This window comes from Pseudobdellovibrionaceae bacterium, assembly GCA_020635075.1.
Classification (GTDB): domain Bacteria; phylum Bdellovibrionota; class Bdellovibrionia; order Bdellovibrionales; family UBA1609; genus JADZEO01.
Window position 1 is genome coordinate 115344 of the sequence record JACKAM010000004.1, and the last position, 57671, is coordinate 173014.

The following is a 57671-nucleotide window of genomic DNA, read 5'->3' on the forward strand; positions in this document are numbered from 1 at the left end:
ATAGATGTGTTGAGGCTCGTTTCTGAAAAAATATCCCGTCCAGCTGCTCCAGAACTTTTCACGCTCCTCATCTGAAGAAAAGCTCTTGCGACTGGAGGTGAGGAAGAACACCTGGCGAAACAGGGGCAAAACCCGCTCCTGTTCCTCCTTCGATAGCTGATCCCAAGTAACAATTTGACCATGTTCCATTGTTAGCCTCGTTTAAGCTAGGGCCGTGGAAGTTGGGGCCTGATTTCGGGAGAGCGAAACACCACCGGCATATAGCCTTTGGCCTTTAGAGTGTGCAGAAGCATGGGCATGACCACGATCGTCTGGGGTTGAATATCATGGAACAGGACAATTCCTCGACCTTGGTTTTCGATTTGTTTTAGAGCATAGTCATAGAGAAAGTCGGGATCTTTGTACTTCCAATCCAGCGTGTCGATGTTCCAAAAAAATGTGCCAAATTGATTTGCCTTCACAAATTTCTGCAAATCGTCGGTGCGATTGCCAAATGGAAACCGAAAGAAAGGGTGGGAGTAACCCAATACGTCCCAGATGGCCTGAAAGCCGTCCATGATTTCCTGTGTGCCCCCGTCAAATCCTGTTTTGTGTAGATTTTTGTGGCTCCAAGTATGGTTACCTACTGAGTGGCCATCACGGGCAACCTCCTTGACAATTTGCGGGAGTGCCCTCACATTTTTGCCCACCATAAAGAAAGTGGCTTGTACCTGTTCCTGGGCCAAAACACTCAAAAGCTCTTGGGTGTTGCGACTATGTGGTCCATCGTCAAAAGTGAAGGCAATGTACTTTTTGTCCAGGTCAGCATTAAAGTAAACCGGACCAGCATCGGTTTTGATATCCATCTCCAGACTTGGCCCAAGAGTTGGCGGTTGCGCGGGTTGCCCGTCTCTACCAATCGTCTGGGGAATTGCCGGGAGTCGATCAACAATGGAGTTTCGTGCGGAATCAAAAAAGATGAGAACCTTTTCTAAAACGGAATCTTTACACCTTAGGTGAGCGGCAAAAGGGTGAGTTTCGATCGCGTCCTGAAAAAGAGAGAGCTCGGTGTCGCTAAGTTGAGCCAGTTGCGAACAGACTACAGCTGCCAGCTGCTGCAAATTGGGCTCCCTCATCCATTTGGTGAACAGCTTTTCCGGAGTGTGAGCGGAGTCAGCCCAATCATGGAAATCCTGTGCCTGGCTGTGTACCTGAAGTGACTGTTGAATCTCAGAATGAATGTCTGCAGGTCCTAGCGCAGATGCGCCAAGAGAAATGCCCAACAGGCCAGAGACCAATGAAATCCGAAAACACGAGTTTTTGCCGCCCATGACCCCCCCATTTGAATCAAAACTGAATGCCGCGATTGTCCTTTGCTTAAAGGTGGTGGTCAAAGGGGTGGTGCTCAGTGTAGAATTTCCACTCCAGAATATTGACAATCACCGTTGAGGGAATGGTTTTCTTTCCGGTTCGGATTGCAAAAAGGGTGCGTTATGAGAATGGGCAGTCGCTCCTCAAGAGGTAGCGTTGGAACCGGAACACGCGAGGGCAGGGATAACCGAGTCGAAGGCGCTGAGGCCCGACTGGTTGTTCTGGCAAGCGGACAGGGCCGCGTCTTTGCAGCTCTGGCTCAGGCCTGTACGGAGTTAAATCTGCCTCTTGAAATTGCGGGCCTCATCGCCTCTCGTCCCAATATCGGCGCTCAAGAGGTGGCCCGAGCCCACGGCATCACAGAAACAGTCATCAACAAAAAGGACTTCGCCACCGAAATGGAGTGGGATCGTCTCCTGTGTGAGCAAATTGAGTCATGGGGGGCGGATTGGGTTCTCCTTAGCGGGTATCTCACTAAGCTCGGACCCATTGTTTTGGACGTTTACAAAAACCGAGTTCTCAACACTCATCCCAGCCTATTGCCCAAATATGGGGGCAAGGGAATGTATGGCCGAAGAGTTCATGAGGCCGTCATCGCAGCCGGAGACAAAGTGACTGGCATTACCCTCCATCTTGTCAATCATGACTACGACGAAGGGCCCATTCTCGCTCAGCATGAGGTTCCTGTGCGCCCAGGAGATACCCCTGAAAGCCTCGAAATGCGCGTGGTGGAGGCGGAGAAGCGCTTTGTGGTGGAAACCCTAACGGCACTGTGCCGTCCCCAGTGAGGGCCTGTGACGGGATCAAAAAACAAAAGCCCGGCCTATTTAGCCGGGCTTTGTGTTCACTTCCATTATGCTTTGTGGGCTCAATTACTTCAGGTTAGACTGAATCTCTTCAACGTCGTAACCGAAAGAAGTCAAAGGCTTAGCATAAGCATCGCCCATGAAGCGAAGTAGCTGGTCAGCACGAAGACCCATTGCAGAAGCAGAGCGGTTTACTTTCTCTTTGGCAGAGCCGTAGTCGCCAGACATATAGTCCTTAACAGCGGCAGTAGCTGTGCGGAAGTCCATTCCACCGAAAGTGCCTTTGAAGGCTTTGTCCATGTCGCGCTCAGTAGACTTACCGCGCTCATAAACACCAACAGACCAACGGTTCAGAGCAGAAGCAACTGCCTCAGCTTTGTCAGGCTTGAAACCATACTTGTTGATCAGCTTGTCAGCACCCTTTTTGATAAGAGCTTTGTTGGCTTCGCTGTTAAGAGCAGCAAAGTTAGTGTCAACGGCCTCAGTAGCGCCTTCGTTGTTGATCGCTTCACCGAAGTTAGAAGCCCAAGCGTTAGCACTGTAAAGAACGCCTTCTTGACCGAAGTAGTATTGTCCGCCAGAAACGCTTTCCCAGAACAGACCAGTTGTACCTACACCGATGTATCCGCCGCCGACCCAGCCAGCGAAATAAGAAATGTGCTGAGTGCCTTGAAATACGCCAAGATTGTCATAAACATCACCGTAAACTTCGCCATCAAGAGCGGTGAAGAAGTTTACATAAGACATATCGTCAGATCCGTTGCCATAGTAGCTGTAGTGAGGATCTTCAGTTACATCGATACGCTGACCATTGTCAGAGTAGAAAGTACAACCAGGAGTCGGAACTGTAGTTGTACAAACGTCCCCATAAACAGTTTCATAGGGATAATAAACGATAGGAGCAGAGCTCCCGCCGCCGCCACCGCCGCCGCAACCGGACAGCAGAGCGATTCCAAGCGCACCACAAGCAGTGATCGCGATGGACTTAAAGGTATCTTTGAAAGCCATGTTACCCTCCAAGAGTAGAGATGAGTGTTTGTTGTAATTGAGACCTACATAATTTCGACCTTCCTTCACACACAAAGGAAGGCACTTGGTTTGGGTGAAGTCATAGCCGCAGTTCGGCACAGGGCGCAATTTGATTAATTTCAATGATGTAATGGGGATAGGGCGAATGAAAAATATAAAACTATGGTCGACCGGTCTGCACGTGAGCTAAGTGCTTGAGAATCCATCGAAGCTGCCACTTTGGGCACATTTCCGCACATTCTGAACCAAATCTAGCATGAAAACTTTTCTGTACTGAGTGACCAACAAAAAACGGCTCACCAAGGGTGAGCCGTTTATATTAGGAGACGGTCGATGCTAAACAGCCGGATTACTTAGAAATCAAGCGGAACGCGAATCAGACTGTCTTTGCAATAATAGTCCAAATAAATCCGCCCCTCAGAACCGGCCCAAAGTGGTAGGTCCAGAGGAACACAGCCGCGCTGGGATTGAAGTCTCAGCTTTGCGGGCGCAACCAACTCGACGAGGTTCCCTTTGGTGTCGTAGTAGGGAACCAAAAAGCGGACGCCGCGGCTGAAGCCCGAGCCTTCGGTTGTAAACAGGCTGGGCAAATAACTCTTACGAAATCGATCGCGAACTAGAAATGGCACGTTTGAGTTGGACGTAAAATAGTCGGGATAGAAGGTGTAGCGGTTGAGGCTCGTCCAGGTTGCCTGGTCGCGGGTCAAATCGTGAAATTGAATCTCGGTATTGGTCAATACGAAGGCCGACAAGCCCGACTTGCCATAGTAGGCATATCGAGCCCACAGGGCCGCGTCGACCTCACCGCGAAGAGCGGCAATATCATGATCCATGAAAGAGGTTTCACTGCGAATGAGAGCAGAAATCCTAGTTTCTTTGAGGTTTCCAGGGCCGAACCAAAAGGTTCCAGCATAGAGGTCGTCGCCAATGTCAGTAGAAAAGATCGAGTCCACTCTGGTATCTAAGAGGTTACGATAGTTGAGGCCTTTCTCAAAGAAGTTCAGCTTTTTAAAGTCCTTGATTTCGCCATCTACGACATTGGCAATAGCAAAATCGACGATGTAGGACTGCGCATTTTCTTTCCCTCGGGGTTTGGCCATGAGGACCGGCACCCGGCCGGCGAGCGTGTCACCCATTTTGGGCGCAAGAGTGTCCACGATATTATATTCCTCGTGCTCGCCAACAGTTTGCAATTTGTCCTCGTTGTCCAAATAATAGAAGCGAATCTCGCCAGCCTCATCCTTGTCAGGGTTCTCCCACAGCTCTCTCAGGCCCCACTTCTTGTTAGGGTCCTTACCCCAACCAAGCCAGCTCGGAACCTTGCGGTTACCCATTTTCATCCACTGCATTTGAGTAGTGGGATTATTGGGGAACTGGGCAATCTCTGAATCGTACTCTGTCCGCTTGATTAATTTCATGTTGCGGTCAAAGTACATGATAGTCACTGGTGAAGCCTTGGGAGGGTTTAGCCGATCTCGGATATCCATAATGGAGATGACGTACTCACTTTGGCCATCAAAATCCACGTCGACTCGAGAGGTGTCATCATAATAGATGCCCTCAATGGGAGAAGCATCGACGACCGCCTTGCTCGTCACCGAATATGGATCTTTCTTGGGATCGCGGCGTCCACCCTGACTGAAAAGATTGAAGGTCCACTTTTCCTTGGTGTACTGAAACAAAATGTAGTCCACAAACTGCGGGTGTTGATCATAGTAGTGAGCGATCGGCAGGCGATCAAAACTTCCATCTGGTACGTTTTCGATTGGAATTTGTATCATGCCGGGCAGGGGCTTGACGGGATCCACCAGAACGATAATCTCGGCGCCAACCTGAAAGGTTCTGTGGTGATGTCCACCGATGGACACTTGAACCTCCAAATCAATTTCACTGGGGATTCGGCTGTCCTTCGCCTGGTCAGTATCGTCAATTTCGAAGGCCACTTTGTATTCGCGGGTCGCAGCTTCAATTGAGCTTTCAGCTCCGTACCAGGTGCCCCCAGACTTGCTGGCTCGCACAGAAGTAATTCGTGGACGAACAGCCGTAGGCCCAGAGGAAACCGGCTTCACCTCTACATCAACTTTGGCCGTGGTAGCCTTCCAAAAATTTCGTAGGTTGATCGGAATTTCAAAGCGTTTTGCCCTGCGGTCCCAGTAGATGGCCACCTTCTCCTTGGTCGCCGGCAAAATCAAAGGCTGGGGCTTGGCGTTCAGGGCTCCCAAGAAATCCACATTTCCTGAAAGAGTCCACTTTTTATAAAGCGCCTGGCGATAGGGGTTGCTCTCACGCGGCCCTGAATCGTGGTGAGGCATGCCGCCAACTAGTTTCAGTGGATTGCGGTGGGGTCTAACTCCCGAAATCAACCGCGGGTAAACATCCTTGGATGTTATGCCCGGGCGGGACAAGAGTTCAGCGGCCATGCAGGCCACAAGTGGTGCCGCCTGAGAAGTTCCATGAAGAAACTCATAGCCCCAGTCCTGGCGAAAGCGAATGGGCCTTTTGGCCATTGGCCAGGTGCTGAGAATATTTAAACCAGGGGCCGCCATGTCCACGCCAATACCGTAGTTGGAAAAGTGAGAAATCGCCCCATCCGGTCCATGGGCGGCCACGCAGATCACACCGGGGTAAGAACAGGGGCGAAGAAGTGCTTGTGTGGAATCATTACCAGCCGCTGCAATAATAAGAATCCCTCTCTTTTGAGCTTCCGCCACAACCTCACGCATAAATTCGGAGTCGCGGTTTTGTGGCCAACCTAAAGAGAAGTTGACGATTTGTGCACCAGCATGAATGGCATATATCAAACCGCGGGCCACCATATCGCCCAATACGCGGACCGGACGTCTTGTTTGTCCAGGTTCTTTTTCGTTGGGAGAGATACCAAAAGACAAGGGCTTAATTGGCTCAAGTGGAGCCTCAGTCAACACTTGCACAGGAATGATTTCGGCACTGTCGGAACACGAAGAAATACCCACGCCGTTTTTGTTGTCTGCAGCGATAAGGCCCGCTACGTGTGTTCCGTGTCCCTTGACGTCATCAAAATCGGGCTTGCCGATAATGCCGGCGAAGTTGACGTTTCCAACAACGCTCCAGCCATAGCAGTCAAGAGGGTAGCCATTTTTGTCCTGGTCAACTAATGGGTTTTTTAGGTCAAACCAAGTCTTTTCACAAAAGGATCGGCGGGCGTTTCGGCAGAGCTTCGCTTTGCGGTCATCACAAAAGGTCCGATCCGCAGTCCCGTCCTTACATTCCGGAATGTCCACCTCAGGACATTTGACGGACTCATCTTCTGTTTCAAGACACTTTTCAAACTCCGCCAAGGCTTTACATTCGCTCGGGCGCCGAACTGTGCGACTGTGAAGATCAGGATGAGTGGGGTCAATTCCGGTATCCAAAATAGCGACGCGGACTTTTTTACGTCCGTCTGACTTCTGACCGATATTTATATCCTCTTTCGACACAGAAGGTTTAACAGCGGGGACCTTTTGTGCAGTCATGAAATCGAGTTCTAGGTTTTGTGCCTCGCCCCGGTTATCAAGCGCCCACTGCAGGTGCTCAAATGGTTCAGCTGAGGCGAGCTCACCTCTGAGGTCGTTAAAATCGAGGATAAAAGGCAGTCCTTCGCGGGCTATGTCCAGCTTTAGTGATTTCAGGGTCGCTTCATCCTTAAATGTCAAAATGCGAACGCCGAGAAAGCGATCCATCTTGATCTTTTTCATGATCATCAGTTCACCGGACGAAAACATGGGCTGGCTGGTAAGAACCCGGCGGTCTAAGAGTACGCGATTCCACAGTGCTTTGGGTGGGTTTTGTGCCCCCTGCTTTGGGAATAGGGTGGCCAACACCTCTGCTTGTGCAGAGGCTCCAAGGGCGGTCATCAAGGCGACAATCAAAATATTTAGAGTTTTCATCGGAAACTCCCTTGAGTTCTTTGCAGCTCCATTGGCGTGATACCCGTCTTTTTGGAATAGAGATCAATGATTCCATTGGCCGTTTCAAAGTCCTTGACGGGGTCTCCTGATGAGTTGGAGAAGAACTCCAGGTCGCCATCCTCGTCACCAGTGCGGAATCCATTCACGCGAATGAAAAAGATATAGTTATCTTTGCCAATAAACTCCAACAGATAGGGGAGTGGAACCTGGTCATTGAGTACCCACATGACCTCGGTGGTCCACTCGGTCTGACGTTGACGGTCGTCGGCCGGGTATTGGCGCTTAAGATTGATCAGTCGACTCATCCAGCCGGTCAAGCACCCATAACGAGTGCGGTACATCATCGTATTGGGTGAAGTTTCGGTGCCACCCGACTCGTTGTTATTGTTCTTATTAAACTTCTCGTCCCACTCTTCTCGGCAACGTTTCACGTACTGGGACTCGCCAAGGCTTTGGCTACCCCGACCAATTAGGGTGACGACGTCATCATAAAGTGACTTGTCTGAGGGAAGATACTTACCCTGGAAAGGGTCTGAAAAGGTGCCCACTCCTTGGGTGAGACCAGCGCCAAATCTCTCAATGGGGTTCATGTTGCGGTCATTGATCTTACTCAATCGGTCCGCATCTTTGTCCATAGCTTCCATATCAGGTTGAAGCATTAAATCGCGAATGCGATTCATACCATCTTCAGTGACCGACAAGTTGGCCGTGATTCGATAGAAATCCACGGACTCCACGTTTACAAAAGCTTCAGGTTCGATGATTCGATGAGAGCCGAGATTGGTGTCCTTAAACTTCTCGGTGATCTCTTCCAACAGGCTTAGAAATTTTTTGCGCTTCATCTTCCAGCCGCCCCATACCTCCTGAACAAGGCTGACGCTTGGGAAGATTTCACCATTCTTGGTGAGATCCGACTCCGTCGTCACTACCTTCCAGTGGGCTTTTCCAAAAGGTGAATCAGCTGGATTGGTGCTTTTCGGCCGAGATAAGACGCCAATCTTCTTAAAGAATCCATCAATAACGTCTGAAAAGAAGCCAATGATGTCCCGGCCAAGCAGGCGACCCTTCTTAAAGGAAAATATGGTGACCTCTTCGTCTTCGGGTTTGAGGTCCGGATAGTCCGGGTGAGCGGGGTACCTGATTTTGAGCAGATGCCCTTCATCCATATTAATGAATTTTTCTGTCAGAATCTTGACCTGAAGCTCATTGGTTTCCAAATGGTGGTCAATTTCAAAACGACGGTCTTTAAAGAAGGCATGAAACAGTTCAGGGTCATTTTCCCGGAACAATCCGCGCAAAGCGCCTTTAAGATTTTTGCCCCGTTCAATGACCTCGGCTCCGTTTTTGTCATTGGGATCGACAAACTGCGCGGTTTCAGCATTGTAGTCGATCAAATAGGCCTGGGAGCGAATGTCTGTGTCTTTGGTCTCAGCACGAATACGCAGCAGATTAAGCCAGTAGTTGATATCAAATTGAGCACCGAAGGAAGTGGTATCAGAGGTTCTGACAAAAACCTGGATTCCCTTGGTTGTGCGTACAATGGAGGTCTGCTTAAGAACAAAAGCCTTAGCTGTATCCAAACCAAAGCTGACGGAGTTCATAAAACCGAGGGGGCTAAAGCCCATGAGAATATCCAGGGGACTGGAGACATTCACGTACCCCCCCACCACAAGGGAATCAGTAATGGTGAAAACCTCTCCATCCTTGAGCTCAGTCATAAACTTATGAAGGGGTTGGCGGCACTTGGCCTGATCCTCGTCTGGAAGCTCATTGATAGAAACCTTCTTTTCTTTGGCGAGTCTTTCCAGCTCTTCGTTACATTTTTTGGGATCAAAATCCTCAACCTCAAGCATGGCCCCGAGGGTCTGCATGAACCCAGGAATGAACAATTTGGTCCACTCATACTTAGTTGCCTGTTTTACGGATTCAATCGGACGCACATGGTTGTAGGTTCGGTTATAACTCAGGTTTCCGCCAAGAGTTGGAATGAGGCCTGCAAACTTAGGACTAATGGTCACCATTCCATCAATAGCGCGGAAGTAACCGACCGTGCCACCGACATTCACTGTGTCTACTAACTGAATAGGTGCATGGCTGTCATAGTAGGTTCCTGTGGTCACGTGTCGACTGGCGCCCACATTAAAGTTGGCTATCGGCCCGCCCCAGGATTCAATTTCTTGCTCAAGGGGCTCCATCGGTCGGGTGCGAATGTGATTAATAATTCGCTCGTAGATCTCTTCTTGTCGTTTCAGAGCCAAGTCATTGACGTCCTGAACAACCAACTTCTCGCCGAGTTTGTCTAGGCCATATTTAATTCCACTTGAGATGGCTTCAATTGAAACATAGCGGCCGATGTCTTCTTCCGTAAATGGAGACTCCCGATCACCGTGGGCAAACCGTTGAGGGTAGCCATCGACGAATTCCTGGGTGACCTTACCATCCTTCACCAAGCCAGAGGGGGAAGTGAAGTTTAACTCCGGCATAGTCAACGGCTTTTGTGGCTCAATACCAAACATCTCAAACATGTTGCGCACTCGGTGGAGTAGACGAGCAAGTACAAGTTGGTCGATTTCTTTCGGATATTGGCCTAAGCGAACGATCTCCTCCCAGTCTCTTTGCTGGAAGTAAGACATTCGGCGAACGATCCATTTGGCATCATCTAGTCCACAAGATTGGAAGGTGGCGGCCGACTCGTGGGTTAATACGATTTCGTCAGATTGGAGGTGGGCAAATTTTGGGGAAAAGCGGTTTACTGATTCAGGAACGTCTACCAACACAAAGGGAACAATCAATGCGCGAAAGGCACGGTATTGGCCAAGGTTTAGGACCTGGCCCCTTTGGCTGGGCTCTTCCGGGTTGGGGACAAAGGCCCAGTGGACATCAAAATACTCGTGTCTTGCAGGCTCAAGAGTGGCATTTGAGAAGGTTAGGGTGAACTTTTTCTCGTCTTTGTTAGTGATCCACTTGCGATCTTCAAAGTCATTAATGGATTCTTCCTGTGAGACGCGCAGAAACTCGTCCATTTCCTCTTTGTCTTTAAACTGCAGGGTGATGTTGTTGTAGAATTTGGGTGAAGTTACTAGGTAACCTAATTTGCGTAGCAGAGCTGCGCGCATGAGCATCGCCTGAGTGTAGCGGCTGATGGCGAAGCGAAAATATCTACCAGGATTCTTGGGATCTTGGACTCGGGCCATATAGGTAAAGCGGTTGTAGGCTTCATCTTTAATGTAGCGAACGGTAGCACCGTTAGCTGGATAATTATGAGAGGCCTCATCACTGCCAACCAGAGCTTTTGGCTCCCACAGCCTGTGTTTGTCCGATTTTGGGTTGTAGACGCTGGTGTCTTGACCCTTGGCCAACATTCCCGAAACCCGCCCATGACTGATGGGTTTTCCGTCACTGTCGACGAGGTCGATGGCCGGTTTGGAAACCACATTAGGATTTTTGGACAGGGACAAAGCAATGGCAAAGGCGGTTTGAGACATTCCCACAAGAGCGAGCAGGCTCACGAGCAATTTCAATTTTTGCATATCGACCGTTCTCCAGTTATCTGGCACTTTTGCTGCACACTGTCATAGGCCTGTAGAAAGGGCAAGTGGGTGGGTAAGAATTACCTGAGTGTTCAGGACCTAATCAGGGAGAAAAACCAAATATTTTAGAATATTTAGCCACTTGGGACTAAATGGTGGAGGTCTAAAAATCGACCTGGATAAAAAACATTTCACCGGGACTCACGGAATCTTAACCGGTGTCTGCGGGGGTGTTATGACCGATGCATCATCAATTCTAAAACGAGGGAGAGACAATGTTTCACTTGGCACGGGTGGTACTTGGTGCGGTCACTTTGGCTGCGACAGGACTGGCGATAGCATCGGTTCAGGTTGTTCCGGAAAAATTGGTTAAGACATTCGATGGCAGAAAAGCGACCTGTCAGGGCAAGGGTGATGTTCACCGTGATGGTGGATTTGCCTACCGACTTTTTGGCTATGATGCACAAATGATTGGCGCAAATGAAGTCTCGATTAGCTACTCTTTTTTGCCGGTCAAATGTATCGAGAAAAATCCTGGTCAGTTTGCTTTTGTCAGCCTGACAGAGAGCTTGGATACACCGATCGTCTATGAATACAACACAGGGGAGGGCAAGATACAGGTAATGACGAAGAAAGAGGACTTTCACTTTCTGCTGTGGAACCCCACCATGTCCGCAAAAGATGCCAAGACAGCTTCGGTGGGCACTAAGCCTGGAGTCCAGAAGGTTTCCTTCGTTGTGGGTTTGGAAGAAATCCTAACTGCCGATGCCTACCAGGCCATTTGGACTCGGGGTGAGGACGTGCATAATCGAGTGGAGACTTTCTTACGTTGGATGAGTTCTTCTGAAGGTAGTAACGGAACCAAAGTGAGCCCCTACATTCGGGCCGGTGGTTCATTTTATCTTACGATGAAATTCTTCCGCGACCATGCGGGTGTCCTGCAAGTAGAACTAGTTAAATAGTCAGGTCTATTGGTGAAACGAATCCTGCTCGCCTTCTGGTTGTGTATCAAAGGGAAGGCGAGCAATGGTATCGAGAAGCTTGCTCAGGCCCTGGTGGCCTGGGTGGTAAAACAACCCTTCTTCAAGAATCGCGCGGGCACGCTTCAGCTGATTCATTTGAATAAGGGCCTCGGCGGCGATGTGGTAGGCGCTGCCATAGGCCGGGTGCTCACTGCGGATTTTGTGAGCAACGGATAGGGCCTCTTTAAATTGAGCCTGTTGGAGGTAGGTTTCCCCCAATATGACCCCGGAGGCGTAGTAGCCCTTGCTGTCCGGGTACATCATGGCCTCCTTTAGGACGTCGATCAGGTCTGCTGTCTTTCGACTCTTAATTGCCCCCATGATTTCCTGATCAATTTTCTTAAACAAAAGATCTCTTTTTTCAGTACTGAGGCGGCTTTCATACCAGGCCGAAAGCCTTTGATCAGAGCTCTTTAGGCCAAGATTATCCCGTGAGCGCCTCAGTTCTTCAAAAAGCTGCAAATGACTTTGTGAAAACTGCGTCGGCATTCCGGAAACAAGAAATTCAAGCATCTGCTCAGGCGGAGTCCCCTCGAAGGTCTCAAGTAGGTTTTCCAGCCGGCCTTTGGCAAGAATCGTGGCAAGGTCCAAGGAGACCAAGCGGTCCATGCTGGTGAAAAGATCCAGAGGAATTGCAGTTTCCAAATAAAGGTTGTCGTCAGAGTGGGCGGGAATGTGAGAGTACCCCAAGTTTTGCAAGTGACGGGTATCGCCATAAAAAAGGCCAAGAAGATCTTCGGGGGAAGTTAGGTCTTCGGCGGCCAGCAATCCCGCCACCTTTTCATTGGTAAATAGACTGACTAACTGGGAATAAGTAAGACTCGGTTCCCCCTGGCAGCCGATGAGAACCGTGTTTTCCCCGTCAATGAAAAGATAACTTTGAGGGAATGCCAGCAAAAATGACCGAAGAGCCGAGTAATAGGTGGACAAAGACAGACCAGACCCTTGAATCCACTGACTGAAAACGCCCTTGGGTTTTAGGCGTTTTTTTACCTCGTCGTAAAACTCGGTCGAATACAAGCTGCCGCCACCACTGAGGAAAGGACTGGATGGGTCCGAGGTAATGAGGTCGTACTGATCTGTAGAGTAGCGCAGGTGAGTGCGACCGTCTTCAAGGATAAGATTGGTTCGCGGATCATTGAGTGGCCTTTGGTTGATGTAGGAGAAAAACCGACTCCCTTTGACCACAGAAGGTTCTAGCTCAAGGACATCCAGGCGCTTTAAAGATGGATGAGCCAGTAGGTGACCGGCAGTAATGCCCGTTCCCAGACCAATGACCATCGCGGACTCAGCAGCAGCGTTGAAAATAAAGGGAAGGTGAGCCAAAAGAGCCAAATGCCTACGGGTTCCAAATCCAGATCCGGCCACAACCCGGCCCGAAATTTTTAGATTGATTCTCCCCAAATTAGCCTCGTTGGCGATCACGGCAACTGTGCCGTGTAGTCCCTCTTCGTGGTGCAAAAGGATGGATACCGGAGACTCTCTTTCATCAATAAAGGCCTCGATGCCACCCTGGCCCTTCATGTTCATAAACAGGCCTTGACTCGTCAAAAGTGGATCGTGCCTGGGGAGAGCAACGGCGGCTATCAGCGCGAGTGATGACATGGTGGCAACGGCCTTGAATTTTCGCCTGTGGCTAATCTGATTTAGGTAGGCTCCGGCCAACACGAATGATGCGATTATCATAATAGTTGTAGAAATCAAAAGTGATTTGGAAACGCCAAACTGAGGCAGCAGAGCGAGGCCAGTCAAAACAATCCCTAGGATGCCGCCGAGGGTATTAAAGGCATAGAGTCTTCCCGCAGAGACATAGAGACTCATGGATTTAGAGTTGCCTAGGTGGATTTTCAACAGGTAGGGGAAGACGCTGCCAAAGCAGAATGTGCTGGGGAAAACAACCGCAGCGGTAACGAGGAACTGAGAAAAGAAATAACCGAAATACGACTCGCCAGCGGACAGTTGCCAATAGAGCTGAGCGTACCAAATGGGAAGCTCATTTATGAATGCGGATGAAATCAGTGCCAGAAGACCAGCCATGCCAAAAAGATAAAGGCCCTCTAGGCTTGAGTATCTTGAGTGGCGTACCAGGCGACTGGCCGCAAAGCTTCCGATGGCGATTCCCAACAAAAATACGCCAAGCATGATTGAGAAAGCGTGAACGGTAGCACCAAAGACATTGGACAACATTCGAAACCAGCTGATTTCCAGAGACATTGCTGAAAAACCAGAAACAAAAATTAGCATTTCAATGCCCCGGACTCGTTTGGTCACACGAGGTTTGGCAATTGGGGGTAAGTCGGAACTCAAACTCGGAGAAGAATGACGAAGGCGCCAATAGATGACAATTCCTACAACAATATCAACCACTCCGACTATCAGGCATGTTGTAGCAATTCCAAATCGAGGCAGAAGCAGGAACCCGGACAACAGTGCTCCCAATACTGCTCCAGTCGTGGTCGCTCCGTAGAGTACAGAAGTCCAGGCACTTCCGTGTTCCATCCGACTTTGCTGAAACAAGGTGCTGGCCAGGGGCAGAAGCATGCCCATAAGGATCACCGGCAGGCCAAGCTGGAGGCTGACGACGAGAAATCGAAGGCCCAGAAAAGTCAGAGATCCCTCGCCCCCCAATTGGTAGATGTAGGTGTAAAGTGGGGATGTCCACTCCAGCAGCGGAATGGACATCGCGCCGATGAGGCCAATTGCCATTTGAATGAATGCGAAGGTGCGAAGTGGGCGATGCAAAGCCCCCTGCCACCTACTGATCAGCCACGCTCCAAGCGCCAGTCCAGCCATAAAGCCGGCAAGGACTGTGGCGGTCGCGTAGAGAGAGCTTCCTAAAATGGGGGTAAAGGCTCGGGCCCAGGCCACTTCAAGAACAAGGCTAGTGAAACCAGTCAGAAAAAGGCAGACAACAACCAGAGCCATCCCTTAAGGGTGTCATATTAGGGGTGTAGGATCACGGCATATTGAGGAGGTCAGACCAAAGGGGGAGTCACCGTCGATGGTCGAGATCGCCGTGGGCGGATTTAACGCCGCGCACACCCTAAAGTGTTTTCAGGTCTTCACAAACTTTCTCCTGCAAACATGACAAGCTTTTCAAGCCTGGTGAGAGCTTTGGAATTCCGTTGTGATTCTGGCTAGGGTGCCCTCGTAACCAAATAATCGAGAATTCAAGAGGAGGATTCCCCTATGAAGAAATTCATTCTTCTTGTTGCCATGCTGTCCGCTGGTGCGGCCTACGCGGCTAATCAGGACTATCGGGCGTTGGCGACTTGTAAATTTGAAGGCGCAGCCTTTTCAGCCTACAAAAACTCAAGTTCCTACGGGTTTCAATCCATGTATTGGAAGCAAGCCGACTTAGTGGGCGCAGAGTTCATATTGGCAGAGCTAAAGAGCGAGTCTGATCCCTATTCGCCGTCCCGCCTACAGCTAAGAAAATATGTATACGGTCCGGATGACAACAAAGACGGTCTTGCCGATCGTCGCGGAGCTGCAGGGGCACCTCTAACCCGCATCGGATACTCAGTATTGGATGGTGTGGTGACCATTAGTTACACCCAAGGGCCGACAGGATCTGACCATCGCAGCTTTCAGATTTCAACTAACGGCAAGACCTCTACTATCACCTATAGCCAGGATGGATACGGAAACCGTGGCTACGCGGGTCCCGTGGAATGTGAAATTCATGACTACCCTCAAATTGAGGCCCCGGACATCGATTGGATGGCAAAATCCAAGGAAGAAAAGATCCTTATCCTCAAGGCTCTTCGCTACAAGCGCAGCCGTTATGTCAACACAGCCGATTTTGCGGGGGCCGACAAGGCCAACTTCGCCGTCGCGGCGAAGAAGCTTCTGAATTGGGTTGATGGCTACGACTTCACAGATGATCAAGTGAATACGGTTCGCTTTGAATGGATGAGCCCCGAGAAGTGTGAATTCTTGTCGTCAAACGGTAGATACGACGTCAGCCTGGTCGCTGACTATGCTGGCAATACTCTCGGATACATTGTTTCGTCCCTTAGCTGTAAAAACAAAGTCAGCCGAGTTTATCGTAAATATGACCCCAACACAGGTGAGCCCTACGAAAAGACCGAAGAACAAAATGTTCGCGTGAACAACCTGTACTTCGATCTGGATTTCAACCTTCTCAACTGGGGATCTGCTGAAGACCCAGTGGATGTGAAGTTAAGTCGCTGGTAACTAAGTTAGATTAGTATTTTAAACAACAAGGGGGGCCTCCTGAGCCCTCTTTGTTTGATAAAGCGATTTTTGGGAGGGGATCATGAAAATGCTTGTTACCTTAGCGGTTGTGCTTGCAAGCCTGTCGAGCCTTGCCTCGACGAGGGTGTCGTGTTTTACAAAATTCTATTTCTCCGACCTCAAGTTGTCTTTTGTGGCTCAGATCGACAGTGGCAATAAGGCAGAAGTTCTTTCCGGCTCAGTCGAGGGTGAAAAAATTGAGCTCGTCGAAGGTCTTCAGGAGGCTCACATTCTTTCCGACAGAAGCTCTCACCCGGGATACTTCCAGTATGGTCTGGGCACTGACAAGACAGGCTTTGATGGTTGGATGGGACTCTCCTTTAGGCTTCCTGGTGACTTTCGCGCGGAGCAGGCTTTCTATAAGGGATATGTTCTTGCTGAAGATGCCCACGGAGCCAGTCTTCATCAGGTGATCTGCCGAAACAAGTGATCTGATTGTCTATTGGCTTCAGATGACTCTGATATCAGATATCCGATATCACGATATCGGATATCGGCATTGAGACCGCCGGCTCGTCTGCTCAGCCAAGCATCCTGCTTGTCAGTCCACGGCAAATGCTTCGCATCTGCCGCGGTCGCAGCCTCACTTCGAATCCCTCATCAGTGCTCCAGAAAACAAAAAGGCCGCCGATGGCGACCATTTTTTGTTTTGGCGGAGAGGGAGGGATTGTCCTTCGGTCGTTCGCATAGTGCTCACTCCCTGCAGACCGCCGGCTCGTGCCGCGGTCAGCCACTTCGCAGAAAACAAAAGGCCGCCGATGGCGACCCAGCCTTGTGCCGGAGCATCCTGCTTGTCAGTCCACGGCAAATGCTTCGCATCTGCCGCGGTCGCAGCCTCACTTCGAATCCCTCATCAGTGCTCCAGAAAACAAAAAGGCCGCCGATGGCGACCATTTTTTGTTTTGGCGGAGAGGGAGGGATTCGAACCCTCGAGACGCTTTTGACGCCTACACGCGTTCCAGGCGTGCGCCTTCAACCACTCGGCCACCTCTCCCGTCATTTGATTTTAGAAGATAGCGGTTAACATGCTGATATATTGATGTAAAGCATTATCAACTAAGGGGTTAAATTCTTGGGTTTTTTTTGCCTTTTAGAGCCTGCTTAGGCGAGCAAGTGCTGATTATTCGGACAGTTCTTGGGGCTGTGAGGCCCGGTCGAGGATTGTCTTTAAGTGGGAAACATGGTGAAGGAGTCCTGACCCCTGACCTTATCCAGAGCCTTGGTGTAACTGATGAACGAATCGATTTGCTCCTGGCTGGGCTGAATTTGGTTTGAGAGCAAATTAATGAGAGTCTCGACGCCATACTTCATTCCCTTTGCATGACCATATTCATTACAGGCGAAACACTCTTTGGCGATGGCTTTGATGCGTTCAATGGTGGCAAGGCGAAGCTCCAGAGGAACTAAATCGACACGGAACATATCGGGCTTCACTACCGGCCAAACCAACCAGGTGACATTTAAATCTGGATGGCGCTGCAGAAATTCGTCGAGCCAGATGAGAAGCTTATCTATGGTGCAGGCCTGATAGGCGGAAACACTTGTTCCTATGCAGATGACAAACCCCTCGTGCAAATGACCAAACTTGGGAAAATTCTGTTCCGTCGTTCTCCAGTCCGAATAGTAACGGATAAATTCATTTTCCCTGTCGGCGGCGTCAATGCTGACGTTTACTCGGCCGCCGACGAATCGATTTAGAATCTCAATTTGCTGATCAGTCACCGATGTAAGGTTGCAGTGAGAATAAATGTTAATGCGCTTGGCATGGTCAGTTGTCGAAAGGCTTTCAAGAAACTCCCAAAGGCGCTTGTTGATGTAAGGTTCACCACCATGGAGTTCGATGTAATCGACCTCGTCTATATGATCCCAAAGCTCTTTCATGAACTGGTTGCTGTCTGACAGATTGCCATATTGATCAAACAGATCGATGACTCGCCCCAGAGATTTGGCCATTGGAGCCGGTAAAGAATCCTTGTGGGGAGAAAGCTCGTTCATGAACTTGGTCGAATTGGCAGGGCTGCAAATACGACAGGCCAGGTTACAGCTCATAGAAAACCGCAATTCCCACCACTTTGGAAAGGATGTCATTTGGCCATCATTTTCGAGGGCTTCCTGGACCAGGTGTTGGTACTTGTCGTAAAAGAGCTCTATTCCCAGGACTCTCTTAGATTTGACACCAATCCTATCGTGATAATAACAAACCTCGCAGAGTTCCCGAGGCTTGTTATTAATGAGATCCAGTTCGGCGATTCATTTCGTAATTCCGCATCAGTTATCCACAATTTTGTGATTTTTCAGGCTAGGATCTGTGGAAAACTTCTTACGCAGCCTATCGTTCCCACAGTCTTGTCGAACTTCAGGCCATTTGAAGTTGGTGGTTGGCTAACTTTCTGAGCGCTTTGTTGAGATTGAAGCCCAAGCAGGAGCGATGGCCGGACATCTCCATTGCCACTGTGGTCCTCACATTGGGTTTGTTGAAGCCGTATTTTTTTGATTTCAGATTTCCAATCAGGCCCTCGACCTGGGCCCGCTCTCGGCGGATCACTTCCGACATTTTCTCTGAGACACTCCACTTGGCCTTCCCGGCTGGAGCAATGCCCACATTTTTCACGCCCAGCCTCTTGGCCCGTGTGATATTGATCTGACTGTGGCCCCCGCGATCGAAGCCGAAAGTCTTTGGCGCCTCGCCAAAAAGAGCGATGTGTTCTTTGATGGACTGGTGGCAAAACTTCTTGTCCGAGGCATTCCCTCCGCCGTTGATCAAGAACCCTAATACAAAGCCATCGACTTGGATCACTCCCCACTTCTGACCAAACTCCACAGACTTTCCGGCCTTGCCCCGGACAATCGAGTATAGCTCCGACATTTGCAAATGGATGATCTTCTTTGAGGCCACAAATCCCGTCTCCAGAAAATGCAAAATCTGAGGGAGCAAGGTGTCCATCACCTTTGACAGCCGCTCGATCTCCACTGAAGACTTCCCGTGAAGCTTGCGCTGGGTCTTTGAAAGCACCGACTTGATCAGGTCTTGTAACTCCTTGGCCGTGTGATACAGCTTCTTGCCGACCTTTTGTTTCTGTTCCCTGGTCTTTGCAAACAAATGGGACCCTCGCACAAGGCCTTTGACTCTTTTGGCCAGTTCCCGCGCCCTGCCTTTGATGCTTGAAAACTTCCCGCCCACCCTGTTCAGTGCGCCGACCGTGAGATCCGTGAATCGCTTCATCAATCCCACTTCGTTGGGATATGGGATCATGGCCTCTTGCGCCGTCGTGTCGGCCATCAACTTTGTCGAGTCCAACATCCCAAGCTCTTCGGCCTTTAACAAAAAGGTCTTGTTGAAAATATCCATCCCCTCGGCCCCCATCATCCGGGTGAACTCGAAAATCGTGATGTGATCTGGGTTCCAAGTGGAATCCATCAAATTGCACAGATACCTGGCTGGCGCATAGTGCGCAATCAGGTCTTCGGCTTGTCGATACGTAATTTGTCGCACGGACATCAACGCAATGGCACCCAATAGCTCTCTGTAATGTGGCTCCGGGCCTACCAAAGCCTTGACCTTTGAGGCCCGGATCCCCTGAGCAGCCTCGATTAAATCCGGCCAGGGGATTACTTTCGTAAGCCGCAACAACTCGTGATTTTCCTTGATGCGAATGTCGGCCTGGATGGGATGAATGTGATCGAACAATCCAATCTGACGGGGATTTGTCATGGCTATTCCTCTGTGGTGATGATGGTGTTTGCACCAAATCAGAATGAAGGATTCAGAAAAATAATCAAGCTCTCAGAGGGAAAATGCTGCCGAACTCCGAACTCGCTCTATATATGGTGGAGGGGCCTTCATAAACACAACATGGCCTAATGTGCCCGCTCACAGTCAGGGCCACAGCCATCCAGGGCATTGGACACATCCAAGTTTGGTTCTCCATATCCTAGGATGTTAGAGGGTGGTTGGAGCGAAATCAACGGCAAACAGGTTCTTCGAGGAATGGGATTTGCAATATTCTCAGGGGTTTGTAATCGGCGATAGAAGGCAATTGGCTTGATCTGGTTGAGGTGCAATGGGCAATTATTTCAGACTCGTATTAGCATTGGTGATGAGCACAAGCCTTGTGTTGGCTGTTCCGGCACCGGTCTGGGCGACTGGTGGACCCTGCCGCCAAGAAGTCTCACGTCTCGAAAATCTTAAGTCATGGGCGCAAAAATCGCGAAAGCTCATGGATCAGCAAGTCGAAGGATTGCGTTCATGGAACCGTGTTCACATCGGCTGGAGTAAAAGATTTGATCAGAGCCAGTTTGAAAGCCATCGTGCTCGCTACTTGAGTCGCCTAGAGGAGCTCTATCCCAACGGTCAAAGTGTTACGGGAACAGCTGGTGTCGGATCTCGAATCAAGGTTTCTGAAAAAGCCACGGCTGAAGAAAAGCTAGCTTTTCTTGAGGCAGTTGGACGCCATTTTATCTCCGAATCAAATGCTAATCCGCTCCGCGCCGAGCGGATCCTCGACACCCGATTGCGCGACTTTTTGGCAAAAAGGCGGTTCTTCAAAAAAATCGACGCTCTTAAGCTGAATAAACTGAAAATGGGTGAATTGGAAGATCTGTTGCTCGATCTGTACACTCTCCAAAATCCGGGTCGAGACGGGCTTCCGGCCAAAATAAAGGCCTTGATTGCCAGTATTCTCCCACTCACGGGTGACTTTTACCAGTCATGGTATAGGGATGCAGTTTTAAAAAGATTTTATCTTGAGGTCATGAGAACCGGAGTAGTCGAGGCTATGGGCAATATGAACATGCCCATCAAAGATCCGGTTCTCAGCGAGATTCGTCACAACCGGATTTTGCGGCAATTCATGGGTATTGCCATCAGCACGGTAATCAACTGGTATGTTCTCATTCCCATGGCTTATTTGTTTGGCTACGTCCACTTACCCGAGGTTAACCTGGCGGAGTGGCTACCCCTCACCAAGGCTCTTGAGGCCGAGGTCAAAAAAAATCCTGATCTGGTCCGCGAAATTGTTACCTCAGGTTTTAAACATGAAATGGTGGAAGAGTGGGTCGGTAAGTACGGCCTTAGGCAACATGGTCTGCGCTCCCGTTTTGATGTGATTTATCGGACTTTGCGTGCCACCTACCTGGGTTTGGCCGTTCCGCCAGCCCTTTACTTTTTCATTGCCCAGTTTCTGCCCTTTGATATTCCTCTTCTCGATCAGGTGATGAGTTATTGGGATCACCTTCGCTGGCAACTTATCCCTATGTTTTTGCCCGAGACAGGCAGTGGACAGGGGTTGGAGGAGCTGATCAAGCCAGGTGACTGGTGATTGGACGGACTCCTGGGGCCGATTAGGTCCTTTGGGTAAAACTTTTCTAGGGCCCACGCCTTTCTACAAATTAACTCAATCAAGCATTACTTCTCTTCACAAACCTGACTTTAATTTTCAATTTTCCAGGCCTTGCCCAAACACTTCTCGAAAATTTCCGAGAGGTTGCTATAGTCCCTTCACTTTAGGTGAACTGGATAACAATCAAGGAGAATCCTATGTTGGGGAGAGGTGGCCGCCGTAAAGCTGTGGTTGGAGCAGCAGCTCTTTTGAGCTTGATCCTAATGAGCTCATCTTCATCTGCAAGCATGAGTTATGAGAGGGAAGACAAGGATATTAGCCTTCATGTGCGCGATGGCGTGAATCGTCTGTGGTTTGAAATTGAGATCCCCTTTCACGAAATGGGCGATGCCTCAAAAAGACTTGCTGCCGCTAGGGCCATTCACTTTCTCAAGCAAGATCTTTCTGAAATGTGGAAAGAGGGCAAGCTCCCCGACACACTTTATGACCTGATGGACTCTTCCATCACCCTAGGCGAACTCCAATACGATCAAATCTACAAGCGCATCCAAGATGCCTCAGGAGCGAAGGTGCGAAAAGCCATTGAGGATGCCGTCCCCGGATTGGCTGACAGCCAGGCCAGCAAGCTCAGTGGTGTGGACTGGTGGCGTCCGGCAGGAATCGTGGTGGAGGCTGGTATTAAGGGAAAGTTCAAACTCTCGTTTCTTAAGGGTATGGCAGGAAACTTCACCGAAGTGGTGGTTCCCCAGTGTGCCCATCGAATCAGGAAAATCCCCATGCAGGATGTGGAGAAGGACAAAGGCCTTCTCGAAATGCTTCAGGATCGCAAACCGGGGATCGTTGACCGGGCCTATGGTGTGATTCTCACCAGTATCTATGGCAAGCCCTGTACAGAGAACCTAGAAGTCCTATTGAGCAAGATTCAGGCTCATGAAGGCAGCGATGAGTTTTACAACAACTACTATATTGTCGAAGAAGCCTATGTTAAGAGTGTGCGCCGCCTGATGTTTTGGGCCGACACTCGCGTGGGTCTTAAGGCCGCCAGTGATGACAAAACTCCTGGTGTCCATGGGAAATTTGGCATCGGTCTAGTCTACGGAAAGCTTCGTCGCCCTGAGGAGTTCGCTGGTGGAACCATGTCTTACTCAAAGACTTTCCAGCTCCCTTTGAGAGTCAGGGAGCGGGTTAAGACTTGGGTGCGAACCAACTTGCCCGGCAAGCTTTCCGCTCTTACAACTTTAAACTGGGGCTGGAACGGTAAAATCGGCGCTCTCATGTGGAGTGATCGCTTTTTCCCTTATTTTTTGACCGGGCCGGAGATTGGAACCCATATCAATCCTAAGGGTGAGGTGAATCCCGGAACCGTGATGGATGTTCTGGAGTTGTTGGGTAGCTCTGTAGACACCCTCAGTTCCGCTTATGATGGCAAAGTGACTTCTCGTGAGGACATGTTTTCTCTTGAGGAATACGCAAAGTTGAAAAGCCAAACACTTCAGACTCAGGAAGTCGAGCCTGTAGGAGGGACTGCAACGGAGTAATTGGCTGGTATGGTGAATCGCCAGGGGCAAATGCAATAAAAGGAAGATCAGCAGGATTGGAACCCGCGGGATGACCGCGGGTTTACTTTTTTAAGCGGGGAGCAGGGGGCGAAAAACGTTCACGAGCTTTTGCAGAAAGCTGCCAGAGCCTTCCAGATAGGTCAGAACCCAGATCATGGGTATGCCCAGTCCCAAAAACAGGATCGAGGTTAAAACAATCTCCTCAAAGTACTCCACAATGATCAGGGCGATGAGGAGCCCTAAAGCCGTACCGCCTGCGATTTGGAAAAACAAAAGCATATGGACCGTTCCTGTTAAGACAGACTTTTCCGTCGGCCCAAAAATTCCAATATTTATGCCACATCAGTATTGTGGAAAATCAGGGACTTAGAAGTTCAGAGGGGGACGAAATTGGGGAATTTGTGCCGCCAAAGGGCAAGTGATTTTAAATCCTTAGCTTCGGGCAAAGCCCTGCCGGCAAGGCTTTCAAAGGCTCACCCTCTCCTCTGGCGAAAGAACTCCTTGAGAACCCGGCCACAGGGTTCGGCAAGAATTCCTGCTTCCACTTGGGGACGATGGTTGAGGCGATCGTCCCCAAGGATCCGGTATAAGGATTCAACGCCTCCGCCTTTTGGATCTGTGGCCCCATAGTAAACGCCGTCAACCCGGGCGCTCACCAGGGCACCTGCGCACATCACACAGGGCTCCAGGGTGACGTAAAGATCACAGCCTGAGAGTCGCCAGCGACCCAAGTGGCGTGAGGCCTCTTGGAGGGCCAGTATTTCGGCGTGATGAGTGGCGCAGGCGTCGGATTCCTTGCGGTTAAAGGCCCGGCCAACGATCTGGTTTTCGTGCACCACTACGGCCCCGACCGGGACCTCCCCCAGCTCGGCTGCCTGACGGGCCAAGGCAAGGGCTTCGCCCATCCATTTCTCTTTTTGTTCCGGTGACTTATCCATCTCTCTTGTGCGCCTCGTTATTCGCCTTCGGGCCACCATCCTGCCCGGGAATAGGGTTTGTCAAGCGGCGAATCATTTGGTAAGTCTTCAGCCTTTGCTGCAAAATCAGGCAGCCGGCCCCCTACAGGCCGCATTCTATAAGAAGGGCAGGTGATTTTCCTTGGCAATGATCAAAGTTCGCGACAGTGAAGCCTTTGAACAGGCGTTTCGTCGCTTTAAAAAATCCTGTGAAAAATCCGGGATTCTTTCTGAAGTGAAGAAACGGGAACACTACGAAAAGCCCAGCGTGCGCAAAAAGAAGAAGTCGATTGCTGCCCGCAAGCGCCTCTTGAAAAAAATGAAAAAAATTGGTCGCGGCGGCCGCTAATCTTGGCGACCGCTAAAACACTCTTTCATTGGAAGGTGCGATGAGCCTCAGAGAACAAATTCTCTCTGATATGAAGGATGCAATGAAGAAGAAGGAAGGACCTCGTCTTGAGGTTCTTCGTTTTCTTCAGGCTGCGATAAAGAACAAAGAGATTGAAGTTCGTCCCAATGAGATTTCGGAGCAGGATATTCTTGGCGTGGTCACCAAACAGGTGAAGCAGCGCAAGGAGTCCATTGCCCAGTTTCAAGAGGCCGGACGTCAGGACCTGGTTGATAAAGAAAGCTTTGAGCTTTCAGTCTTAGAAACCTATTTGCCCAAACAAATGTCTCGGGAAGACCTCGAGAGGATCGTCAGCGATGTCATCACAGCTACAGGTGCCAATTCCATCAAGCAAATGGGCGCGGTCATGAAAGAGGTTCTAGCAAAAACAGCTGGAGCCGCTGACGGAAAATTAGTGAGCGAAATCGTTAAATCGAAGCTCCAATAGGGGCAGTCGGGTTTTGCCTGGCTTTGAGGGGATAGGTGTCCTTCGGTTATGAGATTTTCCCAGGACTTTATTGAGAAAGTCCGCGATGCCAACAATCTGGTTGACCTTGTGTCACGCTACACTCAGCTGAATCGTGCTGGTGGGCGGTTTACAGGTCTTTGTCCTTTTCCAGATCATCGGGAGAAGACACCCTCGTTTTCAGTGAATGACACTCAACAGCTGTACTATTGCTTTGGCTGCAAAAAAGGCGGCAACATTTTTAAGTTCGTGGAATCCATGATGGGCATGAACTTCCCTGAGTCAGTGGAGTGGCTGGCCCGCCAGGCCGGAATTCCCGTTCCCCAGGAGATGTACCAGCGAAGTGAAAAGGTTGTTGCTCATGAGAAAGAGCGTAAGCTCATGGCCGATATCAACGAATTCGCGGCCAAGGTGTTTGAGAGCGAGTTGTCTCGCTCGGCAGAGAGCAGTCCCGTCCGCGAATATTTGCGCAGAAGAGGATTAACTGCAGAAATTATCAAGACTTTCCGCCTGGGATATGCACCGAATGAGTGGGAGAAGTTGTCACAGTTATTAAAGGCCCGAAAAGCTCCCTTGGCGGTGGCTGAAAAACTGGGCCTGGTGCGGGAGAGAAGTCAGGGGCGTTCAGGGTTTTACGATCTATTTCGAGAGCGCCTCATGTTCCCCATATTCGCCATCGATGGCCGCTGCATTGGCTTTGGTGGGCGAGTGATAGGCGATGGAGAGCCCAAGTACCTGAACAGCCCTGAGTCGGCCTTGTTCCACAAAGGACAAATCTTATACGGCCTCTCCGAGACCGCCAAATTTATTCGTGCGGAGGACTCAGTGATTGTCGTTGAGGGCTACATGGATTTACTCGCTCTCTATCAGGCGGGAATCAAAAATGTTGTGGCCCCATTAGGAACAGCCTTAACTGAAGATCACGCAAAACTTCTCAAACGCTTTACTAAGAACGTTGTCGTGCTGTTTGATGGCGACAAGGCCGGGCGCGAGGCTGCCGAGAGAAGTCTGCCGATTTTGTTGAAGGCAGGCCTTCACCCCCGTGGCTTAAACCTTCCTGACAAGACTGATCCAGATGATTTTGTTCGCCAGTTTGGCGCCGAAAAGATGAAACAAAAAATTGCCGAAGCCCCTGAATTATTCATTCAGGTGCTCGATCAGCAGGTCCAAGGATTTCGCGGCACTTCAGCGGAAAAGGTCACACTGATTGACAAAATGGCGCCTGTCTTCAGTGTCGTGCCAGATGCCCGATTGCGGGATTTGTATGTCGAGGAAATGGCTAGCCGCCTGGCCGTCGAGATGGACTGGCTGCAGAAGGCCCTGGCCCAAGGTCGCGCCGAAGACCGGATCTCAACGCGGGTGCTAGTGCCAGAAAAGGCCTCAGAAGAGGTGGCACGGGACTTGGAAAAGCCTGATCAAAGCATGATTCAGCTGGGCGGCAAACGCCCTAAGGCCGAGGAAATGTTGGTGAATTTAGCTTTGATGAAGGTCGAGTACCTACTCAGGATCGAAGAGTTAGGGGTAGCCGATCAGTTCACCCATCCGGGCCTTCAAGAAGTATTAAAAAGGGCTGTCCGAAAACATAGACAAATGCCCAATGAATTTGATAAGTTACCAGCTTTGCTAGTGTCGCAAGTGGATTCACCTGAGGTGTTGTTTATTCGCGAAGAGCCGCATCTAGCAAATCTGAACTCAGAGGGGGCACGCAAGTTGATCGCTGATTGTAACCGCAAGGTTCAAGATGCCTTTCTGAAGGCTCAGAGCCGTCAGAAATCAGCCGTATTGCGCGGTCGTCCGGCCTCTGAGCAACTCGAAATTTTGGAACAAATAATGAATATCCATCGGGACCGGCGGGATCTCAAAAAAGAGCGAGACCCTAATTAGGGAGCATTCGGGAGCTGATTTAATGACCAAGGAACCCAAATCCACAGGCAGCGATGAGCAGTTAAAAGAGCTTACTATTGAAGAGCAAACAGCCATCGTAAGAGAGGAAATTCAACGCTTTACGAAGGTTTCGAAAGAGCGTGGATTTCTCACAGTTGAGGAAATCAATGAGCTTTTACCCCCCGAGGTGATCGCGGCCCCTGTGCTCGATCAACTCATGCAGGCCCTTGAGGTTGCGGGTGTAAATATTACTGATTCGTCAGAAAATAAGAAAGAGGACGAGGAGGGCGAAGGCTTTTTCCTCGACGATGCGGAATCGCGCAACAAAGAAGACCAGGATGAGGAAGAGGAGTCTACGGACACTCGTAGTAATGACCCCGTACGCCTGTATTTGCGCAAGATGGGCTCTGTCTCTCTCCTCACTAGAGAAGGCGAAGTGGAAATCGCTCGCCGTATTGAGCAGGGTGAGCGTGAGATCGTTCGTGCCATTCTGATGTCGCCTATTGGAATCTCTGAGATTATTCAGCTGGGTCAGCGTCTGGATGACGGACGCATCAAAGTGAAGTCCATTTTCCGTGGTCTGGAAGATGAGGAAACCCAATACGACGAGGCCGAATACATCGAGAAGATTCACGAGATGATTGGTCACGTGAAGAAGTACGAGAAGAAGGCCCGCAAACACTTTCCTCTGATGATGGAAGCCGCTCGTCACGAGAATGATGAATATAAGGCCGCCTTGGATGATCTGGAAAAGGCCAACGAAGAGTTGATGTCCAAATTTGAGTCCATCAACTTCAACCGTAAAACTATCAATCGTATTGTGATTAAATTCCGCAACCTGCGTAATCGTATGCAGGAATTGCGCAACCGGGTAAGAGATGCTTGCAAATACACATTCACTCCAGATTTGGCGACGCTTGCTCAGCGCTATAAAGTGATTGAAAGTAGTGATCAAGAAGTGGCCAAGATGACCCGCGAGTTGGGTCTGACCTACAACCAGTTCCGTGCCTATTACAATCGCGCTAAAGATGCTGAGACTCGCCTGGAGAGGTTGTCCAAAGAAACAGAAATGACCTTTGAGGCCATTCGTGACACCTACACCGCCATTTGGCGTGGTGAGCGCGAAGCTGATAAAGCCAAGGCTGAACTAGTTGAAGCCAACTTGCGCTTGGTGGTTTCAATTGCCAAAAAATACACCAACCGCGGCCTGCAATTCCTGGATCTTATTCAGGAAGGTAACATTGGTTTGATGAAGGCTGTAGACAAGTTTGAATATCGTCGTGGATACAAGTTCTCGACCTATGCCACATGGTGGATTCGCCAGGCCATCACTCGTGCCATTGCTGACCAAGCAAGAACCATCCGTATTCCTGTGCACATGATTGAAACCATCAATAAGCTGGTGCGTACGTCTCGCTACCTCACTCAGGAGCTGGGTCGTGAGCCCATGCCCGAAGAGATCGCCGAGAAGATGGACATGCCTGTGGACAAAGTCCGCAAGGTTTTGAAGATCGCCAAAGAGCCTATCAGTCTTGAGACCCCCGTGGGTGAAGAGGAAGACTCACACCTTGGGGATTTTATCGAAGACAAAAAGGTCATCAATCCGGCCGAGGCCATTGTGAACCTCAACCTAGCGGAACAAACCCGTAGGGTCTTGAGCACTCTGACAGCGCGGGAAGAAAAGGTCCTGCGTATGCGCTTCGGTATCGGCGAAGAAAGCGACCATACCCTGGAAGAGGTAGGTCAGGACTTCAACGTGACTCGTGAGCGGATTCGTCAGATTGAAGCCAAGGCTCTGCGCAAGCTGCGCCACCCCAGTCGGTCCAATAAGCTGAAAACCTTTATCGAGGGGAGCAGCGACTCCGGCGATAGGTGAAAGGACGGCGCCGGAGAGGGCGAGGGCTGATCGGGAAGTCCACAGACAAAAAATAGATGCTGAACAAGCTCCCTCTTGGGAGCTTTTTTTTAGGTACCAAGTACCGATTTCGGGTGCGGCAAATCAAAATCGGTGACAAATGATCGCCGCTTTTGGTTTTCCGCACCCGAAAAAGGTACTTGGTACCTAACGGAAAAGTAGAGTATGGTTGGGCTCATCTAACTGATCTGAGGGGGCTTAGCTTAGTTGGTTAAAGCATCCGGCTCATAACCGGAGGATCCCAGGTTCAAGTCCTGGAGCCCCTACCAACCGCGAATCTTAGCGCCGTAACACAGTCCTTTTGATAGTGCGATCTTTCGAACACCTAGAGGCTTTCGCCTCTACCGGTCCGTTTTGTCGTTCGCAGGCTCCCGACGAAAACTCCCGGATGCGTCACGCAAAAGGCATATCGCCTTTTGCCGCGCTCGCATGGTTCGAGTCCTGGAGCCCCTACCAACCTCTCAGGTGGCCCAAATACATCGTTGCTCAGTTGCTCGCTTGTGCGAGGTACAGGTAGTACCTCTCCGCACTCACATCCTTCGCGCCTCGTCTTTGGGCCACCTGAGAGGTTGGTACCAAATTTTCACAGGGTCCAAATACATCGTTGCTCAGTCGCTCGCTTGTGCGAGGTACAGGTAGTACCTCTCCGCACTCACATCCTTCGCGCCTCGTCTTTAGGCCACCTGAGAGGTTGGTACCAAAAATCACAGGGCCCAAATACATCGTTGCTCAGTCGCTCGCTTGTGCGAGGAATGTTGATCCGCAAAGTCCTTTCTCAGTGTGAGAGGCCCTTTGCCGACCATCCTCCGTAAATCCTCACGCGCCTTTCGGCCGCGGGTGCGTCTTCGGAGCGCATCAGCTAGCTGACGCCCTTCGGATACGCCCCGCGCGACGGCGGAGGATTCGGATTTACGGGAATGGCTCGGCATCCAGACCACCCTCACTGAAAAAGGCGGCTCATGGCTTTGCGGATCATTCAAGAATCTGCTCTGTGGGTTTTGAACTAGAATTCAGATTAGAGCTCGTCTTCGACCATAAAGGATTCACATTGGAGGTAGACCGGTGTCCACTTGGTGTCGGGTTCCTTGGTGAGAACCAAGAAGCACTCACCTTGTTCGAAACTGTCAACACCGTCGCCCCATAAGTCAGCATCGACAAGAGAACCAATGGTGACCTCAACTGAGTTGCCGGACTTCTTGTAGTCACAAAATTTTGGATGACTAAAGGAGTGGACAGTGATGCCCGGAGTATAGGGTGTGTCGTGGCGATTGAGTTCATCGTCGACGACGGTTTTAAACGCAGCCAAAATCTGCGGAGAGTAGATATCGTCCCCACATTTGCTGAGTCCTTGAGACATATCCCAGGCAAAGGCCGAAACGGAGTAGGCACATATGAGTGTAATGGCTAAGGCTTTCATAAGAATTCCCCCTGTAAGCTGTGTGATGTCATACGACGACTCCAGTGCTAACAAAGCATCTGAACGGAATGTAGGCTTCTGGGAAAATTGAAAAGTCTCTAGAAACAAAGATGTTGGCTTACTTTGGTGTTGATCTGCAAAACCATAAGTCACCATTTTCCGGGAAAAGGCACGGCCACCGGCATCTAGGAAAAACGGGCTCTTTATTCATAAGTGTACACAAATCCTTGCCCCCATAAAATCCACGAAAGGGATGTGACAGGGCCCAACACCCAAGCTAAGGTTTAAGAATGCTTCGAGTGACTTTCCTGCTTATAGCAACCCAATTGCTTCTCTCTTGCGCCTCATTGGGGCCTAAGGTTAAGGGGCCCACGCCCGCGGACGAAGACGTGGTGTCTGTCCATGCGGCGACAGAGCTGGCGCGCACGGCCTTTACAGCTGGTTGTGTACGCACTTGGATCGGGCGCGGTGAAAAAGGCCATTTTGCTGAGTGTCGCCAGTCCGCTGACAAGTACGTTGAGGATGAAGTCCTCGGAATTGTGCGTGGCAAGGTGAAGAAAGAGTCGACACACCAGCCCTAAAATAATTTCACTATTGTTTAAAACTCCTTAGACAGCGGCCAGTAAAGCCTTGTCCAGACTGGTTTTGCGGGGTATTGCCTGGTGGACCAAAAGGAGAAGATGGTGCGTAAGCGACCAATCATATTGACCGTTCTTCTATGCTGTATGGCGCCCTTGTGGGCAGACAACTCGCAGACACAGACTCTGGACTCCGCACAGCTTGTAGAAATGGACCTATCTGCCCCCGTGGAATGCGAAGGGGAGTTGGGCAGTTGGCCCGAGAGGCTTCGCTTTCAGACCCAGAAGCCTGATGGTAAGAGAGCTCTCGCATTGGAGGCCTCTCAGCTGGAGAAGCTTGAGGTCAAAAACACCAGTGCTGAGTGTCGTTTTCATGAGGACGAAGAGATCTATTTTTGCGAGTTTGGCCTGGGCGGTTACGTGGCCATTGATCTTGGTTCTCCCAAGCTCCTGCGCCACAAGGCGACCAAACAACAGGTCTTCTTCGCCAGCCAGTTCCGTCCCAGCTACCTCCGCTTTGCAGAGGACATCACCTGTCGCCTTAAGGGCGTAAAGATCTCCTATTAATTAAAGCTCGATTGTAAACATCAGGCTCTTACGCCAGAGGGTTCGCAGCTGATTTGAGGTGGTATTGCTGGATCGAAGGCTTACTGGAAATAACTCAAGTTTTCGAGGATCAAGACAGCTGAGGCCAAACAAAGAATAGTAATGACGAAAAGCTGTCTATGCATAATCCCCTCGCATCCGACGTTCTGATTGATTGATCCGTGCCTAGTAAAAACCCATCGGTTGGGGCCCAGGAGCAGTTGAGGGCCCTTCTCCCAATGAGACGGTCCAGGCCCATTGTTTAAGAGTTTTTCAAATCTTCCAGCTTCCATCTGAGGCATTTCCGCAACAGTTCATTGTGGCAGCAGGGGCCAATATGCTATACCTCCCCCTAGCGGAATTGCAGGCTCTCGCCTGATCTCATCTTGAGATCGGGAGGAAAGTCCGGACTCCATATGGCAGCGCAAGGGGTAACGCCCCTCCACCGTAAGGTGAGGACCAGTGGAACAGAGAGAATGTCCAGAGCATTGATCCCTTGGCCGGGAACGGGAGGCCTCGGGGGAGCTGCTGGAGTGAAAACAGCTAAACTCTGCGCGGAGCAAGGCCAAATAGGGAAACGCAAGAGCGCGGCCAGCGCGAAGTTTCCGGGTAGGTCGCTTAAGGGTGTCAGTAATGTCACTCTCAGATGAATGAAAGCCTCGGCGAGCGGGAAGGCATCTTTCTTCTCGTCAGACAGAATCCGGCTTACAGCAAATCCGCTACGATGCCTTTGTGGGACGGGGATAAAATCCCGTCCCTCTTTTTTTGCCTATTTCTTCTTTTTGCCAGTGCCACCAAAGACAGTCGACTCGAGTTCCTTCATTGCTTGGATCTTATCGTGAAGGAGTAGCTTCAGAGAGTCTTTGAGGTAAATCTCCACGTCTTGGTCGGTGCTTCCGGTATTGGAAATGATCTTGTCGTAAATCTCTCGGGTTTCTTCAGTCACACTAAGGGTGATTTTGTGGTCACTTAAGTAGTCGTCCAGCAGGTCCCGGATCAGGCCACTTAAATTCAATTCCCGGTCATGGAGAGCCTGTGCCTGATCTTCGCGTATCATTAAGCTAATTCTTTTAAGCGCCATGTCTTTCATCAAAAACCACCAAAACCCTTTATATTCAATACCTTATGCATGTGCATAATTCATAATATAGTTGCCCCTGATTTTAACACGGATATGCATAATTTTACAACTTTTTTCTTGTTGTATGCATCTGTATGCTCTAGTATGTATCTCAACATAGCGATGCATATTATTTGAAAAGGAGGCATCAAGATGAAATGGGAACAATGGGGAGCCGGAGAAAAGTGGGTACGCTCACGTGACGGCTGGTTGGCTGGTGTTTGTCAGGGTCTCGGCGAGAGACTTGGCATTGAGCCCTGGATTTTGCGGGCCGCCTGGTTTGTCAGCATGGTCTTCTTTGGTTTCGGTGTTCTGGTCTACTTGATTCTTGCCCTCACCCTTCCACGCGAAGACCGAATGGAAGATAGCCATCAGGAGAAGTTCCTCGGCGTTTGCTGGAAGCTCAGTCAAAAGACTGGGATGGATGTGGGATTGGTTCGTTTTCTAACCGTCTTTTTGGGAATCAGTTCTTTGGGGGCCACCATTGTTGGTTATTTGGTTCTCTATTTTGTTCTTCCTGAGAACTCCCAAGAGCGCATTTACTCAGATTCAGGGAGGTCCTAATGTCTTTCTTTTCACGACTTCGAGTTTTGTGGGTGGGTTTTTGGTCTAACTTTCTCGGCAGTGCCGAAGACCGAAATCCAGAGGCCTTTAACCGCGGATTAATTCAGGATCACCAACGCCAGCTTAATCGCCTGCGAGAGGCTCTGGCAGAGTTGATCTTTCAACGCAAAAAGATTGAGCAAAGGCTCAACGAATTGATGACTGAGGAGTCTCAGCTCAAGGGTGATCTTCAGGTGGCGGCGGCCCAGGACAGAGATGATTTGGCCCTGGAGTTAATCGCCCGGCTGGAAAAGATCAGCGAAGAGGGTGGGGTGCTGGCTGAACAAAAAATCAAAATTGACACCGATATCCAGTCCGCTCGTGACACTGAGGTTGAGTTGGCTCGTGAGACACAGGTATTGAAGCACCGACTGGAGTCTCTTAGCTCAAGACACCAGTTCCTGCAGATGCGCAAGCAGCTGAAAAGTAACGTCGAACACGCCTCCCAGCTATCCTCAAACGCAACAAACGGATTGGGGCGAATTCAGGAGCGCATTCATAGACTGGAGGCCGACATGGAGGCCATGGGTGAGACACCTAACAAGTACGACAAAGAATTGTCTGATATGCGTGAGGATCAAAAGCGGCAACGGCATATGGATGTCCTCATGCGCATTAAAAACGGCATGAAGAATCAGTCTGCCAGCCGTCTCTTGGTCCCCGTGTCCTAAAGGAGAAGGAAAGTGAAAGAACGAAACCAAAATCACAAAAGGAATAAGAACGCCATGATTCTCGGAGTTTTATCGGTCCTGTTTTTCATAAAAGGCTGGTGGTTTTTGGGTCTGATTTTCACCGCCATCGCCGTCAGCCGATTGGTGTCAGGAGAGAGATCGTCAGGGAGTTCTGTCAACCTGGAGAACTCTCCTGAAGACGACAGTCGAAGGTGGGGGGTGCAGGTCCCCCGCGACCGGGAAGTGAGAGATTTACTCAATCGCGTGTACCGTCGACATAATGTGAGCGTTCGTCGCTACCCCCACATGAAAGAGACATTTGACAGCTTACTCTCCTCAATGTGGGAGAACCTGAGCCTGTCGGAAGATGCCCTGGATTGGAAGTTTGTCTTACGCGAACTTCTTAAAGAGTGGCCCATCAAGCCGGAGGTTCATATGCAGGAATTGAAACAAAAGATTCAAGACGCCAGGCTAGCGGCTCAGCAATGGACTGAGGCGCGACAAGAAGCCTGGGGTGTGAATTCCCATTAACCCTACCCCTATCGTCCCCTCGTGTAACCGGGCGTCCCGTGGATCCTCCCCGGGGCGCCCGGCCTTCCAGCGGTCGAGGCAGACCGTTGACCTGAAGGATGTCAGATAATTTTTCGAGTTGAAAGAAATGTTGTTAAAGGGTCGACCAAACGGGTCAGGAAAGCTTACCAAAAGGTATCGGATATCTTTTGGTATTGCTGTGCAATGGAAAAAGGGACTTGGTACCTAGAGCTTGCGTGCGTAAAGAATCATTTCCGCGCCCTGCCGGCCGGGAACAGATCTTCGCCACCTGGTCCAATAGAGAAAATCAAAGTCCTTCTTGAGTCGTTGGCGGATTTCCCATTCGCTCCCGCCGAACGGAGGGCCTGAGCGGCGGTCCATGGTGAAAAACACACCGAGAAGGTGGCCGCCATCAATGAGGACTCGCTTCCATACTCGCATGAGTTCATTACGGCGTGTCGGATTCACTGCGCAATAACATGTGTGCTCAAAGACAATGTCAAAAGAGCTGGTGTAACTGTCGGGGAGTTGGAAGACGTCGGCTTGCAGAAACTCCAACTGCTGAATCTGCCCATAGCGTTGTTTGGCAATCTCAATCGCATTTGGTGAGATATCAAATGCGGTTACCAGGTGTCCTTGCTTGGCCAAGTAGGCAGCGTCATTTCCCGTACCACATCCAGGAACCAAAATGCGCGACTTGGGAATTTTCAACTGAGCCAAAGCATCAACCAGTGCGGGCGAAGGCTCCTCCAAATCCCAGGGCATGAAATTCTCATTGTACTTGCCCGTCCAAAAGGCTTCCTTGTTGGCCTCTGGTTCGGCAATCAACCAAGTGGGAATTTCCAGGCGATTGCCATTCACCACAATGGTTTCGTCGTCATAGTCTTCGAGAAGATTGAAAAACTCAGCTTGCGCAGCTCGGGATAACACAAAAGGAATTCCTGCGCGGGTGAGTCCGTGAAAGCGATCCCACTCATCCAAGGAGAGGCTGTCGAAGCCAAAGGCGGCACGAAATCCGTACGGGAACAACAGTTCCCAATCTTGGCCTTCCTTTTTGTCAATCTGTAGCGCTACCAGCGGCTCATCAAAAGCTTCAACCCAAACCGTATGGTTTTGAACAGATGTTTGAAAGCGGCCCTTCTCTTCCCGAACCAAGTTGGACAACAGCAAATGCCCATACTCGGGATCGGTGACGCGAACCCCGTCGGCAAGAAGGTAGCCTTCCTCATCGATCTGTATAAATTTATCCTGGCTCATTCGGCAGGTGCTTCGCTGTCGCCTGACTCGGCATCATCGTCTCGACTATTCACCTTTAGAGGCTCTTTAAAATCGATGCGATTGTTGAGAATGTAAAGCTCATCGAAATTCCAAAAGTCATATTCCTCATCGGTGTTGGAATCCCGATTGAGAACCGCATAGCCTTCAATTTCCACTCGGGCCGGGCCCATAACATCGGTTTCGTCCTCAAAGGAATAAATAAAGGAGGCCTTTACCCGATCTTTCTTCATCGATTCAGTCCAAAATCGCTCAAAGCGAAGATTCTTAGAGTTGGGTAGGTTTTCCTGGATGTACTCACTGATGATGCGCTTAAGGTCATCTTGAATGCCCAGGTGAATATGTTCAGAAACGTTGGATGGATCGTGGACCAGGGACCAACTCCACTGCATTGCAAAGAGAAAAACCAACAAACTCAGATATTTCATTCCCACGGCCCTCCACAGGGAGTATGCATGATCTTTGAGGCATCCTACTTCAGCTTTTGCATCCGGACAACCTTAGCGAAGCGAGAGGCTCATGACGAAAGAGGAGCGAAACAAAATCTGGCAGGAACTTAGGCGCGAGGCCTCCGGCAGGGTTTCCCACCTGAAGAACAAGATCCGCACCGAGTTGGATTCGCCTTTTTGGCAGGAAGTAAAACAACGCCCGAAACAGGCCTTGTTTTGGGCCGAAAGCCTCAGCCCCGAGATTGCCCGCCGCCTTTTAAGCTACGCGTCAGTGGCCAGTTTGCCCGGGAACCAAGGCTATGGCTTTGAGCTGACCGACTGGACAGACCAGGGCGTGGCAGCCACCCTCAGTCCGAAGGACGCGAATCGGCCAAATGTGGAGGCCACTTTGGCTGATGTCATCGGCGGAGCGGAGAAAATCCTGCGCCTCTATTGGGAGAGGCATCTCTTGGCCCCCTCGGATCGGCTTGAAATCCAATCAGTCCGACTTCAGCGGCTTGGAGCATGGAAGGGGCGGCTTCAGCTGCGCTACGGATTGACCCATCCGGCCAGAGAAAAACTGAGGATTCTGGGGGCATCTGAGGGTGGGCTTTGCCAGGAAATTGCCATTCCCTTGTTCAATGAACAAAACATCCAGGTTGGGGATGTTTCTTTCGAGCTGAAGTGGGAGTCAACCCCCGCCCTCGCCTAACTCTGCAGCGACACCATTTATCCGCTTAAGCCCACTGCATTGTGGAAGGCCATTTCAATTTGTCATTGGCAAGTCCCTTCAGTACAACCTAACTCCAGGCAAAATCATCGGAATGAACAAGGTGCGATAATGTCCATTTTGCAGACGCGAATTAATACCAAGGGTGCGGACTTTCAGGCCAACGCTGAACAGATGCGGGGCCTTCTCAGTGAATTCAATGGCATGATGGCCGAGGTGGAAAAGGGCGGCGGCGAAGAGGCGCGTAAGCGCCATGAATCTCGCGGTAAGATCTTTGTCCGCGACCGGGTTAAAAAGCTCATTGATCCGGGTACTCAATTTTTAGAGTTTTCGGCACTCGCCGCCCATGATTTGTACAAAGGCCAAGCGCCCTCAGCTGGTGTCATTACCGGCATCGGTGTCGTCCAGGGACACGAATGCATGATCGTCGCCAACGATGCGACAGTTAAAGGTGGCAGTTACCTGCCCATGACAGTCAAAAAACATGTCAGGGCCCAGGAGATCGCTTTGGAAAACGGCCTGCCCTGCATCTACTTGGTTGATAGTGGGGGAGCTTTTCTTCCCCTCCAGGCAGAGGTCTTTCCCGATCGGGATCACTTTGGCCGTATCTTTTATAATCAGGCACGTCTTTCAGCCTCTGGAATTCCGCAGATTTCGGTGGTGATGGGGAGTTGTACGGCGGGCGGTGCCTATGTTCCGGCGATGAGCGATGAGAACGTTATCGTCAAAGGCAACGGCACCATCTTTTTAGGCGGGCCACCACTGGTGAAGGCGGCGACTGGAGAAGAGGTGACAGCAGAAGAGCTGGGCGGAGCCCAAGTTCATTGTGAAGTCAGCGGCGTCACCGATCACTTTGCAGAGGATGACGAGCACGGCTTGGAAATTGCCCGCGATATATTAGCTCATCTCAATCGCACCAAATCCGTTCCTGTTCAGGTTCAGCCTGTTGAAGAGCCCCTCTATGGAGCTGAAGAAATCTATGGTGTTATTCCTAAAGATCACCGGGTTCCTTACGATGTGCGAGAAGTAATTGCACGCATTGTGGATGGCAGTCGCTTTCATGAGTTTAAGACCAACTATGGTACGACGGTAGTCACAGGATTTGCCCATATTTGGGGATACCCGGTTGGCATTGTTGCGAATAACGGCGTGCTATTCAGTGAGAGTGCGGTCAAGGCTGCTCACTTTGTTGAGCTTTGTGACCAGAGAGGCATCCCCCTGGTCTTTCTTCAAAATATCACCGGTTTTATGGTTGGCAAAAAGTACGAGAACGAAGGAATTGCCAAGCACGGGGCAAAAATGGTGATGGCGGTCAGTACCACTCGTGTTCCCAAATTCACCGTGGTTATCGGCGGCTCACACGGAGCCGGAAATTACGGCATGTGTGGTAGAGCCTATCAGCCGCGTCAGTTGTGGATGTGGCCCAACTCGCGCATTTCTGTAATGGGTGGCGAGCAGGCAGCCAATGTTTTGCTAAGAGTGAAGCTCGACCAGATGGAAAAAAATGGACAAACCATGTCTCCCGCCGAACAGGAGGAGTTCAAAGCGCCGATATTGGAGAAGTACGAAAAGGAAAGTAGTCCTTACTATTCCAGCTCGCGCATTTGGGATGACGGGGTGATTGATCCCGCTGACACCCGCCGGGTTTTGGCTTTAGGAATTAGTGCCAGCTTTAACCGCCCTTGGCCAGATCAGACCAAGGGTGTGTTCCGGATGTAGGAGGGGTCATGTCGGGGGTTGAAATCAAAAATCAGAACGGGGTTTTAAGCGTTTGTCTCAACCGCCCCGATGTTCATAACGCCATGGACGCCGAGATGATTGCTGACCTTACGGCAGCTTTTGCCCAGCCACACTCAGATCAGTCGATCCGCGTTGTGCGCCTTTTTGGCAATGGTAGATCCTTTTGTGCCGGCGCAGATCTTAAGTACATGAAGTCCATGGCAGGCTTTGATTTAAAAGAAAATCAGGCCGATGCAGAAAAGCTCTTTGATATGTTTGAGGCTGTTCGCAACTGCCCGGTGCCAGTCTTGGCTCGCCTGCACGGCAGTGTGATGGGGGGAGCCTCTGGATTGGCGGCAGCCTGTGATCATGTGGCGGCAGAGCCCGGAACCAAGTTTTGTTTTTCTGAAGTGAAGCTAGGTATTGCTCCCGCGGTGATCAGCCCCTTTGTGATGGAAAAGATGAACCCCGCCTTGGCTCGGGAATTGATGATGACGGCCCGCTTGTTTGAATCAGAGGAGGCCCTTTCGGGGGGTTTAATTCAATTTGTTGGCAGCCGGGAAGAGTGTGAAGAACAACTAGACAAGGTCACTGAGAGAATTCTCGCGGCAGGTCCCGAGGCCGTGCGAGTGACAAAAGATTTATTGAACAAAGTTAGCGAAGCCAACTCGTGGTCGGAGCTTAAATCACTCACCACGAAAGTTATAGCTGAAAGACGGGTGAGTGCTGAGGGGCAAGAGGGAATCGGCGCCTTCTTTGAAAAAAGGCCTCCAAGTTGGCAAAAGGTGAAGTCATGAGAGGAAAGATCGCTAAGGTTGCCATTGCAAATCGCGGAGAGGTGGCGGTGCGGATCATACGGGCCTGTCAGGAATTGGGAATTGAAACAGTTCTCCTCCATTCTGAGGCCGACAAGGCCACTCTGGCCTACCGCCTCGCCGATGAAGTGGTTTGTGTGGGGCCGGCACCAACTGGGGAGAGTTATCTCAATATCGATACCAATATCCACGCAGCCCTCAGTGTGGGTGCCGATGCGATTCATCCGGGCTTTGGATTTTTGTCAGAGAACGCCGACTTTGCTGAGGCTTGCAACGACAATCGCATTGTCTTTATTGGCCCGAGCCCAGAGGCCATTCGCTTGTTTGGTGACAAAATATCGGCCAAGAAACTAGTGGAAGAAGCGGGTGGGCCGGTTATTCCCGGATATCAAGGTGAAGACCAAAGTGAAGGGCGATTGCTTAAGGAAATTGAAAAAATCGGTCTGCCGGCAATGGTAAAGGCCGCCGGTGGAGGAGGTGGTCGCGGCCTTAAGGTCGTTCACTCCATGGATCAGGCAGCAGCCGCCATTGAGTCCGCTAAGCGTGAAGGTCAAAGTGCCTTTGGCTCGGACCGAGTGTTTTTAGAAAAATACTTATCCGATGCCAAGCACATTGAGGTGCAAATCTTTGGCGACTGTTCGGGTAAGGTCTATCACCTGTTTGATCGCGAGTGTTCAGTACAGAGGCGCCATCAAAAGATCATTGAAGAGGCTGTTTCACCAGCCCTGTCGGATGAGAAACGTCGCCTGATCGCCCAAACAGCCGTCAAGATTGCCGAGGCGGCAAAATACCAAGGAGCCGGTACTGTTGAGTTTCTCTATCAGGACGGTGAGTTTTATTTTATGGAGATGAACACTCGCCTCCAAGTGGAGCATCCCGTGACTGAAATGGTGATGGGAGTTGACCTGGTTAAGGCCCAACTCTTGACGGCCATGGGTCAAAGTTTGGGTTGGCCTGCAGAGCCTGAAGTCAGGGGCCATGCCATCGAGTGCCGGCTCTATGCTGAAGATCCATATAAAGGTGGAATTCCCAGCACGGGTCAGTTGGGGAGCTATAGCTTTCCCCATGGACCCGGACGCCGCCTCGAAATTGGTTTTGAACCTGGCGATGAAGTCACCAGCTTTTACGATCCAATGATTGCCAAGGTCATCGTTTGGGACGAGAACCGGCCGCGCGCCATACAAAAAATGATCCGCACGTTAAAGGACACAGTTATTTTTGGGGTCAAAACCAATATCCCCTTTTTGATCGAGATGCTCTCTCATGTGGAGTTTGTTGAAGGAACGATGACCACCAAATTTGTGGAAACCCATTTTCCTCAAGGTTTGAAGCGGCAACAACAGTCCACCAAACAGCAGATTCTCGGAGATGAATTGTTTCGATTAGTCGCCAGCTCCAGAGTGGGGAGTGGTGCAGGATCTTCCGCGACCGATCAGGGGCCAAGCCCATGGGCCTATCAGTGGAGCCAACAATGAAACGCTATGAAATCGAGATTGAAGGTGAGACCCACAAGGTTTTCGCCGAAAAAGTTGGTGGCACTCTTTGGTACCACTTTAAGGGTGAGACCTATAGTTTTGTTCCGCAAACAAAATCCCGCGGTGGCGCCGGAGGCGGGGGTCTTGTTCACCGAAGTGTTCAGGCGCCAATGCCGGGAAAGATTATTAAAGTCATGGTCAAGCAAGGAGAACAAGTCCTGTCAGGACAGGCTGTTCTTGTCATGGAAGCCATGAAAATGGAGTACACACTTGAGGCCCAAGTTGATGGGCCTGTAGAGCGCGTCAGTTGTCAGCCGGGGGACCAGGTGAGCTTAGGCCAGGAATTAGTCTATGTGGGTGAGGTTGAATAAGGGGGCCGCCGTATGGCCGGAGTTGTTCGCATAGTTGAGGTTGGACCCAGAGATGGTCTCCAGAATGAATCCACTCAATTGTCCTTGGATGATCGGCAGAGGTTTGTGCAAAAATTGGCCGCAGCAGGGCTCACCCATATCGAAGTGGGGGCATTTGTCTCTCCCAAGTGGGTTCCACAGATGCAGGAGAGCGGAACGCTGATCCGCCGACTGTTTGAACAGCAGGCAAAGGGACTCATTGATTCTAAGGTCAACTTTTCCGCTCTTGTGCCCAATCCAAAAGGAATGGAGGGGGCTCTCGACACCCCATTAAAAGAAGTCGCCATTTTCGGTGCCTGTAGCGAGGGTTTTTCCAAAAGAAATATCAACTGCACCATAGATGAAAGCTTTGCTCGCTTTGCGGAGGTCATGTCGGCTGCCAAGGCCCGCAAGATCAAAGTGCGAGGGTATTTGAGCACAGCCTTTGGTTGCCCCTACGACGGCTACGTGAATCCCAGCCATGTGGCCAAATTGGTTCAGAAGATGCTTAAGCTCGGCGTTTACGAGGTGTCCATCGGTGACACCATAGGTGTGGCCACTCCCAAACAGGTTCGCGGTCTATTAGGGGGGCTCGAAGGGAAATTGCCCTTCAAGAAGTTGGCTATGCATTTCCATGATACTCGGGGAACAGCCCTCGCCAACGTGCTCGCCAGTTGGGAAATGGGTATTCGTACCTTTGACTCCTCAGTAGGTGGGCTTGGAGGCTGTCCCTATGCTTCAGGCGCTTCGGGAAATCTGGCCACCGAAGACTTGGTTTACATGATGCATGGGATGGGCATTAAGACCGGTGTAGAGCTTGAGTCCCTAATTGCCATTCGCCCTTGGCTTGAAAAGCGAGTCGGTCACCGAATGCCTTCTCACGTTGGCCATGCGGGTCTACCCTTGGCGGGAACCATAAAATAAAAAAAGAGCCGTCTAGTGACGGCTCTTTCTCGATCATACCATTTATTGTGAAATCTAAGTTGTCAGGTCCTTACTTGCTGCTACGAAGCTTGTCGATGGGATCTACGTGAGGACGAGACTTGCTGGAATCAAAGATGATCTCAAAGGGGTTATTCTTGGCAACACTTGAGAGGCGCTGGCTGCGGTCCAGAGCAATGGTTTCACCGTTGTTGACAGGAACAAAATCTCCATCTTCAGAGTTGCGCAAAAAGGTCACGCCGTTGATGACACTACGCTTTTGCTTGTCGTCGTACTCGAAACTGTCATCAAATGTCAGAACCTGGAAGCCATAGTTTACGGCGTCCATGTCGGCGCGCACTTCCTGTTCTGTTAACTTGGCAACAGAAGTAAAGCGCATCACAACCAGCTCATGATCTCCGAGAATACGTTCAAAACTATGACCAGCGAGCTCGAGAACCAGGCTTAAGACCTTTACGTCCTTAAGGGTTTCCTCCACGATTCCACGCATGGACATCTCTTCCATCTTTGCTTCTCGGTCCTTCTTGTCCTTGCCCATCCAGCGAGAGAACAGACGGACAGGGTTGACGGCGTCAAAGAAAGTGCGAGACATGGCATAGGACTCATGAGTTTGGGGGTCCAGAATGAACTGGTCAGGGACTATGCGATCGCCGGGTTGGAGAACTTCCAAACTGTTGTAGTGGGTGTGACCAAGGATCACCGTCCGAACGTTGCGATTTGTAGCCCACTCATGAAGAAGCTTGTATCCAGAATAGTCAGGGTGAATGTTGGGGTCCTTGCGCATCTTATCGATATCGCACTGACCCTTGTTAGGTCCGCTGGTCAGTACACCCAAGCGTCCACAGTCAAACTGAGGATCGGGGCGCATCCACTCTTGAAGACCATCCTGCAGACAGCCAAGGAAGAGGTCTGTGGATTTTTCCTTGACCCACTCAGGAGCATGTTCACAGATTTTGGGCTGAATGACTTCGCCACTTACATAGTTTTTGAAGGACTCATCCATTCCGCGGAAAGGAACCTGGCGGAAGTAAAAGGGGTAAGCCACGTTTTTGTGTCCGCCACGGGGATCGTGGTGGGCGAGCAATACGGCTTCGCGCCTTTGACCGTTATAGCTGCGGTTGATCTCGCGGTGAATCCAGATCATTTGCTGAGGAGAAACGTTACCACCGTAGTTAACAGTATACATTCCCCAGCCGGAACGCATGTGCTGGCGCAGATCAAAGCTGTTAATGTTGATGTAGGTGGTGTTTCCAAAAGCCCAGCTTTGGGTCAAAGGGCCGTAGGTCTTCTTCCACTGGTTAAAGCCATCATAAAGCGGCAGGTTGCGCTTGGTTCCTGGTGTAGGCTCAAGCCATGCTTTGTCGTATCGTTGTTCATTGGCGCGACGAACAAAGTTGCCATCAAAAATGTCAACGTGGTTTCCGCCTGGAAGATCCTCAGTCTGCTTAAGGAAACGGGAAAATTCGGCTGCAGTGGCCTGACTGATGGCACCACTAGAGACATTTTCCTGTGCAATTTTGGCAATTCGCTTGCTGCCATTGACAATAAAACCAGGCGCGTGTCCCATGGCCACGTAGCCATCGTGGTTACCAGCGGTGAGGAAGAAGGGAATCGGCAACTCTTTAATTATGTCCAGAATGGCAATTGCTTCCTCGTTGTAATTTTTGGCTACATCTTCAGGCTTCAGCATCAAAGGGTCGCCACCATTGTGCAAATCGCCGTTAAAGGTGATAAAGGCGGTCTTAAGAATCTTTTCCTCAGCGGCGTTGCGGGCCTGACCTGACGCGAAAAGCTTTTTGATGTGCTCGCTCATCTGGCCAAGGCGCTCAAGAGTTTGTTGTTTGAAGGACTTACCCAACAAAAGAGGAATCACGCCAACAGAAGCTTGGCTATCAGTCACGTTGAGAACTTCGTAATTAGTTTGGTCAAAGTCTTTATCAAAGACGCGAACCGCATTGTATTGGAACTCAGAGGCAACCATTTTGCCTTCGTCCATAATCTCTATGCGCACATCGTAGAATCCAGGAGGAACATCCTTCATCTCTTCCTGGCCAAAGATCAACTTGAGCTTGGCTCTTTCAGAAAGACTGGCGGGCATTTCGTCGGGGCGGGCATAGCGCCAGGTTCCCAGGGGCTGAACGGCGTAGAAGCTGCCGGCCTTGGATCTACCACCAAATGTCTTTTTGGAAAATAGTTGAGCCCGTTGGCTGGATGTGCGCTCAGTGAGATAAACAAACAAGCCGGACTCAGCGCCCTTTTTGAGGTTCTGTGGGTTAAATGGCAGTTTACGTGCGGACTTAGTGGTCATGCTTTGACCAACATCAGTCAAAAGATTTTTGTAGTCTGAATCAGGAAGGCTCAACATCATGACGAACTCATCGTTGACGTTGGCACCCTTGCCTTCAGTCAATCCCTGGAAAAACAGATTCGGGGCGCCGATGGTGGGGTAGATCAAGCGATCAATTTGGTAGTAACGCTTTCCAGAGGGGCCCCTCAGACGAAGGTCAGCAATCTGACGATTTTGAATAGAGTCCGAATAGTGGATGTCGGGTAAGTAGGTTTCGCAGTCTTTACTCAACAATTCCCAGGCTAATCCTTTACAGCCGGGAATTTCTTTGTCTGGGTATTGCTCGCTGGCTCCAGCCTGAAGGGCTAAAGACGACAAGGCGGCAATTAGAACAGTCTTAAAAGAATAGACCGAGGGGGACGTCTTCTTTTGCATGAGAGGACCTCTCTAGATAGTGGTTCGACCAAATTTTCATTCGCTTCACATTCGCTTTTATTGGATACGAACCATCAAATCTGAGAGATGGAAACCCCGGGAAAAGAGTGCCTCTTTCGGGCTCCTCTTCCAAAAATGGTCACGTAGTCGCAATAGGAGCCGAAGCTAGGAATTATGCCTTGTCCTGTCAATCGGGGCTAAAATTGCTACAGACGGCCCTGTGAGCAATTCAAAGCCAGCTTGAGGTGCAGAACCTTTGGGGAATTGCGCCTCCGGGTGGTTTCAGGCTGGGGCGAGGGCTGCAATTAATTCACGTGAGGGAAGGCATTTTCTGTTCAACCACGGACCTAAGCTGGCGTTATTCTTGCTTAAGTGAAGACTCGATGAAGACGCGAGCCCTCCTATCCATGACCGCAATCTCCCTTTTGGCCCTGATTTGGGTGGCTTTGCATATGATTCAGGTCTCACGGGATTGCCTGTCTTCCCCCATCGTCAGCGAGGTTCGATTTTTGGGAGCCGATGTGGATGAGGGTGCTCGCATTCAAGCCTGTAGCTTGACCAGCTATATCCGCTTTTGGGATCGTTCTCATTTGCAGGCTAGTCATCGGGTGGTTAAGGAACGCATTGAAATTTTGGCTCGGGCGACGATGCTTGGCTTCAACAATTCCGTTCGCCCTGTTTCTTTGGAAATCACTGCCCTAGATCCCTTTGAATTTCGTTGGCAATCGGATCGCTTGATTCTGGGTTGGGAGTGGGTCAAAGCAAAGGGCCACCTGGAAAAGGCTCTACTTCAGGAATGGCTACGTAGGCAAAATACGGTCATTCAACAGGACCGCTTTCAGTTAGAAGTCTTGGGCTATTTGACCCTGGGATTTTTAAAAGACAAACCAGTCATTGAGGATCCGTTCGCGAAGGAGAGGATTGATTTGGCCGAACCTCGGAGTTGGCTGAACTGGGTGCTGACTCTGGATCAGTATTGCTACAGTCCCTGGGTTTCATACGATCATCTTGGTCTTTGCCACCGCACCCGTCAGATCAAGCCGATCAAAAAGAAGTATATAAATACCCTGTTTGATATCGAAAAAACGGCCTTGGCTCCTTTGGTGGCTAATTTGTTGTGGCGCCGATATAGCGAAGCTAGCTTGAGCGACAAGCAGCAGTTTTGGGCCGGAATCAAGTCCACTCTTCATGAACAGGGCGTGTTAAGCCGCTGGCAGTGGCAGAGCTTTCTTCAGCCCAAGAATATAAGTGAACTCAGAGACTGGGTGGCAATGACGACAAACATATATTGGGAGTCGCTCGGCTTTGTAAGCGAAGGTCACCATGAGTGGTTGCCTTCTGATGTGGCAATTTTGATCGAAGGATCGTCTCTGCCGGAAAATCGTCTACAAGAGTTGGTGTCGTTTAGTCAGGCAAAGCCCGAAATCGATTTGATCCTCGCCTCTGGCAAAGGAATGGTTTTGCTTTCTGGTGGACAGCAGGTACGTTTGAAGGCGGGCGGCATCCGCGCCCACTACCATATTCTTGCTAGCTGTGGGGCTGTTAACAAAAAAGACATCAAGAAAGTGGAAGAAAAGCGGGTTCTGGTGGTTGATTTCTGTAAGGAAGGAATCGAGGAGATCAACTGGTCCGCACTGATCAATGGCGGGTGGGAGTCTTTTATCGGAGAAAACCCGTCGATGAAATTTTTGGGACTCTTTATGCCCTCGGTCCGCAAGTTCAAATCTTGGCCGAGCCTGCTTCACTTAGATGATCATGACTTTAAAGTCCTGGCAACCAAACTGGGTTGGCAGAGCCAAAACTGGGACGAGAGCCTTGCGGCCATTCGTCCCAGCGGTGTTTGGGATGCGGTTCCCTTTTACCGGCTTTAGGGTGCTGCGGGTGGAGTGAAAGAGCTCACCGCACAGTTGATCGATGTGTTTCCCAAACCTTCGCGAGTCTGATCAAAGATGTAGATCTTTTGCGCCTTCTTGGTTTGCGGATCAAACTTCACACTTAACAATTGAACAGCCTGTTTTGGTCCCATCATGCCAAAGCTGGGAATAGCCAACTCGATCCACATGCGCATCAGGGGTGGGTCCTCCTTGGGAACGCCAATGATCGAGGCATTTTGATTGGGCGCCAAATTGACTGTCAGCTTATCATTTCCTGCACCGTTGGTTCCGCCAGAAGTTTCAATGGTTACAGACAGGTCTTTTCCTTGTTGGGCAAAGGGCTTAACCGTCACGGTGCAAGACTGACCGTTCTCGGCTTGGCCTTTGTAGGTTCCAAGAGGGATGTACTCCACAAAGGCTTCAGTGATGACGGTGTAAATCTGTTCTTCGCTCATCTGGCCATCACCAGGCTGGCTGGGATCTGAGCCTGGGTCTGCGGGATCGGTGGTGTTGCCACCAGCATTACCCGTGTCAGTTCCGGAATTACCACCATCGACAGGAGTCGTTCCGCCATCAGATCCGTTGGTTCCGCCGGGCTCAGTCGGGTTGGCAACAACGGTTCCGTCACTTCCGCCACTGCCGTTGTTGGTGTCCGTACCAGAGCCGGTATCAGTTCCTGTGTCGGTTCCAGTATCGCTACCGGGTTCCGTCGGTGGAACTAAAGCAGTGCCGCCACCATTGCCAGAGTTTGGTCCATCGATAGGATGGGGGGGCACAAATGTGCCGGCACCATCATCTTCACCAGGTTGGGTAATCGTTGACCGATCGCCACCGGGAATCTCAATCACTGGACTGGTGCCACCACCAGTATTGCCAGTTCCACTGTTCGGACCCTTTCCGGGCTTTTGAACAATTGAACCTTTAGCTTGGTTGTCGCCGGAATCGCCGTCCTTAGAACAAGCTGTGGTCCCCAAAAAGGAAGCAGCCAACATCAAACTAGCGAGTAGACGGATAATATTGGAATTCAACATAGAGACCCTTCCCGGATTGTGATTTCGGACAGAAAAAATCGAGAGTTATTTATGGGAGTTCTAGCGGTTGAAACTCCCCCCTCACCCAAGGCGTAAACTAAGGTGATGGTCGGGCAGGGTCAATATGAAGAAAATACTGTCCCAAAAGAACCATCGTAAGTGTCTATAATGACTTTTTTTTGATTCCATAAGACCAGCTCCTACAGGGCCAACCAAGCGGTCCTCTGCAATTTTGTAAGTGCCCGAAAGCAAACGGATTCAGCAATTTTACATCCGGCAAGGATTGGCTGGTCGGATTCCCTACTCTTGCATAACATTTGCAATCTGATTTCATTCTTAGGGTTATAAAGGTGTAAGGAGGAAATGATGCGTTGCCGAAAGTGGGGTATTCACCTGGTTGTTGGAGCCATGACAATTGCGGGTGCTTTTGGAGCTCAGGCGTCGATTAGTCGCCAAAGTCAAAACTGGGATCAATCGCCAGTCAGCAGAACTTGTGGTCTTGAGGGTGAAGAGGAGTGTGGCCGTGACGGAAGACTACTAGCCGTGCGCGAGCTGCCGATCAAGCTTCAGGAAGATCCCTTAATCAACGATTGGTGTGGACCAAACCTTGAAGACAAAAATAACTGCGCCATTGATCTGGACATTGTGCTCAATCCAAGTGCCTGTGTCGACAGTGGAGCGAATCCCCAATTCTGTGATTCGTTTTTAGCCGAGTTTCAGCAGATTCAGCTGGCTGCGGTCAATCAGTGGAATTGCGAAGAGATGGGCTATAGCAGTCAAACTTGCGCGATCTTCCGGCAGTTGCTGTTGCAGAAGTAAAGACTTGGGCTGTAACCCGTGATCGGTAACCCGTGGTCCGTGATCCGTAAACATTTCGGTGTGGGTGTCGGTTTACAGTCACGGAATCGGAGACTGTCCCTGTCACGTTTACTGGTTACGGGTAACGCTCGCGGGATTCGTTCCTTTGTTTCAGTGGTTGGCTCACTTTTTCCTGTAACCTGTGGTCCGTGGTCCGTAAACGTTTCCGTGTGGGTGTCGGTTTACAGTCACGGAATCGGAGACTGTCCCTGTCACGTTTACTGGTTACGGGTAACGCTCGCGGGATTGGTTCCTTTGTTTCAGTGGTTGGTCCACTTTTTCCTGTAACCCGTGGTCCGTGATCCGTAAACGTTCCCGTGACGGTTTCGGTATCCGTAGCTGTAGCTGTCCCTGTCACGTTTACGGGTTACAGGTTACGCAGACGGAGATTCCTCTTTTGCTCCGTTCGTTGGTCCCCTTTTTCCGTAACCAGTAATCTGTAACCAGTTAACGTTTCCGTAACGGTGGCCGTGTCCGGTCCGTGATCTGTTTTCCTTTGTCGCAGTGGTTGGCCCACCTTGGGGTGATGGCCAACACACTTTACAAAGGAAGTTAAAATGACTCAGAAAAAATGCGACTACCGATTCAGATCATTGGATTTGGCGGTGGAATTTTGCCAGAAGGTGAAACTTTTGAAGTTGCCGATTCATTTGCGGGATCAGATGCTCCGGGCATCTTCATCCGTTGCGCTGAATCTCGCTGAGGGGAGTGGTAAGCCAAGTCCAAAAGACAAGCGGCGGTTTTACTCCATTGCCCTTGGTTCTCTGCGCGAATGTCAGGCGATACTGCGAATTGAAGGAATCGAAGACCTTAAGCTTCTTGATTTTGCCGATCATCTAGGGGCCTCAATCTACAAACTCACCCTCGCGACCTAGCGAGGGTAAATTGCCTGAGAAAGCGTTTCGAGAAGGGATTGATCTTAATCAAAGTTGAGTCGAGGCCCCGAGCGAAGGTTCGGTCGCACCTTCTAAATCTGAAACACTCTTATGAATAATCCCTATTTTTCCACCAAAGCCTGAACCAATGCGGATTTTCTCGATTTTCCCTCCTTGATTTTGGCCTCTAAGTCCTTGATTTGCGCGACCCTCGTTTTGGCGGGTGATAGGTCAACAAGGATTGTTAGGTTAATATCAAGTCTTCACAAAATAAGAACGACTTCCCGTGTTTTAAAGTGGCACGTTGACGGGATAAAAAGGGAGAAGTCATGGCGTTCGGAGTTGAGAGAGCTTGCAGTCGTAGCGGTCGGTGGTTTGGTTTTACTTCAATTTCCTTAAGAGCCTTTTTAGTGCTCTTGGGTTTTGGTCTTCTTAGCCCTCAAGTTTCAAATGCAAAAACGGGCCACTGGTTTAAGCATGGCCCGTCGGTCGTTCAACCACCAAGTGACTCCAACAACCAGCAATCTTCTGATGATCTCAATCTTGTCTGGGGCCCTGAGACTTTTCATGGCCGCATTTTTAAGCCTCACATTCAAACACAGAGTCTCGATCTAGCCAGGGGGGGTATCTCCTTGTTATTGAAAACGGTGTTCCTGTTGATTTCGGAGTTTGCCCAAAAGAGCGAAGCTTTGTTTCGCTTGTTTGTCGAATCAAGCAAGGGCTTGCGGCCTTTAAGAGCTTATTCACTCGCGTTCACTCGGGCCATGTGTGGCTCAATCAAAATTTGATCTTAACTCCGGGAAGCCTCAACATCACCACTCAGGAAGTCCGCATCCCGATTGACCTCACTGGGGACACATCAACTCTCTCTTTAAAGCTTAAAGGCTTTCCAGGCTCATTCGTAAAAGTGAGCATTTACGGCGAAGGCTCAAACCAGCCACCCGTTTTAAATCTCACCTGGAGTACCGATAATCCACTTGAAGACGAAGTGGTGCTCTTTGATGCTATGGCCTCTACCGACCCCGATGGGTCAGTGAGCGAAGTGCATTTTGACTGGGGGGACAATACCTCAAGTACCGGCTTTGTGGCCGAGCACTCGTGGCAAGTGGCAGGGGTTTATGTGGTGACCGTGACGGTTACCGGTGACGATGGCGCTCAGACCTCGGTTCCCATTGAGTTTACTGTGCTGCCAAAACCAAAGCCTCCCACTGATGGGGGCGGAATCTTTTTTGTTACGACAACGGATCACGTGCCGACCAAGGCGTTGTTTTCCACTTTGACGCCAGCTGAAGACCAGGATGAAGGTCAGATCGTAAGTTACACCTGGGATTTTGGCACAGGTAATATCCTGACTCTTTACCCTCATGAAACAGATCTATATGCCAGTGTGGAGCACTATTATCAAAACACTGGGGTTTATCAGGTCACACTCACCATTATTGATGACTCAGGGCTTTCAACTTCGACTTCAAGACAGATTGAAATTGCCCCCAATCAGCCCCCTGTGCCCCACATCTCGGTTGATCAAGTCAGTGGCGTAGCCCCCTTGACCGTGACATTTGATGCCTCAGAGAGCTTTGATCCAGAAAGTGATGAAATTCGTTACCGATGGCGCTTTGGGGATAATTCACCTGAAATGATTGGTACAGATCAAGCAATTGTGAGCCACACCTATACAGAGCCTGGAACCTACACTGTCAGGCTCAGGCTTCGAGATCAGTTCTTGGCTCGGCGTGAAGTGACGACTCAGATCGTTGTGGGGGAGACAGGTGCCAATGTATCTCCCACACCCGTTTTAATTTCATCGGGGTTGTTGGGGCAAAGTCCATTTACAGTTCAACTAGATGCCTCACGGTCCTTTGACATCAACTCAGGCGATTCGATCTCGCAAATCGAGTGGACCTTTGGGGATGAGCATGATCCAGTTGATTTTGCCCAAGGGGCAATGACAAGCCACACCTTTAACTACCCAGGATCTTATTACGGAAGACTCACTGTCAGGGACTCTCAAGGAAAGTCTTCAGTTGAGCACTTTACGGTTCACGTTCTTTCAAGTGATCCTGCAAAAGTAGATTTTTTGGCCCAGGCCAACCCTTCAGATCCTCTAGAGTTGTGGTTTGATAACTCAGTTGGCCTTACAACGGCTCCTATTGAATATCACAATTTTCATTGGTTTTACGGGGACAATAGCTACGCCAGAGGAAGAAACCAAAGCCACACTTACCCAGGTCCTGGCCCCTATGAAGTTCAGCTCTCGACCTTTGATGTCCTAGGCCAAAGGTATCTCACCAAGAAAAAACCATCAATGTCCAGGACACCACATCTGATCTACCCGTAGCGATTGCCCTCAATAACTACTCGCCATCGGTCAATGAAGAGATTCAAATCTGGCTTGATACCTTTGATCTTAGTCAAGTTGCTGATTTCAACCTCAAATGGGATCTGGGAGACGGCACAGTTTTGACAGGCCTTGGATCAGACCTTCACAGCATAAGCCACACGTACACGAGAAATGGCCTTTACAAAATAACTCTCTCGCTCACAAATCCCGAAAATCTGACTACTCGGCTTGAAACGGAAATCAATGTCTATTCCGGCACTCCGCCTTTGCCACTTTTATTGCCACACCGCTTGTCGGCCAAGCTCCGGTCGAAGTTAGTTTTAACGGTAGTTACACTTGGGACAGTGACGATCAGGTGACAACGTGGATTTGGAACTGGGGAGACGGACAAAATCCATCAGTGGCCCCTATGAGAGCCATACTTATCAGGAGCCCGGCCAGTATTTCCCCAGCCTCACAGTTATTGACCAAGCAGGAAACTACGCAACCCATATGGCTGAAATCCGCGTTCTTAGTGAGCCGCCGCCACAAGATAACCAGCCTCCTGTTGCCGAAATTGTGGCGTTAACGCCTCCACGACGGGGACTGCTCCTTTGCGGGTGGAGGTCGATGCCTATAACTCCTATGATCCGGATGGGGAAATCATTGAGTACAGATGGACAACTACACATGGCATGACCTGGTGGGGACCATACTTTGTCTCCACTTTTGGTGAGGTCGGTGATTTTACAATTTCTCTTGCCGTAACCGATAGTGCCGGGGCCGTCGGCACGGACCACGTTCAAGTCCGTGCGGAAAATGAAGTTCCTCCGCCTCAGGTGCCTGAGGTGTATATTGAATTGAGGGATCTCGCCAATCGGAGTTCCGGCACTGTTGGCAATGGCGAAGTACTGCAGGTGACCCAACTTCCTGCGATAATTGAATACGATGGAATGATGAGCACCTATGGGGACGGGAATTCATTAATATATCGCTGGGATTTTTCAGACGGTGGAACCTCTAGCTCTGGTTATGGCCAGCACCAGTTTACCCAAGAGGGAATCTACACGGTTAGTCTGCAAATCGAGAATGAGCTTGGCCAGATTTCCCAAACGAGCGCAACAATTGAAATCGATGTCGCCGACTACCGGTGTTTACGAGAAGAAGGGGATGAGGCCTGCCACTCTATCAATGAACTAGACGGTAAGGTGTTACCGATTGATGGCAGTCCGAGCCAGACCTTGAGTCTCCGAAATAATTTCGCAGTGCCCTACGGGACTTATTCCTCTTCCCTTGGGGACTCAGGAGAATCAGTGGTTTTGGTCGCCAGAGAAGATTCCTCGCTCGTTAGATCCTCCGTCGATATCACTGATCTGACTCAATCCGTGGAAGCTACCTTGAAATTAATGTGCAGGACCTGCTGCAGCGAGTTCCCAACTTAAGATGGGCCTATGCCATTGAAATTCGCGGTCAGAGCTTTGACAGTAGCGTGGGGTTGAACGGGTCTTCTCAAGAATTTTACTTTGGGACAGCAGGGGAGTTGTCCATCTCCCGGAAGGGATTTACACCCCTGGAAGTGGACGAAGGGAATTTTAAGTATCTGAAGACCTTGCCTCAAGTAACGGGCACCGTAACCCTAGAGTTTCTTCCTCCCGGGGCTACAACGTGCGTGCGATTTCCGAGGATGGTCAATCTTTTGGGGTGAGTTTCTGGTGCCCAATCCCTACTCGGAAGCCTCAACTCAGGTCGCGGCCATTCAGAATCCCTACTCGCCAAGTGGTCAGGTCGTGCAGCAGCAGACAGTAAATGGTCTTTCCGCACGGACTACATCGATGGCCGCTGAACCTGAGATTCCCACCAACCTACCGCCGACTTCGATAGCTGACCTGGAGGCTAGAACTCCAGGATTTCCTGAGCCATTTGAACTTCCCAAATCTTCCGGGGTCACTCTTAAAACTGCCAGTTTGAAAAGCGCTGCCGTCACTACCCAGAACTTGGTGCCAGAACCCTTTCTTCCGAGAAAGGGTATGAGTACAGACCTGGATGGGCAAGGAAATGCACATTTGATCCATACGCGGAGCTTGCGCCATTTTCTGGAGTTCTTAGAGAAGCTGGACCTAAAGGCAATCCTGCCTATGACCTCTCGCCGGTGTCCTCAAGCAATTACGGCGGGGCTTCATATTCCTGGATTTCCGTTGGTCAGAAATCGATCAAGGTCTCTTGCAACGTTCAGTCCTGGCGGATTCTAAATGCCTACTATTCCTGGTATGCCACCACGGTTTCGCAAGATTGCTGCGCAATTGGGGCTTACTGCAGGAGTGTAAAAAGATGGAAAAGTGAGACAGCGAGTTCAAATACATGGAGGGCTCAACGTGGAGGTCACAGACACAAACTCTCGATGTGGTTTGGGCGAAATCATCAGTACTATGTTTCAAACAAGGCAGTGGTGAAACAGTTTTCATTCAACAACTGGGTGACAAATGAGGCAGATCAAGATGATGGCGTTGCCCTTTCTCGAATCGGCCTCCCCTATGACTTTGGTGATCCCAACAAGATTGACTTTGATTTGGTTCCAAATTACGGAGTCAATTTTACATTTGACGTACCGGTTCCAAAGGAGACTTATTCTAGCAACGGAGGATTCGTTACCTTTCTTGTTCAACGACATCGACCCCTTGGGGATTCTCAGCCCGAACTGTTTGATCGCATGAATTGTGTCGTCGTGACGCCTAGAAGTAGTGCCATTGAGTTAACAGAACTTTCAACTTCACCGCCACTTACAACTGATGCGGGCACCTACAATCAATGGAAGATGGGGCAAGACTTGAGAGCGGGAGTGAAGGCCTGTTCCTCTGGACATCGACCAGTCGGCGGCCGCTTCCAACACCTATCGAAACCGAGGCGGGCGGTTTGTACCTCGGTTTCGTGTTCGCGCAAGATATAATTCGAACCATGTGACATGGACCGGAGTGCGAGCCTATGTCGGAAATGAGACAAGCTCCATGCTTCATTTTGATCTACCACTTCAATCGGGGGTATACCCCGAGCCCCAGGGTAAGGCGAGGTCGACGACGGCCTTGACAACAGACAGCTCTGTGAATTCGACGTCGATGAACAGTGTGATGATACCCATATCGAATCAGTTTAATTGGACGCCTGCAAATGCCGATAAGATCGATAAGTTAAGTGTCCTTTACTATTTTATGGGTCAGACACCTGGGGGAGAAACGGTGTTTTCAGATCTACCGATCACTCGGTCCTATCGAACGTCATTTAATCTGCGCCGGAGCACCAACACGGCGAACAATTACGTGGCCAATGGCTGCAGCGGGGAATACAGTATCAGTATGAGTAGTTATGTGAGTTCGAAAATGGCCCAAGTGGCGTATTATTTGACCAACAATCTCGGGGTGGAGACACTTTGCAATGATGGGTCTTTGCCATTTGGGGGGCAGTTTATCGCCAAGCTAACGGCCCCGGAAGAAGGCCATTTCACACATAACAATGGAAACCAGATTGATATGCGGTACTTCTCAGATCAGGATTGCAGTGCATTTGAGGGTAGTGATGTGACGACCTGTAACGGTTACGGCAACTTTAAAAATTACTATGACATCAATCACGCAGCTCGGCGGATTCAGGACTGGGATTATACCAAGGAGTTTCTGACGGCCTTAAATGGCCTGTCGGCGACGGCAAAACAAGAGTGTTTGGATAATTCAGGAACCTGTGCCGATGCGATGGCTGCGACGGATACAGGGCCTGGGACTTTGGCAGAAAAGAAGGCGAAGGCGCAAAGGAATTTGAATGCGATGCTGAGGCTTGCGAGTTGGACGAAGTATAATAGGCGGAAGTGGACGGATATAACGACTAAGTTTGATGGCCTGTTCGTTACGTTTACTCCTGGTGTTGGCGAATGGCAAGAGCGCCTGCTATTGGACGGTGAGGTGTCAAACATGGCAGTACTTGAGCCTTCGGGAGCTGGCCTATCTTTGATTGGGGACTGCGAATCAGCTGCGAACTGCGATCTAAATGTAAGTGGAAGCAATAAAAACTTGAAGCGTGCGCCTGGTCATTTGCACCACATACATTTGGGGTTTTGATGATGGAGCAGCGTAGAGCAGTGTTTATATCTTATTTGATTTGGGCTGTGATAGCCATCGTCTTACCCAGCGAGGGCAGTGCAAACGACACCAAATCTACTTTTGAGATTCCAAAGGATATGTACAAGCGGATCGCCGTAGAGCCGGGGGTGTTCGCTCAGGCGTTGAAGTTGCCAATTTTCAAGGATTCTGAAGAGAGTCAGTTTTTTGCCAACACGGCTGTACAATGGAAACCCGATGTACAAAAGGAGATTCAGCTACGAATTATTGCAGTCGAAAGCGTGAAGGTCGGTGGCCGGCAATACCCAGCCGGGACCCGTCTTTCAGGAGAGTATTTTCTTTATCGACTTAGCCCACCCGAACCAGTGGAGATCAATGGCATCAAGATCTGCGATCACCTGGGTCAGCATGCGCAGACGCTGGAGATCTTTGAGATCAAGCTTTGTGAGGATTCAGAGATCAATGGGGTGAAGATACCGGGTGGGTCGAAGGTTGCGTTTATGCCTCACAAAACTAAGGTGGATCAGAGGTGGTTTGACATTTCCTGTATTACTCCCGGAAATGATATGAACTACAGGGGAACGGCTTTCAAGAAAGGTGAGAGAATCGTTGCTCTATCAGATGACTTCAGACCTGAGAGTCCGGAGGATAGGATGGCAGAGTGCGAGGTTCGTGTTTGGGATCGGGAGGTCATCAAAACCCTGAAACGTATTGGGAAGATCAAATAGACAGTGCCTCTCAAACGCGGAAATCATATTGATATGCGATATTTCTCCGACCAGGACTGCGGTGCATTTGAGGGTAGTGATGTGACGACCTGTAACGGTTACGGCAACTTTAAAAATTTCTATGACTTTAACCATGCAGCTCGGCGGATTCAGGACTGGGATTATACCAAGGAGTTTCTGACGGCCTTAAATGGCCTGTCGGCGACGGCAAAACAAGAGTGTTTGGATAATTCAGGAACCTGTGCTGACGCGATGGCGGCGACGGATACAGGGCCTGGGACTTTGGCAGAAAAGAAGGCGAAGGCGCAAAGGAATTTGAATGCGATGCTGAGGCTTGCGAGGTAGTAAGGTGACCGTCACTATTTAGTATTGTACTGCAATACCAAAAAGTGACGGTCACTCTACCCTCATTCAAGCCAAGTCATCGATTTTAGAGAGCCTCTGTCTGCGCCGGCTGCAAGAATTGCCCCAAATTTGCAGGTTGAGCCTAATCAGGAAAACCAAGAGCAAACTAGATTTGATACCCCCAATTGCGGATGCTTGAAACCAAACTGTTCAGACTCTATTACCGGGAGAATTCATGGTAAGCGCCTGACCGAAACGCCATTACGAATTTCCGCGGGCTCCTCAGTACAGGTCTTTTGTGTTGTATGGCCGGATAGCTATTCTCATCGTTCTTATTTAGCAGCTCTTTGTGCCGATGGCCAAACTCAAAACTGCGGGGTTGGCCCGAACCAACATCAGATTGACCACGAATTTCCTACGGCGGGCATTATTAGATGGTCTCACTTGGCGGCCGAAGGCAGCCAGCCATTAGACGTAGGACTGAAGGTTCTTGGGGCCTTTTTCCATGACGAGCTATTGAGAATATCCAAGCCGCTGGCGATGATAAAAAAGGCAAACTGTTTGGGGGGTGACTATACCCATTTTGTTCTTCCACCGGTAACTATCTCCTCTCCGGAGAATAGCGGTGGGACCGATATCACGTTAGAGACAGCCAATCAGGTCCCAACTGAATTTGGTATCGGGAGAAACACCCTCGCCTGTGGATTGATCGAAGTTGGTTTGGAGATTACTGGCTTGACGGCAAGTAACCATGTCAACTCGACAGTCTACACGAACTCTATAGACAGTATCAAACATGGGTTTCCATCGTCTGTCGATACTGAAACCGGCACTCATGCAAACTACGTGGACCACACCGACCCCAACTCCTATCGAGTGGCCTATAACTTATCCTATGAGAATACTCTTGATCATAACCTAACAATCGATTCCTTGAACATCTACGTTGCGACCTCGACCGGGAAACGCCTTTTGCGAACCGTCCAGGTAACCCCGCAGGGACAAACTCCTTCGATGGATCATCTTTTGATTGAAAGTGAACAGTCCCGAGTCCGGTTTAGTATTGCAATGAGTGGTCTTTTTCAGAACGTCGCTGAGGGCTTT

Annotated in this window: 50 protein-coding genes, 2 tRNA genes and 1 other RNA gene (2 of these 53 cut by a window edge); 36 read left to right on the forward strand and 17 right to left on the reverse strand. The window is 50.2% G+C overall.

Translation table 11 applies throughout. From position 1 onward, the window contains the following. Positions 1-189: the start of a GNAT family N-acetyltransferase gene (locus H6624_18025; protein ID MCB9086244.1), read on the reverse strand. 360 nt of this gene lie to the left of the window's left edge; the window shows 189 of its 549 coding nt (coding positions 1-189); its start codon is at positions 187-189; its stop codon lies off the left edge, out of view. A gap of 17 nt (positions 190-206) precedes the next feature. After that, entirely contained in the window at positions 207-1310 is a 1104-nt protein-coding gene (locus tag H6624_18030; GenBank protein MCB9086245.1) for a polysaccharide deacetylase family protein, read from the reverse strand. A 168-nt stretch (positions 1311-1478) separates the two neighbouring features. Between H6624_18030 and purN the strand changes: the two genes are divergently transcribed. Beyond that, positions 1479-2138 carry a phosphoribosylglycinamide formyltransferase gene (purN, locus tag H6624_18035; GenBank protein ID MCB9086246.1) on the forward strand — a complete coding sequence of 220 codons (660 nt, stop codon included), beginning with the start codon at positions 1479-1481 and terminating at the stop codon, positions 2136-2138. Between the two features lie 84 nt (positions 2139-2222). Here the strand turns inward: purN and H6624_18040 are convergent, their stop codons facing one another. From H6624_18040 to H6624_18050, 3 genes are all read right to left on the reverse strand, one after another. Next, a complete protein-coding gene (locus tag H6624_18040; protein ID MCB9086247.1) occupies positions 2223-3137 on the reverse strand; it encodes a hypothetical protein in 915 nt (304 codons plus the stop codon). Positions 3138-3538: 401 nt separating this feature from the next. Further along, positions 3539-7093, reverse strand: coding sequence for a S8 family serine peptidase (locus H6624_18045; GenBank protein ID MCB9086248.1), 3555 nt, complete (start codon positions 7091-7093; stop codon positions 3539-3541). Next, complete coding sequence (locus H6624_18050) at positions 7090-10644, reverse strand: hypothetical protein (protein ID MCB9086249.1); 3555 nt, start codon at positions 10642-10644, stop codon at positions 7090-7092. The genes H6624_18045 and H6624_18050 overlap by 4 nt, the downstream gene beginning before the upstream one ends. 275 nt (positions 10645-10919) lie before the next feature. Here H6624_18050 and H6624_18055 point away from each other — a divergent pair, with 275 nt between their 5' ends. Next, positions 10920-11606, forward strand: a complete 687-nt coding sequence (locus H6624_18055; GenBank protein ID MCB9086250.1) for a hypothetical protein — start codon at positions 10920-10922, stop codon at positions 11604-11606. Between the two features lie 6 nt (positions 11607-11612). Here H6624_18055 and H6624_18060 read toward each other — a convergent pair whose 3' ends face one another. Next, a complete protein-coding gene (locus H6624_18060; GenBank protein MCB9086251.1) occupies positions 11613-14591 on the reverse strand; it encodes a fused MFS/spermidine synthase in 2979 nt (992 codons plus the stop codon). A 264-nt stretch (positions 14592-14855) separates the two neighbouring features. Between H6624_18060 and H6624_18065 the strand changes: the two genes are divergently transcribed. Beyond that, positions 14856-15866, forward strand: a complete 1011-nt coding sequence (locus H6624_18065) for a hypothetical protein (GenBank protein MCB9086252.1) — start codon at positions 14856-14858, stop codon at positions 15864-15866. A gap of 82 nt (positions 15867-15948) precedes the next feature. Further along, on the forward strand, positions 15949-16356 hold the full coding sequence (locus H6624_18070) for a hypothetical protein (protein ID MCB9086253.1): 408 nt from the start codon (positions 15949-15951) through the stop codon (positions 16354-16356). A gap of 473 nt (positions 16357-16829) precedes the next feature. Here the strand turns inward: H6624_18070 and H6624_18075 are convergent. The 3 genes from H6624_18075 to H6624_18085 all read right to left on the reverse strand — a co-directional run bounded on the left by H6624_18075 (position 16830) and on the right by H6624_18085 (position 19638). Continuing rightward, a tRNA-Ser gene (locus tag H6624_18075) sits at positions 16830-16920 on the reverse strand. Positions 16921-17093: 173 nt separating this feature from the next. Then, positions 17094-18176: a radical SAM protein gene (locus H6624_18080; GenBank protein ID MCB9086254.1), complete on the reverse strand. Its 1083-nt coding sequence runs from the start codon at positions 18174-18176 to the stop codon at positions 17094-17096. 106 nt (positions 18177-18282) lie between these two features. Continuing rightward, on the reverse strand, positions 18283-19638 hold the full coding sequence (locus H6624_18085) for a hypothetical protein (protein MCB9086255.1): 1356 nt from the start codon (positions 19636-19638) through the stop codon (positions 18283-18285). Positions 19639-19987: 349 nt separating this feature from the next. On the opposite strand from H6624_18085, the gene H6624_18090 reads away from it, so the two are divergent. Both H6624_18090 and H6624_18095 read left to right on the forward strand, forming a co-directional pair. Continuing rightward, a complete protein-coding gene (locus H6624_18090; protein MCB9086256.1) occupies positions 19988-21244 on the forward strand; it encodes a hypothetical protein in 1257 nt (418 codons plus the stop codon). A gap of 218 nt (positions 21245-21462) precedes the next feature. After that, positions 21463-22803 carry a hypothetical protein gene (locus tag H6624_18095; GenBank protein ID MCB9086257.1) on the forward strand — a complete coding sequence of 447 codons (1341 nt, stop codon included), beginning with the start codon at positions 21463-21465 and terminating at the stop codon, positions 22801-22803. Between the two features lie 90 nt (positions 22804-22893). On the opposite strand, the gene H6624_18100 is transcribed toward H6624_18095, so the two are convergent. Together H6624_18100 and H6624_18105 are read right to left on the reverse strand one after the other, a co-directional pair. Continuing rightward, positions 22894-23103, reverse strand: coding sequence for a hypothetical protein (locus H6624_18100; GenBank protein ID MCB9086258.1), 210 nt, complete (start codon positions 23101-23103; stop codon positions 22894-22896). A gap of 194 nt (positions 23104-23297) precedes the next feature. Then, positions 23298-23762, reverse strand: a complete 465-nt coding sequence (locus H6624_18105) for a nucleoside deaminase (GenBank protein MCB9086259.1) — start codon at positions 23760-23762, stop codon at positions 23298-23300. Positions 23763-23922: 160 nt separating this feature from the next. Between H6624_18105 and H6624_18110 the strand changes: the two genes are divergently transcribed. From H6624_18110 to H6624_18130, 5 genes are all read left to right on the forward strand, one after another. Then, positions 23923-24129 (forward strand): 30S ribosomal protein S21, encoded by a 207-nt coding sequence (locus H6624_18110; protein ID MCB9086260.1) that lies wholly within the window; start codon positions 23923-23925, stop codon positions 24127-24129. Between the two features lie 40 nt (positions 24130-24169). Then, on the forward strand, positions 24170-24616 hold the full coding sequence (locus H6624_18115) for a GatB/YqeY domain-containing protein (protein ID MCB9086261.1): 447 nt from the start codon (positions 24170-24172) through the stop codon (positions 24614-24616). A 48-nt stretch (positions 24617-24664) separates the two neighbouring features. Continuing rightward, entirely contained in the window at positions 24665-26518 is a 1854-nt protein-coding gene (locus H6624_18120; GenBank protein ID MCB9086262.1) for a DNA primase, read from the forward strand. 22 nt (positions 26519-26540) lie between these two features. Continuing rightward, positions 26541-28394 (forward strand): RNA polymerase sigma factor RpoD, encoded by a 1854-nt coding sequence (gene rpoD / locus H6624_18125; GenBank protein MCB9086263.1) that lies wholly within the window; start codon positions 26541-26543, stop codon positions 28392-28394. Between the two features lie 231 nt (positions 28395-28625). Then, a tRNA-Ile gene (locus tag H6624_18130) sits at positions 28626-28702 on the forward strand. Positions 28703-29448: 746 nt separating this feature from the next. Here H6624_18130 and H6624_18135 read toward each other — a convergent pair. Next, positions 29449-29850, reverse strand: coding sequence for a hypothetical protein (locus tag H6624_18135; GenBank protein ID MCB9086264.1), 402 nt, complete (start codon positions 29848-29850; stop codon positions 29449-29451). Between the two features lie 290 nt (positions 29851-30140). Here H6624_18135 and H6624_18140 point away from each other — a divergent pair, with 290 nt between their 5' ends. From H6624_18140 to rnpB, 3 genes are all read left to right on the forward strand, one after another. After that, positions 30141-30431 carry a hypothetical protein gene (locus H6624_18140; GenBank protein MCB9086265.1) on the forward strand — a complete coding sequence of 97 codons (291 nt, stop codon included), beginning with the start codon at positions 30141-30143 and terminating at the stop codon, positions 30429-30431. 99 nt (positions 30432-30530) lie between these two features. Continuing rightward, complete coding sequence (locus H6624_18145) at positions 30531-30995, forward strand: hypothetical protein (protein ID MCB9086266.1); 465 nt, start codon at positions 30531-30533, stop codon at positions 30993-30995. Between the two features lie 373 nt (positions 30996-31368). Beyond that, positions 31369-31737, forward strand: an RNA gene (gene rnpB / locus H6624_18150) — RNase P RNA component class A. A gap of 45 nt (positions 31738-31782) precedes the next feature. On the opposite strand, the gene H6624_18155 is transcribed toward rnpB, so the two are convergent. After that, positions 31783-32103: a hypothetical protein gene (locus tag H6624_18155; GenBank protein MCB9086267.1), complete on the reverse strand. Its 321-nt coding sequence runs from the start codon at positions 32101-32103 to the stop codon at positions 31783-31785. Positions 32104-32286: 183 nt separating this feature from the next. On the opposite strand from H6624_18155, the gene H6624_18160 reads away from it, so the two are divergent. The 3 genes from H6624_18160 to H6624_18170 are packed head-to-tail and all read left to right on the forward strand — an operon-like array spanning position 32287 to position 33938. Then, entirely contained in the window at positions 32287-32697 is a 411-nt protein-coding gene (locus H6624_18160) for a PspC domain-containing protein (protein ID MCB9086268.1), read from the forward strand. Next, positions 32697-33407 (forward strand): PspA/IM30 family protein, encoded by a 711-nt coding sequence (locus tag H6624_18165; protein ID MCB9086269.1) that lies wholly within the window; start codon positions 32697-32699, stop codon positions 33405-33407. Before H6624_18160 ends, H6624_18165 begins: the two co-directional genes overlap by 1 nt. A gap of 12 nt (positions 33408-33419) precedes the next feature. Then, complete coding sequence (locus H6624_18170; GenBank protein ID MCB9086270.1) at positions 33420-33938, forward strand: hypothetical protein; 519 nt, start codon at positions 33420-33422, stop codon at positions 33936-33938. 225 nt (positions 33939-34163) lie between these two features. On the opposite strand, the gene H6624_18175 is transcribed toward H6624_18170, so the two are convergent. Both H6624_18175 and H6624_18180 read right to left on the reverse strand, forming a co-directional pair. After that, positions 34164-35195: a methyltransferase domain-containing protein gene (locus H6624_18175; protein MCB9086271.1), complete on the reverse strand. Its 1032-nt coding sequence runs from the start codon at positions 35193-35195 to the stop codon at positions 34164-34166. Then, positions 35192-35641: a hypothetical protein gene (locus H6624_18180; protein ID MCB9086272.1), complete on the reverse strand. Its 450-nt coding sequence runs from the start codon at positions 35639-35641 to the stop codon at positions 35192-35194. Before H6624_18180 ends, H6624_18175 begins: the two co-directional genes overlap by 4 nt. A 91-nt stretch (positions 35642-35732) precedes the next feature. On the opposite strand from H6624_18180, the gene H6624_18185 reads away from it, so the two are divergent. The 6 genes from H6624_18185 to H6624_18210 all read left to right on the forward strand — a co-directional run bounded on the left by H6624_18185 (position 35733) and on the right by H6624_18210 (position 41693). Continuing rightward, positions 35733-36353 (forward strand): hypothetical protein, encoded by a 621-nt coding sequence (locus tag H6624_18185; GenBank protein ID MCB9086273.1) that lies wholly within the window; start codon positions 35733-35735, stop codon positions 36351-36353. 129 nt (positions 36354-36482) lie between these two features. Beyond that, positions 36483-38090: a methylcrotonoyl-CoA carboxylase gene (locus H6624_18190; protein ID MCB9086274.1), complete on the forward strand. Its 1608-nt coding sequence runs from the start codon at positions 36483-36485 to the stop codon at positions 38088-38090. 8 nt (positions 38091-38098) lie between these two features. Next, positions 38099-38887: an enoyl-CoA hydratase/isomerase family protein gene (locus H6624_18195; GenBank protein ID MCB9086275.1), complete on the forward strand. Its 789-nt coding sequence runs from the start codon at positions 38099-38101 to the stop codon at positions 38885-38887. Continuing rightward, positions 38884-40380, forward strand: coding sequence for an ATP-grasp domain-containing protein (locus tag H6624_18200; protein MCB9086276.1), 1497 nt, complete (start codon positions 38884-38886; stop codon positions 40378-40380). Before H6624_18195 ends, H6624_18200 begins: the two co-directional genes overlap by 4 nt. Further along, the gene (locus H6624_18205) at positions 40353-40751 is read left to right on the forward strand and encodes an acetyl-CoA carboxylase biotin carboxyl carrier protein subunit (GenBank protein MCB9086277.1); all 399 of its coding nucleotides are present in this window, start codon (positions 40353-40355) and stop codon (positions 40749-40751) included. Before H6624_18200 ends, H6624_18205 begins: the two co-directional genes overlap by 28 nt. Before the next feature lie 12 nt (positions 40752-40763). Continuing rightward, on the forward strand, positions 40764-41693 hold the full coding sequence (locus tag H6624_18210) for a hydroxymethylglutaryl-CoA lyase (protein ID MCB9086278.1): 930 nt from the start codon (positions 40764-40766) through the stop codon (positions 41691-41693). A gap of 70 nt (positions 41694-41763) precedes the next feature. Here H6624_18210 and H6624_18215 read toward each other — a convergent pair whose 3' ends face one another. After that, on the reverse strand, positions 41764-44433 hold the full coding sequence (locus H6624_18215) for a metallophosphoesterase (GenBank protein ID MCB9086279.1): 2670 nt from the start codon (positions 44431-44433) through the stop codon (positions 41764-41766). A 383-nt stretch (positions 44434-44816) separates the two neighbouring features. Here H6624_18215 and H6624_18220 point away from each other — a divergent pair, with 383 nt between their 5' ends. Further along, positions 44817-46304 carry a hypothetical protein gene (locus tag H6624_18220; protein ID MCB9086280.1) on the forward strand — a complete coding sequence of 496 codons (1488 nt, stop codon included), beginning with the start codon at positions 44817-44819 and terminating at the stop codon, positions 46302-46304. Here the strand turns inward: H6624_18220 and H6624_18225 are convergent. Continuing rightward, complete coding sequence (locus H6624_18225) at positions 46301-47338, reverse strand: hypothetical protein (GenBank protein ID MCB9086281.1); 1038 nt, start codon at positions 47336-47338, stop codon at positions 46301-46303. The genes H6624_18220 and H6624_18225 overlap by 4 nt on opposite strands. A gap of 363 nt (positions 47339-47701) precedes the next feature. Here H6624_18225 and H6624_18230 point away from each other — a divergent pair, with 363 nt between their 5' ends. From H6624_18230 to H6624_18285, 12 genes are all read left to right on the forward strand, one after another. Beyond that, positions 47702-48157, forward strand: coding sequence for a hypothetical protein (locus H6624_18230; protein ID MCB9086282.1), 456 nt, complete (start codon positions 47702-47704; stop codon positions 48155-48157). Positions 48158-48753: 596 nt separating this feature from the next. Then, complete coding sequence (locus H6624_18235) at positions 48754-49071, forward strand: four helix bundle protein (GenBank protein ID MCB9086283.1); 318 nt, start codon at positions 48754-48756, stop codon at positions 49069-49071. A gap of 329 nt (positions 49072-49400) precedes the next feature. Next, the gene (locus H6624_18240; GenBank protein ID MCB9086284.1) at positions 49401-49859 is read left to right on the forward strand and encodes a hypothetical protein; all 459 of its coding nucleotides are present in this window, start codon (positions 49401-49403) and stop codon (positions 49857-49859) included. Next, complete coding sequence (locus H6624_18245; protein MCB9086285.1) at positions 49856-51409, forward strand: PKD domain-containing protein; 1554 nt, start codon at positions 49856-49858, stop codon at positions 51407-51409. Before H6624_18240 ends, H6624_18245 begins: the two co-directional genes overlap by 4 nt. 122 nt (positions 51410-51531) lie before the next feature. Next, complete coding sequence (locus H6624_18250; protein ID MCB9086286.1) at positions 51532-51771, forward strand: PKD domain-containing protein; 240 nt, start codon at positions 51532-51534, stop codon at positions 51769-51771. Positions 51772-52005: 234 nt separating this feature from the next. After that, entirely contained in the window at positions 52006-52833 is an 828-nt protein-coding gene (locus H6624_18255) for a PKD domain-containing protein (GenBank protein MCB9086287.1), read from the forward strand. Positions 52834-53103: 270 nt separating this feature from the next. Further along, positions 53104-53640, forward strand: coding sequence for a hypothetical protein (locus tag H6624_18260; GenBank protein MCB9086288.1), 537 nt, complete (start codon positions 53104-53106; stop codon positions 53638-53640). Between the two features lie 197 nt (positions 53641-53837). Beyond that, on the forward strand, positions 53838-54335 hold the full coding sequence (locus H6624_18265) for a hypothetical protein (protein MCB9086289.1): 498 nt from the start codon (positions 53838-53840) through the stop codon (positions 54333-54335). A 58-nt stretch (positions 54336-54393) separates the two neighbouring features. Continuing rightward, entirely contained in the window at positions 54394-55494 is a 1101-nt protein-coding gene (locus H6624_18270; protein ID MCB9086290.1) for a hypothetical protein, read from the forward strand. After that, positions 55494-56222 carry a hypothetical protein gene (locus H6624_18275; GenBank protein ID MCB9086291.1) on the forward strand — a complete coding sequence of 243 codons (729 nt, stop codon included), beginning with the start codon at positions 55494-55496 and terminating at the stop codon, positions 56220-56222. The genes H6624_18270 and H6624_18275 overlap by 1 nt, the downstream gene beginning before the upstream one ends. Before the next feature lie 33 nt (positions 56223-56255). Beyond that, the gene (locus tag H6624_18280; protein MCB9086292.1) at positions 56256-56567 is read left to right on the forward strand and encodes a hypothetical protein; all 312 of its coding nucleotides are present in this window, start codon (positions 56256-56258) and stop codon (positions 56565-56567) included. A gap of 195 nt (positions 56568-56762) precedes the next feature. Beyond that, positions 56763-57671, forward strand: the 5' portion of a protein-coding gene (locus H6624_18285; GenBank protein ID MCB9086293.1) for a hypothetical protein. 852 nt of this gene lie beyond the right edge of the window; 909 of the gene's 1761 nt are visible here — the first part of the coding sequence; its start codon is at positions 56763-56765; the stop codon falls past the right edge of the window.

What these genes read in the sequence shown, in the direction of transcription:
- H6624_18210 (MCB9086278.1), top strand. Translation starts at nt 40,764, where the DNA reads ATGGCCGGAGTTGTTCGCATAGTTGAGGTTGGACCCAGAGATGGTCTC.
- H6624_18180 (MCB9086272.1), bottom strand. Translation starts at nt 35,641, where the DNA reads ATGAAATATCTGAGTTTGTTGGTTTTTCTCTTTGCAATGCAGTGGAGT.
- rpoD (MCB9086263.1), top strand. Translation starts at nt 26,541, where the DNA reads ATGACCAAGGAACCCAAATCCACAGGCAGCGATGAGCAGTTAAAAGAG.
- H6624_18055 (MCB9086250.1), top strand. Translation starts at nt 10,920, where the DNA reads ATGTTTCACTTGGCACGGGTGGTACTTGGTGCGGTCACTTTGGCTGCG.
- purN (MCB9086246.1), top strand. Translation starts at nt 1,479, where the DNA reads ATGGGCAGTCGCTCCTCAAGAGGTAGCGTTGGAACCGGAACACGCGAG.
- H6624_18160 (MCB9086268.1), top strand. Translation starts at nt 32,287, where the DNA reads ATGAAATGGGAACAATGGGGAGCCGGAGAAAAGTGGGTACGCTCACGT.
- H6624_18070 (MCB9086253.1), top strand. Translation starts at nt 15,949, where the DNA reads ATGAAAATGCTTGTTACCTTAGCGGTTGTGCTTGCAAGCCTGTCGAGC.
- H6624_18135 (MCB9086264.1), bottom strand. Translation starts at nt 29,850, where the DNA reads ATGAAAGCCTTAGCCATTACACTCATATGTGCCTACTCCGTTTCGGCC.
- H6624_18050 (MCB9086249.1), bottom strand. Translation starts at nt 10,644, where the DNA reads ATGCAAAAATTGAAATTGCTCGTGAGCCTGCTCGCTCTTGTGGGAATG.
- H6624_18215 (MCB9086279.1), bottom strand. Translation starts at nt 44,433, where the DNA reads ATGCAAAAGAAGACGTCCCCCTCGGTCTATTCTTTTAAGACTGTTCTA.
- H6624_18230 (MCB9086282.1), top strand. Translation starts at nt 47,702, where the DNA reads ATGATGCGTTGCCGAAAGTGGGGTATTCACCTGGTTGTTGGAGCCATG.
- H6624_18030 (MCB9086245.1), bottom strand. Translation starts at nt 1,310, where the DNA reads ATGGGCGGCAAAAACTCGTGTTTTCGGATTTCATTGGTCTCTGGCCTG.
- H6624_18270 (MCB9086290.1), top strand. Translation starts at nt 54,394, where the DNA reads ATGCTTCATTTTGATCTACCACTTCAATCGGGGGTATACCCCGAGCCC.
- H6624_18195 (MCB9086275.1), top strand. Translation starts at nt 38,099, where the DNA reads ATGTCGGGGGTTGAAATCAAAAATCAGAACGGGGTTTTAAGCGTTTGT.
- H6624_18225 (MCB9086281.1), bottom strand. Translation starts at nt 47,338, where the DNA reads ATGTTGAATTCCAATATTATCCGTCTACTCGCTAGTTTGATGTTGGCT.
- H6624_18275 (MCB9086291.1), top strand. Translation starts at nt 55,494, where the DNA reads ATGATGGAGCAGCGTAGAGCAGTGTTTATATCTTATTTGATTTGGGCT.
- H6624_18240 (MCB9086284.1), top strand. Translation starts at nt 49,401, where the DNA reads ATGGCGTTCGGAGTTGAGAGAGCTTGCAGTCGTAGCGGTCGGTGGTTT.
- H6624_18175 (MCB9086271.1), bottom strand. Translation starts at nt 35,195, where the DNA reads ATGAGCCAGGATAAATTTATACAGATCGATGAGGAAGGCTACCTTCTT.
- H6624_18185 (MCB9086273.1), top strand. Translation starts at nt 35,733, where the DNA reads ATGACGAAAGAGGAGCGAAACAAAATCTGGCAGGAACTTAGGCGCGAG.
- H6624_18045 (MCB9086248.1), bottom strand. Translation starts at nt 7,093, where the DNA reads ATGAAAACTCTAAATATTTTGATTGTCGCCTTGATGACCGCCCTTGGA.
- H6624_18060 (MCB9086251.1), bottom strand. Translation starts at nt 14,591, where the DNA reads ATGGCTCTGGTTGTTGTCTGCCTTTTTCTGACTGGTTTCACTAGCCTT.
- H6624_18120 (MCB9086262.1), top strand. Translation starts at nt 24,665, where the DNA reads ATGAGATTTTCCCAGGACTTTATTGAGAAAGTCCGCGATGCCAACAAT.
- H6624_18280 (MCB9086292.1), top strand. Translation starts at nt 56,256, where the DNA reads ATGCGATATTTCTCCGACCAGGACTGCGGTGCATTTGAGGGTAGTGAT.
- H6624_18165 (MCB9086269.1), top strand. Translation starts at nt 32,697, where the DNA reads ATGTCTTTCTTTTCACGACTTCGAGTTTTGTGGGTGGGTTTTTGGTCT.
- H6624_18205 (MCB9086277.1), top strand. Translation starts at nt 40,353, where the DNA reads ATGGGCCTATCAGTGGAGCCAACAATGAAACGCTATGAAATCGAGATT.
- H6624_18220 (MCB9086280.1), top strand. Translation starts at nt 44,817, where the DNA reads ATGAAGACGCGAGCCCTCCTATCCATGACCGCAATCTCCCTTTTGGCC.
- H6624_18095 (MCB9086257.1), top strand. Translation starts at nt 21,463, where the DNA reads ATGTTGGGGAGAGGTGGCCGCCGTAAAGCTGTGGTTGGAGCAGCAGCT.
- H6624_18085 (MCB9086255.1), bottom strand. Translation starts at nt 19,638, where the DNA reads ATGACAAATCCCCGTCAGATTGGATTGTTCGATCACATTCATCCCATC.
- H6624_18235 (MCB9086283.1), top strand. Translation starts at nt 48,754, where the DNA reads ATGACTCAGAAAAAATGCGACTACCGATTCAGATCATTGGATTTGGCG.
- H6624_18145 (MCB9086266.1), top strand. Translation starts at nt 30,531, where the DNA reads ATGGTGCGTAAGCGACCAATCATATTGACCGTTCTTCTATGCTGTATG.
- H6624_18065 (MCB9086252.1), top strand. Translation starts at nt 14,856, where the DNA reads ATGAAGAAATTCATTCTTCTTGTTGCCATGCTGTCCGCTGGTGCGGCC.
- H6624_18115 (MCB9086261.1), top strand. Translation starts at nt 24,170, where the DNA reads ATGAGCCTCAGAGAACAAATTCTCTCTGATATGAAGGATGCAATGAAG.
- H6624_18105 (MCB9086259.1), bottom strand. Translation starts at nt 23,762, where the DNA reads ATGGATAAGTCACCGGAACAAAAAGAGAAATGGATGGGCGAAGCCCTT.
- H6624_18155 (MCB9086267.1), bottom strand. Translation starts at nt 32,103, where the DNA reads ATGAAAGACATGGCGCTTAAAAGAATTAGCTTAATGATACGCGAAGAT.
- H6624_18090 (MCB9086256.1), top strand. Translation starts at nt 19,988, where the DNA reads ATGGGCAATTATTTCAGACTCGTATTAGCATTGGTGATGAGCACAAGC.
- H6624_18140 (MCB9086265.1), top strand. Translation starts at nt 30,141, where the DNA reads ATGCTTCGAGTGACTTTCCTGCTTATAGCAACCCAATTGCTTCTCTCT.
- H6624_18100 (MCB9086258.1), bottom strand. Translation starts at nt 23,103, where the DNA reads ATGCTTTTGTTTTTCCAAATCGCAGGCGGTACGGCTTTAGGGCTCCTC.
- H6624_18200 (MCB9086276.1), top strand. Translation starts at nt 38,884, where the DNA reads ATGAGAGGAAAGATCGCTAAGGTTGCCATTGCAAATCGCGGAGAGGTG.
- H6624_18190 (MCB9086274.1), top strand. Translation starts at nt 36,483, where the DNA reads ATGTCCATTTTGCAGACGCGAATTAATACCAAGGGTGCGGACTTTCAG.